The organism is Caulobacter sp. GW822-FHT07D08 (assembly GCF_058798735.1).
Genome location: NZ_JBXAKU010000004.1, coordinates 382,480 through 434,775, shown reverse-complemented (window position 1 = coordinate 434,775; position 52,296 = coordinate 382,480). Strand labels below are relative to the sequence as shown.

General features: G+C 68.4%; 41 protein-coding genes and 1 pseudogene (1 of these 42 only partly in view). 23 read left to right on the top strand and 19 right to left on the bottom strand.

The annotated features are described in order from the left end of the window. The 12 genes from ccoP to phoY form a co-directional block, all read left to right on the top strand. Positions 1 to 690: cytochrome-c oxidase, cbb3-type subunit III (gene ccoP, locus AC1RJ9_RS11025; protein ID WP_492839381.1), on the top strand; the 690-nt coding region annotated here is incomplete at its 5' end. Positions 691 to 696: 6 nt separating this feature from the next. Next, positions 697 to 2,190, top strand: coding sequence for a cytochrome c oxidase accessory protein CcoG (ccoG, locus tag AC1RJ9_RS11020; RefSeq protein WP_492839379.1), 1,494 nt, complete (start codon positions 697 to 699; stop codon positions 2,188 to 2,190). After that, positions 2,187 to 2,693, top strand: a complete 507-nt coding sequence (locus AC1RJ9_RS11015) for a FixH family protein (RefSeq protein ID WP_492839377.1) — start codon at positions 2,187 to 2,189, stop codon at positions 2,691 to 2,693. Before ccoG ends, AC1RJ9_RS11015 begins: the two co-directional genes overlap by 4 nt. Next, entirely contained in the window at positions 2,690 to 4,864 is a 2,175-nt protein-coding gene (locus AC1RJ9_RS11010) for a heavy metal translocating P-type ATPase (RefSeq protein WP_492839375.1), read from the top strand. Before AC1RJ9_RS11015 ends, AC1RJ9_RS11010 begins: the two co-directional genes overlap by 4 nt. After that, positions 4,861 to 5,025, top strand: a complete 165-nt coding sequence (gene ccoS, locus AC1RJ9_RS11005; RefSeq protein ID WP_492839374.1) for a cbb3-type cytochrome oxidase assembly protein CcoS — start codon at positions 4,861 to 4,863, stop codon at positions 5,023 to 5,025. Before AC1RJ9_RS11010 ends, ccoS begins: the two co-directional genes overlap by 4 nt. A gap of 66 nt (positions 5,026 to 5,091) precedes the next feature. After that, complete coding sequence (ftrB, locus tag AC1RJ9_RS11000; protein ID WP_492839373.1) at positions 5,092 to 5,883, top strand: transcriptional activator FtrB; 792 nt, start codon at positions 5,092 to 5,094, stop codon at positions 5,881 to 5,883. Next, entirely contained in the window at positions 5,880 to 7,241 is a 1,362-nt protein-coding gene (gene hemN, locus AC1RJ9_RS10995) for an oxygen-independent coproporphyrinogen III oxidase (RefSeq protein ID WP_492839372.1), read from the top strand. The genes ftrB and hemN overlap by 4 nt, the downstream gene beginning before the upstream one ends. Positions 7,242 to 7,296: 55 nt before the next feature. Further along, positions 7,297 to 7,647: a hypothetical protein gene (locus tag AC1RJ9_RS10990; RefSeq protein WP_492839371.1), complete on the top strand. Its 351-nt coding sequence runs from the start codon at positions 7,297 to 7,299 to the stop codon at positions 7,645 to 7,647. A 51-nt stretch (positions 7,648 to 7,698) separates the two neighbouring features. Further along, entirely contained in the window at positions 7,699 to 8,934 is a 1,236-nt protein-coding gene (locus tag AC1RJ9_RS10985; RefSeq protein ID WP_492881617.1) for a TolC family protein, read from the top strand. Continuing rightward, positions 8,931 to 10,079: an efflux RND transporter periplasmic adaptor subunit gene (locus AC1RJ9_RS10980; protein WP_492839368.1), complete on the top strand. Its 1,149-nt coding sequence runs from the start codon at positions 8,931 to 8,933 to the stop codon at positions 10,077 to 10,079. The genes AC1RJ9_RS10985 and AC1RJ9_RS10980 overlap by 4 nt, the downstream gene beginning before the upstream one ends. A 2-nt stretch (positions 10,080 to 10,081) precedes the next feature. Next, on the top strand, positions 10,082 to 13,258 hold the full coding sequence (locus AC1RJ9_RS10975; RefSeq protein WP_492839367.1) for an efflux RND transporter permease subunit: 3,177 nt from the start codon (positions 10,082 to 10,084) through the stop codon (positions 13,256 to 13,258). Between the two features lie 89 nt (positions 13,259 to 13,347). Next, positions 13,348 to 15,009 (top strand): alkaline phosphatase PhoY, encoded by a 1,662-nt coding sequence (phoY, locus tag AC1RJ9_RS10970; protein WP_492839389.1) that lies wholly within the window; start codon positions 13,348 to 13,350, stop codon positions 15,007 to 15,009. A gap of 7 nt (positions 15,010 to 15,016) precedes the next feature. Here the strand turns inward: phoY and AC1RJ9_RS10965 are convergent, their stop codons facing one another. Both AC1RJ9_RS10965 and AC1RJ9_RS10960 read right to left on the bottom strand, forming a co-directional pair. Beyond that, the gene (locus AC1RJ9_RS10965) at positions 15,017 to 16,363 is read right to left on the bottom strand and encodes a sigma-54-dependent transcriptional regulator (RefSeq protein ID WP_492839366.1); all 1,347 of its coding nucleotides are present in this window, start codon (positions 16,361 to 16,363) and stop codon (positions 15,017 to 15,019) included. After that, complete coding sequence (locus AC1RJ9_RS10960) at positions 16,363 to 18,195, bottom strand: sensor histidine kinase (protein WP_492839365.1); 1,833 nt, start codon at positions 18,193 to 18,195, stop codon at positions 16,363 to 16,365. The genes AC1RJ9_RS10965 and AC1RJ9_RS10960 overlap by 1 nt, the downstream gene beginning before the upstream one ends. Before the next feature lie 252 nt (positions 18,196 to 18,447). On the opposite strand from AC1RJ9_RS10960, the gene AC1RJ9_RS10955 reads away from it, so the two are divergent. From AC1RJ9_RS10955 to AC1RJ9_RS10940, 4 genes are all read left to right on the top strand, one after another. Further along, on the top strand, positions 18,448 to 19,782 hold the full coding sequence (locus tag AC1RJ9_RS10955; protein ID WP_492839388.1) for a dicarboxylate/amino acid:cation symporter: 1,335 nt from the start codon (positions 18,448 to 18,450) through the stop codon (positions 19,780 to 19,782). A gap of 56 nt (positions 19,783 to 19,838) precedes the next feature. Beyond that, on the top strand, positions 19,839 to 22,901 hold the full coding sequence (locus AC1RJ9_RS10950; RefSeq protein WP_492839364.1) for a TonB-dependent receptor domain-containing protein: 3,063 nt from the start codon (positions 19,839 to 19,841) through the stop codon (positions 22,899 to 22,901). Between the two features lie 84 nt (positions 22,902 to 22,985). Further along, complete coding sequence (locus AC1RJ9_RS10945) at positions 22,986 to 24,329, top strand: alpha/beta hydrolase (protein ID WP_492839362.1); 1,344 nt, start codon at positions 22,986 to 22,988, stop codon at positions 24,327 to 24,329. Between the two features lie 134 nt (positions 24,330 to 24,463). Continuing rightward, positions 24,464 to 25,090 carry a glutathione S-transferase family protein gene (locus tag AC1RJ9_RS10940; protein ID WP_492839361.1) on the top strand — a complete coding sequence of 209 codons (627 nt, stop codon included), beginning with the start codon at positions 24,464 to 24,466 and terminating at the stop codon, positions 25,088 to 25,090. Positions 25,091 to 25,094: 4 nt separating this feature from the next. Here AC1RJ9_RS10940 and AC1RJ9_RS10935 read toward each other — a convergent pair whose 3' ends face one another. Then, positions 25,095 to 26,114 carry a serine hydrolase domain-containing protein gene (locus AC1RJ9_RS10935; RefSeq protein WP_492839360.1) on the bottom strand — a complete coding sequence of 340 codons (1,020 nt, stop codon included), beginning with the start codon at positions 26,112 to 26,114 and terminating at the stop codon, positions 25,095 to 25,097. A 369-nt stretch (positions 26,115 to 26,483) separates the two neighbouring features. Between AC1RJ9_RS10935 and AC1RJ9_RS10930 the strand changes: the two genes are divergently transcribed. The 3 genes from AC1RJ9_RS10930 (at position 26,484) to AC1RJ9_RS10920 (ending at position 28,536) form a co-directional block, all read left to right on the top strand. Then, complete coding sequence (locus AC1RJ9_RS10930; protein WP_492839359.1) at positions 26,484 to 27,182, top strand: FABP family protein; 699 nt, start codon at positions 26,484 to 26,486, stop codon at positions 27,180 to 27,182. Positions 27,183 to 27,572: 390 nt separating this feature from the next. Further along, positions 27,573 to 28,286, top strand: a complete 714-nt coding sequence (locus tag AC1RJ9_RS10925) for an SDR family NAD(P)-dependent oxidoreductase (protein ID WP_492839358.1) — start codon at positions 27,573 to 27,575, stop codon at positions 28,284 to 28,286. 10 nt (positions 28,287 to 28,296) lie between these two features. Continuing rightward, the gene (locus AC1RJ9_RS10920; RefSeq protein ID WP_492839357.1) at positions 28,297 to 28,536 is read left to right on the top strand and encodes a tautomerase family protein; all 240 of its coding nucleotides are present in this window, start codon (positions 28,297 to 28,299) and stop codon (positions 28,534 to 28,536) included. Here AC1RJ9_RS10920 and AC1RJ9_RS10915 read toward each other — a convergent pair whose 3' ends face one another. The 7 genes from AC1RJ9_RS10915 to AC1RJ9_RS10885 form a co-directional block, all read right to left on the bottom strand. Then, on the bottom strand, positions 28,537 to 29,508 hold the full coding sequence (locus AC1RJ9_RS10915; protein WP_492839356.1) for a LysR family transcriptional regulator: 972 nt from the start codon (positions 29,506 to 29,508) through the stop codon (positions 28,537 to 28,539). Between the two features lie 20 nt (positions 29,509 to 29,528). Continuing rightward, positions 29,529 to 30,596 carry an NAD(P)H-dependent flavin oxidoreductase gene (locus AC1RJ9_RS10910; RefSeq protein ID WP_492839355.1) on the bottom strand — a complete coding sequence of 356 codons (1,068 nt, stop codon included), beginning with the start codon at positions 30,594 to 30,596 and terminating at the stop codon, positions 29,529 to 29,531. 153 nt (positions 30,597 to 30,749) lie between these two features. Next, positions 30,750 to 31,652: a LysR family transcriptional regulator gene (locus AC1RJ9_RS10905; RefSeq protein WP_492839354.1), complete on the bottom strand. Its 903-nt coding sequence runs from the start codon at positions 31,650 to 31,652 to the stop codon at positions 30,750 to 30,752. A gap of 54 nt (positions 31,653 to 31,706) precedes the next feature. After that, positions 31,707 to 32,687, bottom strand: coding sequence for a FecR family protein (locus AC1RJ9_RS10900; RefSeq protein WP_492839353.1), 981 nt, complete (start codon positions 32,685 to 32,687; stop codon positions 31,707 to 31,709). After that, a complete protein-coding gene (locus AC1RJ9_RS10895) occupies positions 32,677 to 33,198 on the bottom strand; it encodes an RNA polymerase sigma factor (RefSeq protein ID WP_492839352.1) in 522 nt (173 codons plus the stop codon). The genes AC1RJ9_RS10900 and AC1RJ9_RS10895 overlap by 11 nt, the downstream gene beginning before the upstream one ends. A 100-nt stretch (positions 33,199 to 33,298) precedes the next feature. Beyond that, positions 33,299 to 36,220 (bottom strand): TonB-dependent receptor, encoded by a 2,922-nt coding sequence (locus AC1RJ9_RS10890; protein ID WP_492839351.1) that lies wholly within the window; start codon positions 36,218 to 36,220, stop codon positions 33,299 to 33,301. A 253-nt stretch (positions 36,221 to 36,473) separates the two neighbouring features. Then, on the bottom strand, positions 36,474 to 39,188 hold the full coding sequence (locus AC1RJ9_RS10885) for a TonB-dependent receptor (protein ID WP_492839350.1): 2,715 nt from the start codon (positions 39,186 to 39,188) through the stop codon (positions 36,474 to 36,476). 237 nt (positions 39,189 to 39,425) lie between these two features. Between AC1RJ9_RS10885 and AC1RJ9_RS10880 the strand changes: the two genes are divergently transcribed. Next, complete coding sequence (locus AC1RJ9_RS10880) at positions 39,426 to 41,069, top strand: NAD(P)/FAD-dependent oxidoreductase (protein WP_492839349.1); 1,644 nt, start codon at positions 39,426 to 39,428, stop codon at positions 41,067 to 41,069. A gap of 23 nt (positions 41,070 to 41,092) precedes the next feature. On the opposite strand, the gene AC1RJ9_RS10875 is transcribed toward AC1RJ9_RS10880, so the two are convergent. The 3 genes from AC1RJ9_RS10875 to AC1RJ9_RS10865 all read right to left on the bottom strand — a co-directional run bounded on the left by AC1RJ9_RS10875 (position 41,093) and on the right by AC1RJ9_RS10865 (position 44,155). Further along, positions 41,093 to 42,172, bottom strand: coding sequence for an alkene reductase (locus AC1RJ9_RS10875; RefSeq protein ID WP_492839348.1), 1,080 nt, complete (start codon positions 42,170 to 42,172; stop codon positions 41,093 to 41,095). Positions 42,173 to 42,296: 124 nt separating this feature from the next. Beyond that, the gene (locus tag AC1RJ9_RS10870) at positions 42,297 to 43,679 is read right to left on the bottom strand and encodes an FAD-containing oxidoreductase (RefSeq protein WP_492839347.1); all 1,383 of its coding nucleotides are present in this window, start codon (positions 43,677 to 43,679) and stop codon (positions 42,297 to 42,299) included. Positions 43,680 to 43,681: 2 nt separating this feature from the next. Beyond that, entirely contained in the window at positions 43,682 to 44,155 is a 474-nt protein-coding gene (locus AC1RJ9_RS10865; protein WP_492839346.1) for a DUF4126 family protein, read from the bottom strand. A 184-nt stretch (positions 44,156 to 44,339) separates the two neighbouring features. Here AC1RJ9_RS10865 and AC1RJ9_RS10860 point away from each other — a divergent pair, with 184 nt between their 5' ends. Next, positions 44,340 to 44,750, top strand: a complete 411-nt coding sequence (locus AC1RJ9_RS10860; RefSeq protein WP_492839345.1) for a GFA family protein — start codon at positions 44,340 to 44,342, stop codon at positions 44,748 to 44,750. Here the strand turns inward: AC1RJ9_RS10860 and metC are convergent. Both metC and AC1RJ9_RS10850 read right to left on the bottom strand, forming a co-directional pair. After that, positions 44,747 to 45,901, bottom strand: a complete 1,155-nt coding sequence (gene metC, locus AC1RJ9_RS10855) for a cystathionine beta-lyase (RefSeq protein WP_492839343.1) — start codon at positions 45,899 to 45,901, stop codon at positions 44,747 to 44,749. The genes AC1RJ9_RS10860 and metC overlap by 4 nt on opposite strands. A gap of 41 nt (positions 45,902 to 45,942) precedes the next feature. Beyond that, a pseudogene (locus tag AC1RJ9_RS10850) lies at positions 45,943 to 46,020 on the bottom strand (hypothetical protein); the annotation flags it as partial. 39 nt (positions 46,021 to 46,059) lie between these two features. On the opposite strand from AC1RJ9_RS10850, the gene AC1RJ9_RS10845 reads away from it, so the two are divergent. Continuing rightward, on the top strand, positions 46,060 to 47,142 hold the full coding sequence (locus AC1RJ9_RS10845; RefSeq protein WP_492839341.1) for an amino acid ABC transporter substrate-binding protein: 1,083 nt from the start codon (positions 46,060 to 46,062) through the stop codon (positions 47,140 to 47,142). Here the strand turns inward: AC1RJ9_RS10845 and sseA are convergent. From sseA to AC1RJ9_RS10825, 4 genes are all read right to left on the bottom strand, one after another. Then, a complete protein-coding gene (gene sseA, locus AC1RJ9_RS10840) occupies positions 47,139 to 47,996 on the bottom strand; it encodes a 3-mercaptopyruvate sulfurtransferase (RefSeq protein ID WP_492839339.1) in 858 nt (285 codons plus the stop codon). The genes AC1RJ9_RS10845 and sseA overlap by 4 nt on opposite strands. Positions 47,997 to 48,030: 34 nt before the next feature. Further along, on the bottom strand, positions 48,031 to 49,029 hold the full coding sequence (locus AC1RJ9_RS10835; protein WP_492839338.1) for a cysteine synthase A: 999 nt from the start codon (positions 49,027 to 49,029) through the stop codon (positions 48,031 to 48,033). Between the two features lie 148 nt (positions 49,030 to 49,177). Beyond that, the gene (locus tag AC1RJ9_RS10830) at positions 49,178 to 50,407 is read right to left on the bottom strand and encodes a class I SAM-dependent methyltransferase (protein ID WP_492839336.1); all 1,230 of its coding nucleotides are present in this window, start codon (positions 50,405 to 50,407) and stop codon (positions 49,178 to 49,180) included. A gap of 47 nt (positions 50,408 to 50,454) precedes the next feature. Then, entirely contained in the window at positions 50,455 to 51,885 is a 1,431-nt protein-coding gene (locus AC1RJ9_RS10825) for a cryptochrome/photolyase family protein (protein ID WP_492839335.1), read from the bottom strand. A gap of 105 nt (positions 51,886 to 51,990) precedes the next feature. Between AC1RJ9_RS10825 and rfaD the strand changes: the two genes are divergently transcribed. After that, on the top strand, positions 51,991 to 52,296 hold the beginning of the coding sequence (gene rfaD, locus AC1RJ9_RS10820) for an ADP-glyceromanno-heptose 6-epimerase (RefSeq protein ID WP_492839334.1). Its footprint extends 696 nt past the window's final position; 306 of the gene's 1,002 nt are visible here — the first part of the coding sequence; the start codon lies at positions 51,991 to 51,993; its stop codon lies beyond the right edge, outside the window.

Sequence of the window (52,296 nt, the reverse complement as noted above, 5' to 3'; positions counted from 1 at the left end):
TACACCAAGGGCCTGCTGCACCAGTCCGACCGGGCCGCCGTGGGCCACGAGCTCAAGGCGCTGGACGTCCAGCGCGGCGCGGGCGCGGCCCAGCTGCGCACCGCCAGCCTCGAGCAGATCGAGCAGGATCCCAAGCTGCAGGCCTACGCCCAGCAGGTCGGCCAGTCGGTGTTCGGCGACAACTGCGCCACCTGCCACGGCATCGGCGGCACCGGCGGCAAGGGCTATCCCAACCTGCGCGACGACGTCTGGCTGTGGGGCGGCAAGCTGGAGGACATCCAGTACACCATTACCCACGGCGTGCGCACCGGCGCGGACGGCGCGCGCATGTCGCAGATGCCCGCCTTCGGCCGCGACGAGCTGCTCAAGCCCGAGCAGATCGACGACCTGACCGAATATGTCGTCCACCTGTCGAACCGTCCGGCCGACGCTGGAGCCATCGCCCGCGCCAAGCCGGTCTTCGACACCCAGTGCGTGGCCTGCCACGGCCTGGAAGGCAAGGGCGACCAGACCCTCGGCGCCCCCAACCTGACCGACAGCGAATGGCTCTACGGCGCCGACCGCGCCGCCATCCGCGGCCAGATCTTCGCCGGCAACGGCGGCGTCATGCCCACCTGGAGCGGCCGCCTCAGCCCCGAGACCATCAAGGCCATCGCCGTCTACGTCCACGCCAACGCCGCCGGACAATAACCGGCCATGCCAACCCTCATCGACAACACCAAACCCAAAACCGAAAACCGGACGGCGGTCTCAGCCGCCGCCCGGGCCAAGGACAAGGGCGCGCCCAAGGGCGGCGGCCTCTACAAGCCGCGCGAGCCGATCTATCCCAAGCTGGTCCACGGGACGTGGCGCAGGGTGAAGTGGGCGCTGCTCATCGCCACCCTGTCGATCTACTACGTCACCCCATGGATCCGCTGGCGCCGACCCGAAGGCTTCCCGCAGCAGGCCGCGCTGGTCGACTTCACGGGCGGCCGCTTCTACTTCTTCGACATCCAGCTGTGGCCGCAGGACGTCCATATCATCACGGGGCTGATGGTCGCCGGCGCCCTGGCCCTGTTCCTGGTCACCGCGCTGTTTGGCCGACTGTGGTGCGGCTATACTTGCCCCCAGACCGTCTGGACCGACCTCTTCATCGTCGTCGAGCGTCTGTTCGAGGGCGACCGCAACGCCCGCATGCGCCTGGACGCCGCGCCGATGTCCTTCGACAAGCTCTGGCGCAAGGCGGGCAAGCATCTGACCTGGCTTGGCATCGCCTTCGGCACCGGTGGGGCGTGGATCTTCTATTTCCATGACGCCCCGACCCTGATCCGCACCTTCTGGATCGGTCAGGCCCCGGCCACGGCCTATGTCTCCTGCGCCTTGCTGACGGTGACTACCTATGTCTTCGCCGGCTGGATGCGCGAGCAGGTCTGCACCTATATGTGCCCGTGGCCGCGCATCCAGGGCGCCATGCTGGACCAGCACTCGCTGCAGGTGACCTATCTGCGTGATCGCGGCGAGCCGCGCGGCGCGCACAAGAAGGGCCAGGACTGGGCGGGGCGCGGCGACTGCATCGACTGTCACCAGTGCGTCGTGGTCTGCCCGATGGGCATCGACATCCGCGACGGCAGCCAGTTGGAGTGCATCAACTGCGGCCTCTGCGTCGACGCGTGCGACGAGGTCATGACCAAGCTGGCCCGGCCCACGGGTCTTATCGCCTACGATACCGACGCGGCCGTCGCCGCCCGCGCCTGCGGGCGCAAGTCGACCTACAAGCCCGTGCGTTCGCGGACCATCTACTACGCCCTGGCCCTGACGGTGGTCGGCGGCCTGACGCTGGGCGCGTTGATCAGCCGGCCCAAGGCCGACCTCCACGTCATCCGCGACCGCAACCCGATCTTCGTGCGTATGCACGACGGCGCGGTGCGGGACGGCTATACGCTGAAGATCACCAACCGGACCTTCTTCGACCGCCGGTTCGAGATCGCGTTCGACGGCGTGACCGGCGCGCGCCTCAACCAGCCGGGCGCCCCGGGCGCCGTCAGCGTCACCGTGCCGGCGGACCAAGTCGCTTCGGTGCGGGTCTTCGTCACCGCGCCGCCCGAAGCCGAGCTCGCGGCCAGCACGCCGGCCCGCTTCATCGCCCGCGCCGGCGACGTTCAGGCCGACGCCAAGACCGTCTTCCTCTCCGGAGCCGCGAACCCGCAATGACCGCCGCCTCGTCCCCCGAGATCGTCCAGTCCAAGACCGCCAAGCCCATCACCGGCTGGCATGTCCTGATCGCCGTCGTGGCGTTCTTCGCCGTCGTGATCGGCGTCGACACGCTGTTCATGATCAAGGCCTACGGCACCTTCTCGGGCGAGGTCGCCTCCAACCCCTATGAGGCGGGCCTGGCCTTCAACAAGACGCTGGCCCAGCGCCAGCGCGAGGCGGCCTTGGGTTGGACCGCCTCGGTCGAGAAGGCCGACGGCGACACGGTGGTGGTGCGTCTCGTCGACAAGACCGGCGCGCCGCTGGACCGCCTTTCCATGACCGGTGTCCTGGAGCGTCCCGCCACCGAGGTCGGGCGCCAGACCCTGGACTTCAAGCCGCTGGGCGACGGCCGCTATCAGACCCGCGCGCGGCTCGACGGCGCCTGGGACCTGCGGGCCACGGCGCGTAACAGCCGCGACGTCTTCGAGCTGGAAACGCGTCTGCTGGAGCCCGTCAAATGAACGCCAGCCTGACGGTGGATCGCGATCTGGAAGCCTTCGTTCGCCGCGACGAGGCGGGGCGAGGGCGGCTTGAACTGCTGGTGAGCGGCGCTCGCTGCGCCGCCTGCATCCGCAAGATCGAGACCGCTGTCGCCGGCTTGCCGGGCGTCGCGGGCGTCCGCCTGAACCTCACGACGGGCAAGCTGGCCGTCGAACTCACCGGGCGCGAGGCGCATCCGGAGCGCGTCGTCGAGACGGTCGAAGGTCTGGGCTACCGCGCCTGCCTGTTCGATCCGGCCGAGGCTGTCGCCGCGATCGATCGCGAGGGCCGCGAACTGGCCGTCGCGCTGGGCGTCGCCGGCTTCGGGGCTGGCAATGTGATGATGTTCACGGTCCCGGCCTGGGCGGGTCTGTTCGGCCAGGAACTGACGCCGGCGACCCTGACCCTGATGTACTGGATGGCCGCGATCGTCGCCACGCCGTGCGCCCTGTTCGCGGGACGGCCGTTCTTCCGTTCGGCCTGGGCGTCGTTGAAGCGCGGCAAGGCGAACATGGACGTGCCGATCTCCATCGGCGTGATCCTGACTCTGATCGTCAGCTTCTCCGAGACCATGCTGCACGGCCAGCACGCCTATTTCGACGCCGCCGTCACCCTGCTGTTCCTGCTGCTGATCGGGCGCTACCTGGATCACCGCCTGCGCGCCAACGCCCGCTCGGCGGCGCGCGACCTGTTGGCCCTGCAAGCCCCGGTGGCTGTGCGCCTGTCGGGCGAGGCCGAGCACGGCGTGCCCGTCGCCGAGATCGTCGTCGGGGATCGGCTGGTCGTGGCTCCTGGTGATCGTGTGCCCGTCGACGGCCTGGTCGAGGCCGGCCGCTCGGAGATCGACAACGCCCTGATCACCGGCGAGACGGCCCTTGCGCCGGTCACCGTAGGGGCGCGACTGCACGCCGGCGCGCTGAACCTCTCCGGCCGCCTGGTCATGACCGCCACGGCGCGCAGCGAGGACTCCACCCTGGCCGCCATCGCCCGGCTGATGGAGGCCGGCGCCCAGACCCGCTCGGCCTACGTCCGCCTGGCCGACAAGGCCGCCGCGCTGTACGTGCCGGTCGTCCACACCGTCGCGGCCGCGACCTTCGTCGGCGGCTGGGCGCTGGGCCTGGGCCCGCGCGAGGCGCTGCTGCGGGCGGCGGCGGTGCTGATCGTCACCTGCCCCTGCGCCCTGGGATTGGCCGCCCCGGCCGTGCAGATCGCCGCCAGCAGCCGCCTCTTCCGCAGGGGCGTGCTGGTCAAGTCCGGCGCGGCCCTGGAGCGCCTGGCCGAGGTCGATCACGTCATCTTCGACAAGACCGGCGTGCTGACCGAAGGCTGCCCCCGTCTTGTCGACGCGCCGGCCCATCTGGTCGCCCTGGCCGCGCCCCTGGCGCGCGCCTCGCGCCACCCCCTGGCCAAGGCCTTGGCCGCCCAAGCCGGCGCCGGCCCTGTCGCCGCCGATTGCGTCGAGACGGCCGGGCAGGGCGTCGAGGGTCTGATCGACGGCCGCCGTGCGCGCCTGGGTCGCGCGGCCTTCGTCGGCGTCAAGGACGGCGACGCGCGCGAGACCGAGCTGTGGTTCGGATTCGAAGGCGACCTGAAGATCCGTTTCGTGTTCGAGGACCAGCCGCGCGCCGACGCGTCCGAGGCCATCGCGCGACTTCGCCGAATGGGCTTGTCGGTCGAGGTTCTGTCGGGCGATCTCGCGGGCCCGGTGCGCGAGATCGCTCACGCGGTCGGCGTCGCGGACTGGCGCGCGGGCCTGACGCCTTTCGACAAGGCCGCGATCGTGGACGGTCTCAAGGCGCAGGGCCGCAAGGTGCTGATGGTGGGCGACGGCCTCAACGACGCCGCCGCCCTGGCTCGGGCGCACGCTTCGATGGCGCCCGGCGCGGCGGTCGACGCCGCCCAGAACGCGGCGGACCTGGTCTTCACCGGCGAGGACCTCGGCGCGGTGGCCGAAGCGATCGACACCGCCCGGTCGGCCCGCAGTCGAGCGCTGCAGAATTTCGGCTTCTCGGCCATCTATAATGTCGTGGCCATGCCCGCCGCGATGGCGGGCCTGGTCAATCCCTTCATCGCGGCCCTGGCCATGTCGGGTTCGTCGATCGTGGTGTTGCTGAACGCCGCAAGGCCTCGTTTGAGATGGCCCCGCCGATGAACATCATCCTGTTCCTGGCGCCGGCCTCGATCGGGCTTGGCGCCATCGGTCTGCTGGCCTTCTTCTGGACCATGCGCTCGGGCCAGTACGACGACCCCAAGGGCGACGCCGCCCGCATCCTCTACGACCATCTCGACGACAAGCCGCCGGCGGAGGATTGACGCCGATCAAGGTTCGCGATCGTCGAACGCGGCAAGACGGGTTCACCTCATCGTAGAAGGGCCCGCATGTCCCTCGACACCGCCGACCTGCTTCGTGTCCGCAAGCTGCCCTTGTTGGACGCCGCCTCCGCCGACAGCTTCGCCCAGCTGATGCGCGACGCCGTGCTGCGAAGCGTTTCGCGCCGCACCGCCTTGACGCTCGAGGGCGAGGTCAGCCCCTGGCTTCCGATCCTTATGGAGGGCTCGGTCGCTCTGGAGAGCGGACGGGACGGGCAGGGCGCGACCCTGGCCCTGCTGGAACCCTTGTCCACCGTGATGTTGGCCTCGGTGATTCTGGACGTGCCGGCCTTGGTGACGGCCTGGGCCGCCCCGCGCAGCGAGGTTTTGCTGATCCCCGGTGCGGCGCTGCGCCTGGCCGCCCGGACCGATCCCGCCCTGGCCTTCGCGATCTCCGAGGAGCTTTCCGGTTGCTACAGCGGCGTCGTTCGCGCCCTGAAGAACCAGCGGCTGCGCGGTACGCAGGAGCGCCTGGCCAACTATCTGCTGACCCAGCACAGGCGCCAGGACGGCGCGACCCGCCTGACTTTGCCCAGCCGCAAGCGGGTGCTGGCCTCGCTGCTGGGCATGACGCCCGAGAACCTGTCACGCGGCTTCGCCAGCCTGGCGCCGCTGGGTGTCGAGGTCGACGGTCCCATCGTCACCCTGCGGCGGCCCGGTGACCTTGCCTTGCTGGCGGCCGCCGATAACTCGATCGACAATCACGCCCCCTTCGACGCCGCCCACCCGGGCCAGGCAGAGCGCGAACGTCGCCGCTGCAAAGCCATCGATTTCCCGGTCCCCGAGGACGCCCGCCCATGACCGCCACGATCCTGCCCGCCGCCCAACGCCCGCACGCCGAGCGCAACCTGCCGCGCTACACCAGCTATCCGACGGCCCTGGCCTTCGACAGCGCCCATGCGAGCGAGGCCGAGGGCTGGTATGGGGCGACACGGCCGGATGACCGGCTGTCGGTCTATGTCCACGTGCCGTTCTGCCGCCGCCTGTGCTGGTACTGCGGCTGCCACACCTCGATCGCTCCGACCTACGATCGTGTGGGGAGCTATCTCGACGTACTCCGGCGCGAGATCGATCTGGTCGCCGGCCGACTGGGCGAGCACGACGGCCTAGCGCACCTGCACTTCGGCGGCGGCAGCCCCAACGCGCTGCGACCGGCCGATTTCGTCGACGTGACGGCCCGACTGGCGCGCGCCTTCCGCCTGCGGCCCGGCGCCGAGATCGCCGCGGAGCTCGATCCTGGCATGTTGTCGCAAGACTTCATCGCGGCGGTCGGCGAGGCTGGCGTGACCCGCGTCAGCCTGGGCGTCCAGACCTTCGATGCGAACGTCCAGACCTTGGTCAACCGGGTCCAACCCTATGAGCAAGTCGCACGGGCGGTCGAGGGGCTGCGCGGCGCGGGTGTCGGCGGCGTGAACTTCGACCTGATGTACGGTCTGCCCGGCCAGACGCCCGATAATGTCCACGCCTCGGCCCGGGAGGCCGTCGCCCTGCGACCCGACCGGATCGCCGTGTTCGGCTATGCCCATGTGCCGTGGATGAAGAAGCACCAGACGATGATCCGCGAGGCCGACCTCGCCGATCTCGATGGACGCTGGCTGCAGGCCGAGGCGGCCGACGCGGCCCTGGTCGAGGCCGGCTACGTGCGGATCGGCCTCGACCACTACGCCTTGCCTGACGACGCGCTTAGCCAGGCGGCGGCGGAGGGACGGATGCGGCGCAATTTCCAGGGCTATACCGACGACGCGGCGGCGGTGCTCATCCCCATTGGGCCGTCGTCGATCGGTCAGTTCCGCGAGGGCTTCGTCCAGAACCACGTGCCGAGCGACCAATGGGCGGCCCGGATCGCCGAGGGCGAACTGCCGTTGTACCGCGCCTTGGCCGTGGGCGACGAGGATCGCCTGCGCGCGCTGGTGATCGAACGGTTGATGTGCGACCTCTCCGTCGATGTCGAGGCGATCTGCCGGGATCAAGAGATGTCCAGCGATCTGCTGGCCGAGAGTCTCGACGCCGTCGACGCCCTGGCTTTGGCCGGACTTTGCCACCGTGACGGCGCGGTGATCTCGATCCCGGAGACGGCGCGACGCCTGATGCGCGTGGTCGCCGCCGCCTTCGACGCGCGCCTGCCCAAGGCGGCCGACCGGCACGCCAAGGCGGTCTGAACTGTGATTATGTAACGCGTTCTCAAAGTCGCGCCTCGGCGCTATGAGAGCGGTCATGCGGCGCAAAGCGACATGGTGGCGGAACTTGGGAGGCCTTCTGGCCGCCTGTGTCCTGTCCCTGCTCGTCGCCGCGCCGATGACCAGCGCCGCGGCTTGCCTCTGCGCGGCGGACGGGGCCGCGATGACCGCCAGCCAAGCGATCCAGGCCGACCACGGACAGGATAGCGCGCCGTGCAAGGCGGCCTGTTGCCTGGGTGGTCACTGTCATCACGCCGGTCCCGCGCTCGACGCGCCCGTTTCGAGCGTCGCCGCGCCGGCCCTCACGGGCGCCCGTCACGCCATCACGCCGGTCCACGCCCTGCCGTCGCTGACGGTCTCCGCCCTCGATCGACCTCCTCGCGGCTGACGACCCGCGCGCTTTTCGCGCGCCATCGTCATGTCATCGCGAGGAATCTTCATGTCATCGAACCGATGGCCGCTGCGTGCGGCCTTGGCGTCCGCCGTTTGCGGCGCGCTCCATAGCGTGGCGGCGGCCCAGACCGCGCCGCCCCTGGAAACCCTGCTGCGCGAGGCCGCCGCGCCCTATCTGATTGTCGGTGAGGCCGAAACGCGCGCCGCCGAGGGGCGCGCCCAACAGGCCTACGCCCGGCCCAATCCGACGCTGGACCTGCAGGTCGAAAACGTTGGAGGCAACGGATCTTACCGCGACTTCCAGAGCGCCGAGACGACCTTGTCGATCGGCCAGACCCTGGAGCTGGGCGGCAAGCGCGGCGCGCGGGTGGCCACGGCCAAGGCCGAGCTCGACACAGCACGATCGCGCGCTGTCCTAGGCCGTGTCGCCTACGCCCGCGACCTGGTCGTGGCCTATGCGACCGCGGAGGCCGCGAGCGAACGGCTGGTCGTCGCCAGGGAGAGCCATGAGCTGGCCGAGGCCGACGCCCGGGCGGCGCGGTTGTTGGTCGACAACGGCAAGGAAGCCGAACTACGCGCCTTACAGGCGCGCGCGGCGGTCTCGGTCGCGCAGGCCGAGGTCTCGCGGGCCGAGGCGGAATCGGGCGGGGCGCTGGCTCGGCTGGCGGCCCTGACCGGCGGCGAGCGGACCTTCACCGCCGTGACGCCCGGCGCGTTGGACCATGCCTGGCGCCCCTCCGCCGTCACGGCTCAAGCGCCGACGGTCGCCGTCGCCGAGGCCGAACAGCGGGTCGCGACGCGAAAGCTCGACCTGGAACACCGCCGCGCCACGCCCGACGTCACCGTCAATTTCGGCATTCGCCGGCTGGCCGGCGAGGACGCCACCGCCGCCGTGGCCGGCTTCTCGCTGCCCCTGCCGCTGTTCGACCGCAACCGCGGCGCCGTGAAGGCGGCGCGGGCCGAGGCCGACGCGGCGCGGGCCAGGCTGCTCATGGCCCAGGCCGACGCGGTCGCCGACCGCCGCGGCGCCGAGGGGGAGGCGGGGGCGGCCGAACGCTCCGCCGCCGCCGCCCGTGAAGGCGAGGCCGCCGCCCGCGAGGCCTATCGCCTGGCCCGCCTGGGCTACGAGGCCGGCAAGCTGCCGCTGCTCGAACTCCTTTCCGCGCGTCGCGACCTCGTCGCCGCGCGCCAACGCAACGTCGAGGCGCGGCTGACGCGCGCCAAGGCTATGGCGGACCTCGCCCAGGCCAACGGACAGATCGCTTTTGGGGACATCCAATGAACGACCGCAAATGGATCCTCGCCGGCGCGGCCACCGCGCTGGTGACCACCGCCGGCCTGGGCTTTGGCCTGGGTCGCCTGACCGACCCGGCGCCGGCGCGACCTCCGGCTCACGAAGAGAAGGGGGAAGCGCCGCACGAGGAAGACTTCGTGGCGCTGTCCGCCGCCGACGCCTTCAAGGCCGGTGTGCTGACCACCACGGTCGGACGCGGCGGCGGCTCCGAGCTGGTTCTGCCCGGTCGGGTCGCCCTGGCCGTCAATGCCTCGGCCGCCCTCGGCGCTCCGGTGTCGGGGACGGTCGAGCGCGTCCACGTCGCCGCCGGTGATCGCGTGGCCGCCGGCGCGGCGGTCGCCACCCTACGCAGCGCGGAGGGAGCCGGCGCGCGGGCCAGCGTTGACGCCGCCGGCGCCGGGGCGCGCGCCGCCCAGGCCGCCGCTGCTCGTGACCTTCGCCTGCTGGAGGCCGGGGTCGTCGCCCGGCAGGACTGGGAAGTCAGTCAGGCCGCCGCCGACAAGGCCCAGGCCGAACTGCGCGCCGCCCGCGCCCAGGTCGCCGCCCAGGGCGCGCCCAGCGCCGGCGGCCTCGCGACCCTGCGCGCCCCGATCGCCGGGATCGTCACCCGGATCGACGCCCGGGTCGGCGGCTTCCTCGCGCAAGGCGGTCTCGTCGCCGAGATCGCCGACCAGGACCAGGTCGAGTACGTCTTCGACGCGCCGCCGGCCTCGGCCGGCGCTATCCATGTCGGCGATGCGATCCTGGTTCAGCGGCCGGAAGGCGGGGAAGCCAGCGCACGCATCGTCGCCGTCGCCCCCAGCGCGCTCGGCGCTGGCGCGGCGGTCGTGCGGGCCAAGCCGACCACGCCTGCGCCGCAGATCGGCGCGATCGTCTCGGCCCGGGTGATCCTCGCCAAGGGGCAGGGCGGTCTCACGGTCCCGGCCGAGGCGGTCCAGACCCTGGAGGGGCGCACCGTGGTGTTCGTCGCCGAGCCGAAGGGCTTCCGCGCCACGCCGGTCGTGACCGGCCGGACCGCCGCCGGTTCGGTCGAGATCCTGAAAGGCCTCGCCGGCAGCGAGACCCTTGCCGGCAAGGGCGCTTTCCGGCTGAAGGCCGAACTGGGCAAGGGCGAGGCGGGGCACGAGGACTGATCATGCTGAACCGCCTCATCGACCTTTCGGTCCGCTTCCGCTGGATCGTCGTTCTGCTGGCCGTGGCGCTGTTCGCCTTCGGCCTGCAGCAGCTGTCGCGCCTGCCGATCGACGTCGTGCCCGACATCACCAACCGCCAGGTGCAGATCAACACCATCGCGCCGGCGCTCGGCCCCGAGGAGGTCGAGCGGCAGGTGACCTTCCCTCTCGAGACGGCCCTGGCCGGCACGCCGGGCCTGGTCGAGACCCGCTCGCTGTCACGTCACGGCTTCTCGCAGATCACCGCGGTGTTCACCGACAGCACAGACCTCTATTTCGCCCGCACCCTGATCAACGAGCGCCTGCAGGCGGCCCGCGCCAACCTGCCTGAAGGTCTGGAGCCCAGCATGGGACCGCCCGTCACCGGCCTGGGCGAGGTCTATATCTGGACCGTCGAGTTCAAGGGCGCGCCGGCGCGATCCGGGGTCTCCTATGTCACGCCCGAGGGCGAGACCCTGCGGACCGACGTCGAGAAGGCCACCTATCTGCGCACCGTCCAGGACTGGATCGTCGCCCCGCAGTTGAAGACCCTGAACGGCGTCGCTGGCGTCGACGTGCTGGGTGGCTACGTCAAGGAGTACGCGGTCCATCCCGATCCGGCCAAGCTGGCCGCGCGCGGGATCAGCCTGCCGCAGCTGGTCGAGGCTCTGGAGCACGCCAACCGCATCGCCGGGGCTGGCTACGTCCAGCGCGGCGGCGAGGCCTATATCGTCCGCACCGATGCGCGGGTGAAGAGCCTGGCCGAACTGGCCGACACCCCGATCGGCCGTCGCGGCGGCGCGGTCGTCAAGGTCTCGGACGTCGCCACGGTCGCCATCGGCCATGCCCCCCGCCTGGGCTCGGCCAGCGAGAACGGCCGCGAGGTGGTGATCGGCACGGCCCTGATGCTGGTCGGTGAGAACAGCCGCACCGTCGCCGCCCGGGTCGACGAGCGCCTCAAGGCCATAGCGCCCAGCCTGCCGCCCGAAGTGATCATCAAGCCCGTGCTGGATCGCACCCGGCTGGTCGACGCCACGATCCGCACGGTCGAGCACAACCTGACGGTCGGGGCCCTGCTGGTCATCGCGGTGTTGTTCTTCGCGCTGGGGAACTTCCGCGCCGCCTTGATCACGGCGTTGGTCATCCCGCTTTCGTTCCTGATCGCCGCCATCGCCATGCGGCGGTTCGGAATCAGCGGCAATCTGATGAGCCTTGGGGCGCTGGACTTCGGTCTGATCGTCGACGGCGCGGTCGTGGTGATCGAGAACACGCTGGGACGCCTGGCTCAGCGCCGCGACACCGAGGGACGCGCTCTGACCGCCGCCGAGCGCCTGTCGATCGCCGTCGACGCGGCCAAGGAGATGGCGCGCCCCGCCGCCTTCGGCCAGGCGATCATCCTGCTGGTCTACGCCCCGCTGCTGACCTTCGAGGGCGTCGAGGGCAAGATGTTCACGCCGATGGCCGCCACGGTGATGTTCGCGCTGGCTGGCGCCTTCGTGCTGTCCCTGACCCTGGTCCCGGCCCTGACCGCCCTGGCGGTGCGCGAGCCGAAAGGTCACGGCGAGACCAAGGCCATGGCCGCCATCCGCACGCGCTTCGAGCCGGTGCTGCGCGCGGCCGTGGCGCGTCCGAAGGCGGTGGCCGGCGGTGCGGTCCTGGCGCTGGCGCTCGGCGTCATCGCCTTCTTCGCCCTTGGTCGGGAGTTCGCCCCGACGCTCGATGAAGGCGATCTGCTGGTCCAGGCCAGTCGCGTCCCCTCGATCTCGCTTGAGGAGAGCCAGGCCATGCAGTTCGAGGTCGAGAAGGTGCTCTCGGCCCAGCCCGAGGTGGCCCTGGTCTTCACCCGCACCGGCACCGCCGAGATCGCCTCCGACCCGATGCCGCCGAGCGCCTCGGACACCTTCGTGATCCTGAAGCCGCGCAAGGACTGGCCCGATCCGAGCCTGCCGAAGGCCAAGCTGGTCGAGCGCATGGAGGGCGACCTCGGCAAGCTGATTGGCAACGCCTATGAGTTCACTCAACCGATCCAGATGCGCTTCAACGAGCTGATCGCCGGCGTGCGATCGGACGTGGCGGTGAAGGTCTATGGCGACGACTTCGCCGCCATGAGCCGGACCGCCGACCAGATCGCGGCGACGCTGCGCAAGGTCGCCGGCGCGGCGGATGTGAAGGTCGAGCAGATCTCCGGCCAACCGACGATCACCGCCAGTGTCGACCGTACGGCCGCCGCCGCCTTGGGCGTCCACGCCAGCGACGCGGCCGACGCCCTCGAGATCGGCCTCGGCGGTCGCGAGGCCGGCCATATCCTGGAGGGCGACCGCCGCTTCGACGTAGTCGTGCGGCTGGACGACGCCTCGCGCGCCGATCCGGCCGTGATGGGCCAGTTGCCGGTCGTATCGGAAAGCGGAGAAGGCTCGACGGCCATCCCGCTGTCCAGCATCGCCCGCTTCGACACCGCCGAGGGCCCCAATCAGGTCAGTCGCGAGAACGGCAAGCGGCGGATCGTGGTCCAGGCCAATGTCCGGGGCCGCGACCTGGGCGGCTTCGTCGCCGACGCCCAGGCCGCCGTGACGCGCGAGGTCAGGCCAACACCCGGCTCCTGGCTCGAATGGGGCGGTCAGTTCCAGAACCTGGAGCGGGCCAGCGCGCGATTGGCGATCATCGTGCCGGTCGTGTTCCTGGTCATCGTCGTGCTGCTGTTCTTCGCCCTTGGCTCGGCGACGGAGGCGGCGCTGGTCTTCGGCTGCGTGCCCTTGGCCCTGGTCGGCGGCGCGCTGGCGCTTTTGCTGCGGGGGATGCCGTTCTCGATCTCGGCGGCGGTCGGCTTCATCGCCGTCTCAGGCGTGGCGACGCTGAACGGACTCGTGCTGATGCAGAGCATCAAGCAGCGGATGGAAGGCGCAAGCGACATCGCTGCCGCGGTAATCGACGGCGCCGTCGGCCGCTTGCGAGCGGTCCTGACCACGGCGCTTGTGGCGATCCTGGGGTTCATTCCGATGGCCCTGGCCATCGGCCCCGGGGCAGAGGTCCAGAAGCCCCTCGCCACTGTGGTGGTTGGCGGCCTGCTGACCTCGACCGTGCTGACCCTGCTGGTGCTGCCGAGCTTCTATGTCTGGCTGGCGGAGCGTCGGGGCTCACGCCCGAATCTCACGCAAGGATGAGATGAGAGTCGCCCGGATCGTTTCAATCCTTGCGCGGATGGGCGGTTCGGGCGAAATCGCTTCGAATGAACAAGATGCTTACCTGCGGCCTGTTCGCCGCCGCCATGTCGACCGGCTTGACCGCCCACGCGTCCACGATCTCGGCCAAGCCGGATCCGAAGTTGGTCGTGGTCATCTCGATCGACCAGTTCAGCGCCAACCTCTACGCCCAGCACCGGCCGGAGTTCACGGGTGGGCTGAAGACGCTGAGCAGCGGCGTCGTCTATCCGAACGGCTACCAGTCGCACGCCTTCACCGAGACCTGCCCGGGCCACTCGACCCTGCTGACCGGCAAGCATCCGAACAAGACCGGCATCAGCGCCAATGACTGGTACGACCTGGCCACCGGCAAGACGGTTTACTGCCTGGCCGATCCCAGCGCGACGCCGGCCGACAATCCGAAGGGGCGGGCGGTGTCGCCGGCCAATATGGTCGCCACCACCTATGGCGACTGGCTGAAGGCCGTATCGCCGAAAAGCCGGGTGTTCGGCGTGTCGGGCAAGGATCGCGGGGCGATCACCATGTCGGGTCACCAGGCCGACGGCCAGTTCTGGTACCAGCCGGGTTTCGGCTTCACGACCTGGGTCGCCCAGGGCCAGACGGCGGAAGAACGCTTGAAGCCCGTCGCCGCCTTCAACGCCAGGCTGGCGGCGGATCTGAAGAAGCATCCTTATGTCTGGGACTACGACAAGAAGCTGATCGGCGGCTCGGCCAAGCGTTGCCAGGCGCTGGAGGCCGACTACGAGACCGGCGGTCGCAAGTGGCGCGCGGCCCTGCCGATTCCGGTCGCGCCCGACGAGGCCGGCCAGCAGCGCGATCTCTATGCCAGCCCCTATACCGACCAGGTGACCCTGGAACTGGCCCAGACCCTGCGCGAGACGTACGCCTTAGGTGACGGCTCGCAGGTCGACGTGCTGACCGTCAGCCTGTCGGCCACCGACTTCATCGGCCACCGCTTTGGTACGCGCGGTCCGGAGATGTGCGACCAGATCGCCCGCCTCGACGACCGCCTGGGCGCGTTCCTCAAGAGCCTGGACAAGGTCAGGGGCGGGGTCCTGGTCGTGCTGGCCGCCGACCACGGCGGAGCCGACTTCGCCGAGCGCCTGCATGACGAGGGCTATGACAGCGAGCGCGTGATCGGCAAGCCGTGGGTCGCCGGGCTGAACGCCCACCTGCGCAAGGATCTCGACTTGTCGTGGGATCCGCTGATCGCCGACGGCGGCATAGACCAGATCTACGTCGTCGGACCGGATCGCAAGACGCCCTCGATCACCGACCGCGCTCGCATCACCGCCGCGGCCCTGGCCTTGATCCAGCGTGATCCGGCCGTGGCCGAGGCCTTCGATTCCAACGCCATTCTGACCCTGGCGCCAGCGCCGGCCGACGCCGCGATCGAGGAACTGTCGGTGGCCGAGCGCGTGCGTCGCAGCGTCTATCCGGGCCGGGTCGGGGATATACTGATCGCCTTCAAGCCCAACCGCGTGCCGGCCGCGGCGGGCGCGACCTATGTCTCGACCCACGGCAGCCCCTGGGACTACGACCGGCGCGTGCCGATCCTGTTCTGGTGGAAGGGCGCGACGCCGCACGAGCGGGTGCTGCCGCTGGACACGGTCGACATCGCCCCAACCCTCGCCGCCGCCACGGGGATCAAGCCGCCAGCCGACATCGACGGCGTCTGCCGGCCGCTCGTCTACGGCCAGCCCTGCCGATAGCAGGCTGCTAACGCGACCGGCGACGATGCCGGGCCAGATCGATGCCGTGGCGCTCGATCTTGTCGTAGAAGGTCTTGCGCGGAATGCGCAGGACCTCCAGCGCCTTGCGGACGTCGCCTTCGCCGGCGGTGAGGGCTTCCTCGATCAGGTGCGCCTCGTAGGTGGCGACGCGCGCCGGCAGGGGCGGCGGCGGATCCGCCCGCGGATCGCCGCCCTGGTCCGCCAGGCCTAGCGCCACCCGCTGGGCGTAGTGGCTGAGTTCGCGGACATTGCCGGGCCAGTCGTGGTTGTAGAGACGCCAGCGGATCTTGTCGTCGATCTTGGGCGGCTCGCCCTCCAGCCGTTCGCGGGCTCGGGCCAGGAAGTGGGCGAACAGCAACGGGACGTCTTCGCGCCGCTCGCGCAGCGGCGGGATGCGGATGCGCACGACGTCCAGGCGGTGGAACAGGTCCTCGCGGAAGGCTCCGGCGGCGACGGCGTCCGAGAGGTCCGACTTGGCGGCCGCGACGACGCGCAGGTCCAGAGTCTGGGCGCGGTTCGAGCCCATCGGCGTGATCTCGCGCTCTTCCAGCACCCGCAGGAACTTGCCCTGCGCCTCGGGGGCCAGGGTCTCGATCTCGTCGAGGAACAGGGTGCCGCGATCGGCTTGCTGGATGCGGCCGGCCCGCTGGCGCACCGCGCCGCTGAACGCGCCCAGCTCGTGGCCGAACAGCTCGCTGTCCAGGGCCACGGCGGGCAGGGCGGCGCAGTCGACGGCGACGAATTCGCGGTCACGGCGGCGGCCCCAGGCGTGCAGGGCGCGGGCGGCCAACTCCTTGCCGACCCCGGTCTCGCCCTCCAGCAGTACGTCGACATCGGCGTTCGCCAGCTGTCGTAGCGTGGCGCGCAATCGCTCCATGACCGCCGTCTGGCCGATCAGCGGCCAGTCGCTCTGGGCCTCGACGGCGAGAGTGCGCAGGGTGCGATTCTCCAGCACCAGCCGACGCTTCTCCATCGCGCGGCGGACGCTGCTGACCAGGCGTTCGGGGGCGTAGGGCTTGGCTACGAAGTCGTAGACGCCGTCATGCATGGCTTCGACCGCCTCGGAGACGTCGGCGTGGCCTGTGATCAGGATGACCGGCAGATCCTCGTCCTGGGCCTTGAGGCGACGAAACAGTTGGCGGCCGTCCAGACCCGGCATGCGGATGTCGCTGACCACCACGCCTGGGAATCCGGCGGGCAAGGCGGCCAACGCAGCCTCGGCCGCGGCGAAGGCCAAGACCTCGAACCCGGCCAATTGCAGGGTCTGGACATTGGCGTCGCGCAGCACGTCGTCATCGTCGATGAAGGCCACTTGGTTGACGGGAGCAAACATCAGATACGCGCCTTGGGGAGGGACATGACGAAGCGGGCGCCGCCAGGGGCGGGCTCCAGGGAAAGCTCGCCGCGGAACTCGGCGACGATGTCGCGGCTAATCACCAGGCCGAGACCAAGGCCGCGCGGCTTGGTGGTCGCGAAGGGCGTGAACAGGCTCCTGGCCGCCTCGGGGGCGACACCGGGACCGTTGTCGGCGACCCTGATCCGCACCTGCGCGCGCTTGACCACGACCTCGACGCGGATCTCCGGATCGGGCGTGTCCTCCAGCGCTTCCAGGGCGTTCTGCAGCAGATTGACCAGCACCTGCTCCAGCCGGAAGCGCTCGGCCATCACGCGGGCGGCCTCGTCGGCCTCGTCGCGGATCACCCGAACGTTCTGCTGACGCACGCGTGGGCCGACCAGCAGCAGGGCGCCATCGATGGCGTCGCGCACGGTCACCGGCGCGGCGGGCGCGCTGGACTTGCGGGCGAAGGCGCGCAGTTCGTCGGTGATCAGACCGATACGCTCGGTCAGGCCGGCGATGAGGCCGAGATTGGCCCTGGCGGTCTTGTCGTCGGCGCGATCCAGGAAGGCGGCGGCGTTGTCAGCATAGGCGCGGATGGCGGCGACCGGTTGGTTGATCTCGTGCGCCACGCCGGCGGCGATCTGGCCCAGGGTGGCCAGCTTGTTCGACTGGACCAGCTCGTCCTGCATCAGGTGGACGTGGGCCTCGGCGCGGCGACGCTCCTCGATCTCGACGACCAGGCGCTGGTTGGTCTCGCGAAGCTCGGTCGTGCGCTCGGCGACGCGCGCCTCCAGCTCCAGCCGGGCGGCCTCCTGCCGGGCGGCGCGGAGGCTGGCCTGGCCGCGCCAGCGCAGGATGGCGAAGGCGACGCCGCAAACGACCAGGCCGACCAGCAGGGCGATGGCGCGCGCCCCGGCGACGGCGGCCCGCAAGGCTTCGCCCACGGGCGTGAAGGTGAAGACCGTCCAGCCGGCGGCCCCCAGGTCGGCGCTGGCGGCCATGAAGCGCGTATCACCGTCCGCCGCCGCCGTGGTCAGGACCGGCGGCCGGCCGGCCGCGGGCGCGGGCGTGGCCTTCAGCACCGCGAACGGGGCGTCTCCGAAGCGGTGCTCGGTGCGCAGTTGTTCCTGCTCGGCGCGGGGCAGACGCGTGAGGGTCGAGAACCGCCAGGCCGGGATGGAGGTCACCAGGATCACGCCGCGCGGGTCGGCGACGAAAGCGGGTTCGGCGGAAGACCACTCGGCCTCCAGCGCCTCGAACTCGACCTTCACGACCACGACGCCGAGCATGCCCTCGCGCCCCTCGACGCGGCGGGACATGAACAGGCCTGGCCTGCGGCTGACCGTGCCCAGCGCGAACAGCTCGGCGACGCCCTTGGCGCTGGCTTCCTTGAAATAGGGGCGGAAGCTGTAGTCGGAACCCACGAAGCTGGTCGGCTCGCGCCAGTTGCTGGCGGCGATGGTCTTGCCCTTGGCGTTCAGCACATAGATCACCGCCGCGCGCGTGCCGCCGCTCAGGGTCTCCAGCTTGCGGTTCAGGGCGTCGATGCCACGCGGATCGGCCGAGCGCAGGGTCTCGGCCACGTCAGGGTCCTGGGCCAGCACGAAGGGCAGCGAGCGGTGCTTGGCCAGTTCACTGCGCAGTACGGCCGCGTGCAGGGTGGCGGAGGTCTGGGCCTGACGCGCCAGGTCGGCCTCGGTGCGCCGTTCGGCGACCGCGCCCGCGAAGCCGACGACCGCCGCCAGGATGATCACGCTCACCGCGAAATAGGCCGCCCAGCGAAGGGCGATCGGGTCGGCGAGATTCGGCGACCGCAAGGTCGTCATCGACGGGCTTCCAGGGTTTGTGTGGATTCTCGCACAAATGCCGGATTTGGTGTGAGGATTTTCGCAGTCAGCGAAGCGGGCCGTCTCGCCTTCGAAGATAAAATATCAAATAGAAGCAATGTCTTGTGGCTTTTCTTCATGCCGCTTGCGTGGACTTCCGCCTGAAAGGATCGTCTATCCAGGCGTCCTGGCAAAGGGGCGCGGGGTGGAAACGCGGCCAACAGGCCAGTCCGAGAGGCGACAGTGAAGACGATCCAACCGGCCGCGCCCGCGCGAACTCCCGAGCGATCCAAGCCGTTCTTCCAGCACCTCTATTTCCAGGTGCTGCTCGCCATCGTCCTGGGCGGCGCCATCGGCCACTACTATCCGGAGATGGGCCAATCGCTGAAGCCGCTGGGCGACGCCTTCATCAAGCTGGTGAAGATGGTCATCGCCCCGGTGATCTTCCTGACTGTCGTGACCGGCATCGCCGGCATGCGCGACCTGGAAAAGGTCGGCCGCGTGGCCGTCAAGGCGTTGGTCTATTTCCTGGTCTTCTCGACCCTGGCCCTGATCGTCGGCCTGATCGTCGCCAATGTCGTCCAGCCGGGCGCGGGCATGAACATCGATCCGGCCACCCTGAAGACCGACAAGGTCGCCGAATACGCCGCCAAGGCGCATGACCAGACCGTTGTCGGCTTCCTGATGCACATCATCCCGGACACCGTGGTCGGCGCCTTCGCCGAGGGCGAGATCCTGCAGGTGCTGCTGATCTCGATCCTGTTCGGCCTGTCGCTGACCCTGGTCGGCGAGCCGGCCCGGCCCGTGGTCGACTTCCTGGAACTGGTCGCCCAGGCCTTCTTCAAGTTCGTGCACATCGTGATGAAGGCCGCCCCGATCGGCGCCTTCGGGGCCTTCGCCTTCACGATCGGCAAGTACGGCATCGCCTCGGTCGCCAACCTGGCCATGCTGGTCGGCACCTTCTACCTGACCTCGGCGCTGTTCGTGATCGTGGTGCTGGGCGCGGTGGGTATCGCCAACGGCTTCTCGATCTTCAGCCTGATCCGCTACCTGAAGGCCGAACTGCTGCTGGTGCTGGGAACCAGTTCGTCGGAAGCCGCGCTGCCCAGCCTGATCGAGAAGCTGGAAAAGGCCGGTTGTCCGAAGTCGGTCGTCGGTCTCGTCGTCCCGCTGGGCTATTCGTTCAATCTGGACGGCACCAACATCTACATGACCCTGGCGGCGCTGTTCATCGCCCAGGCCACCGGCGTTCATTTGTCGTGGGAGCAGCAGGCGCTGCTGCTGGGTGTGGCCATGCTGAGCTCGAAGGGCGCGGCGGGCGTGACCGGCGCGGGCTTCATCACCCTGGCCGCGACCCTGTCGGTGGTCCCCTCCGTTCCGGTGGCCGGCATGGCCCTGATCCTGGGCGTCGACCGCTTCATGTCCGAGTGCCGGGCGCTGACCAATTTCACCGGCAACGCGGTGGCGGCGATCGTCGTCTCGCGCTGGGAGCGCGGCCTGGACGTCGCGGCTTTCAAGTCGGCCCTGAACCCGAAGAAACACCCGCCGGCCGCCGGCGGTCCCATCCCGGACCCCGTGCGCCCTTAAGGCGGCCGGATCGAACTCCAGAGTCTAGTCAGAACAAGAAAATTGGGGAGCTAAACGTGACGCACCAAACCCTCCGCGGCTATCGCCGCCGCCTCGTCCAAGGCGCGGCCCTGGCCAGCCTGCTGATCGCCACCGGCGCCGCCGCCCAGGAAGCCGCCGACACCAAGGTCGAAGAAATCATCGTGGTCGGCAGCCAGATCAAGGGCGCCAAGACCACGGCCGCGCTGCCGGTGACCGTGCTGGACAACAATCAGATCGCCGCCACCGGCGCGGTCTCGGGCGACGACCTGTTCCGCTCGATCCCGGCGATGGGCGACGTCTTCATCAATCCCAGCAACGCGGCCCAGACCAGCAACTCGACGCGCGGCGACGTCAATTCGATCAACCTGCGCAGCCTGGGCGTCGGCAACACCCTGGTGCTGCTGAACGGCCGCCGTCTGGTCTCGCACCCGACCAGCCAGTCATCTGGCACCGTGCCGTTGCTGGGCTACAACGCCAACGCCATCCCGACCTCGAACCTCGAGCGCCTTGAAGTGCTGCGCGACGGCGCGGCCGCCATCTACGGCGCGGACGCCGTGGCTGGGGTGGTCAATACCGTGCTGCGGAGCGACTTCGACGGCCTGACCGTCGACGCCCAGTACGGCTGGGCCGAGGGCACGCACCGCAAGGAATACACCAGCAACATCTTCGCCGGCCGCAACTTCGCCGAAGGCCGGGGCAACATTTCGCTGAACGGCAACTTCACCTGGCGCACGGCCCAGCGTCCCAGCGACCGGCCCTATACCGCGACCCAGGACCTGCGCTCGTTGTTCGCCGGTTATCCGGACTACGCCGCCAGCGCCGCGCCCGACAACCGCGGCAACCAGAACTCGTTCGCCAATTTCACGGTGTTCGGCGGCCCCGGCGTCATTCGCCAAGGCACGACGGCGCTGACCACGGCGGCGGGCGCGACCCACGTGCAGCCCAACACCATCGCCGGCTGCGCCACCCAGATCGGCAATGGCCTTTGCCTGGGCACGGGCAACCTGGCGACCGGCAACACCGCCAACGCCTACCGTTACAACGCGGTGCAAAACGACGCGACGACCGTCGCGCCGGAGATCGAGCGCCAGAACCTGTTCTTGAACGGCCACTACGACATCAGCGACGCCCTGACGGCCTATGGCGAGCTCGGCTTCTACCACGCCACGTCCGAGGGCCTGACGACCCAGGGCACCAGCCTGGTGACCATCGGCGTGCCGGCCAGCAACTACTGGAACCCCTTCGGCCCGGTGACCTTCGCCAACGGTACGGTCAATCCTAACCGCTTGCCGGGCCTGACCAATGTGCCGGTCACCGGCCTGCCGGTGACCTTCACCAACTACCGCTTCAACGACCTGGGCCCGAGCAAGGTCGAGGTCGAGAACTATCAGACCCGCTTCCTGGGCGGGCTGAAGGGCGAGCGGTGGGGGTGGTCCTGGGACTCGGCGCTGCTCTATTCGAAGGCCGACGCCAAGGACGAGAGCGACGGCATCGACAGCAAGAAGCTGGCCGCCTCGCTGGCCCTGTCGACCCCCGACGCCTACAACCCGTTCAACGGTGGCTGCCTGGACGGCACGGGCGGTCGTGACTGCACGCCCAGCTCCAAGGCCGCGCTGGACGCCATCCGCTTCCGCCTGAAGCGCCACTCGACCACCACCCTGACCCTGGCCGACTTCAAGGTCTCCAAGCCGGACCTGCTGACCATCTGGTCGGGCGATGTCGGCGTCGCCGCCGGCGTCGAGTTCCGTCACGAGACGCAAGCGGACCGCCGCGACCCGCAGCTGGACGGCCGCACGCCCTTCACCGACCCGGTGACCGGCGCGACCAGCAACAGCAACGTCACCGGCGTCAACGACACGCCCAGCACCAAGGGCTCGCGCGATGTCGGCTCGGCCTTCGTCGAGTTCGCCCTGCCGCTGGTCTCGCCGGAGATGAACATCCCGCTGGTCCGCCGCATCGATCTCCAGCTGGCCGGCCGCTACGAGAACTATAGCGACTTCGGGTCGGTCGCGAAGCCGAAGGTGGCCTTCGCCTGGGACGTGGTCGACGGCGTCCGCTTCCGCGGCTCCTGGCAGAAGGGCTTCCGCGCCCCGAACCTGGAGACGACCAATCCGTTCGCCTATTCGCGGACCAACACCGTCACCGACTATTACCGCTGCGAGGCCGACCTGCGCGCCGGCCGCATCTCGACCTTCAGCGCCTGCACGCGCGGAGTAGGCATCCGCTTCACCACGGCCGGCAACCCGAACCTGAAGGCCGAGGAGAGCGAGAGCTATTCGGTGGGCGTCGTGCTGCAGCCGACCTTCATTCCGGAGCAGTTCGGCCGCTTCACGGTCACTGTCGATCGTTGGCAGATCAAGCAGCAGGGCATAGTCGGCACGCTGGGCTCGACCAACGCCGCCGTGCAGGACTATCTGTTCCGCCTGACGGGCACGACCAACGCCAACGTCATCCGCGCCGCCCCGACGGTGGACGACATCGCCTTTTTCAACGGCACGGGCCTGACCCCAGTCGGCCAGATCCTTGAGATCCGCGACCAGTTCAAGAACCTGCAGCCCCAGACCGTCAGCGGCATCGACTTCGGCCTGAACTGGACGCTGCGCACCGACAAGCTGGGTCGCTTCAGCGCCAATGTCGACGGCACGTACATGGACAAGTTCTCGCAGGAACTGGCCCCGCCGATCGCCGACCTGTTCGCCGCCCGCGCCGCCGGCACGATCAACCCGGCCACGCCGCTGACCGATCCGGGCGACCTGCTGAAGCGCAACGGCAAGCCGAAGTGGAAGTGGAGCGGCACGGGCACCTGGCGCGGCGGCCCGGTTCAGATCGGCGCCTCGGTGATCTACACCGGCGCGGTGCTGGACACCGACCTGCTGTCGACCAAGGGCGAGCCCTGGCGCGTGGAGCCGCTGACCACGGTCAACCTCTATGCCCAGTATCGCTTCGCGCGGAAGGGCTGGGCCAACGACACCCGCATCCGGGTCGGCGCGCGCAACCTGTTCGACAAGGATCCGCCGCTGTCCTCGAACGGCTTCATCGGCTCGCTCTACAACCCCTATGCCCGCTACTGGTACATGAGCGTCAGCAAGTCGTTCTGAGGCTGAGCCCCCCGGCCGTTCCAACATCCTCCCATGGAGCGGCCGGCTTCCCTTCGTATTTGCGTGACGAGGTTTTCGCCGGTGATGAAGCTGTCTCCAAAGCTCTCGGGCGCCGCTCTGGCTTTCGGCCTGGCGATGTCCGCCTCGGCCGCCCATGCCGAAGCGCCCGCCTCGAAGACCTGTCCCGATGGTCTGCCGGCCGAGACCAAATGTGTGGCCGGCCAGGACATGAATGGCGCCTACTATTGGATCGCTATTCCAAAGGCTTGGAACGGAACGCTCGTCCTGCATACCCATGGCGGGCCGCGCCTGAAGAAGCCCAAGCCCGACGACGCGATCGAGGATCTGCAGCGCTTCGCCGTCACCGTCGCCGAGGGCTACGCCTGGGCCGGCTCCAATTATCGCCGTGAAGGCTACGGGGTCCGCTCGGCCGCCGAGGACAGCGACAACCTGCGCAAGCTGTTCTGGGAGACCTATGGTCGGCCCAAGCGCACGGTTCTGCACGGCCAGTCGTGGGGCGGCAATGTCGCGGCCAAGACCGCCGAACTCTACGGCAAGGACGCCGACGGCAAGCTCGTCTATGACGGCGTCATCCTGACCAGCGGCGTGGTCTCGGGCGGCACGCGCGCCTACGACTTCCGCGCCGACTTGCGGGCCGTCTACCAGTACTATTGCGGCAACCACCCGGAGGCGGGCGAGACCCAGTATCCGCTGTGGCAGGGTCAGCCAGTTGGGTCGAAGCTGACCAACAAGGCGCTGGACGAGCGCGTCAATGCGTGTACCGGCGTCGACCTGCCGGTCGGCCAGCGCACCGCCCGGCAGCAGCGTAACCTGACCAACATCCTGGCCGTCACGAAGATCCCCGAGCGCACCCTGGGCAGTCACCTGGGCTGGGCGACCTTCACCTTCGCCGACATGGTCAACAAACGGCTGGACGGCGAGAACCCCTTCACCAATATCGGCGTGACCTACAAGGGCTCGGACGACGATACGGCGCTGAACAAGGGCGTGATCCGCTTCAAGGCCGATCCCGAGGGCGTGCGCAAGCTGGCCGACGACAGCGACCTGACCGGCAAGCTGCTGGTTCCGACCCTGACGATGCACGCCATCGACGATCCGACCGCCTTCGTTGAACTGGAACAGGTGTTCCATGACACCGTCGCCAAGGCTGGCAAGAGCGACCTGCTGGTCCAGTCGTTCACCGACGAGCACGAGCACTCCAAGCTCGCCACGCCCGAATACGCCGCCCTGCTGCGCGCCATGACCGCGTGGATCGAGCAGGGGGCCAAGCCCAGCCCCGCGACCCTGGCCGCCGGGTGCGCCGAGGCCGTGAAGACCTATGGCGAGGCCTGCCACTTCCAGGTCGACTACAAGGTTCCGGCGCTGTCGACCCGCAGTTATCCGCGCGCCAAGCCGGGCCTGAACTAGGCGCACGGACGCCGGCGGCCTTGCCGTGAATTCGTGGGCAGGCGTTCAATCGCAATTCTTGTTGTACGATCGCCGCAATCAGATTGCCCACACCGCCTTCGGACGGCGGCGTGGGCCTAGGCGAGGGGCCCCGGGTGATCGAACTCTATCACTGCCACGACGCGCGATCGTTCCGGGCCCTTTGGACGCTCGAGGAGATGGGGCTGGCCTATCGCCTGCACCTGTTGCCGTTCCCGCCGCGCTTCCTGGCGCCTGAGTACCTGGCCCTGAACCCGCTGGGCACCATTCCGCTGCTGGTCGACGGCGAGACGCGGATGACCGAGTCGGCCGCGATTCCGCAGTACCTGGCCACGCGCCATGGTCCAACGCCGCTGGCGGTCGCGGTCGATGAGCCCGACTACGGCCTGTGGCTGGACTGGATGCATCGCAGCGAGGCGACGCTGACGTTCCCGCAGACGATCGTGCTGCGCTACACGCGGCTGGAGCCTGAGGAGCGTCGGGTGAAGCAGGCCGCCGACGACTACGCCCAGTGGTTCCTGTCGCGCCTGCGCCACCTGACCCGCGCCCTGGCCGACCGCGAATGGCTGTGCGCCGGACGGTTCACGACGGCCGACCTCTGCGTCGGCTACGCCCTGCTGCTGGCCCGCACCCTGGGGCTGGATCACAAGTTCAGCCCGGAAGTCGCGGCCTATTGGGAGCGACTCTCCGCGCGGCCGGCGTTTCTGGCCGCCAAGGCGGCGCAGGACGCCAAGGCGGCTTGAGGCGTCAGCCCAGCGCCTTCGACAGGCGCAGCCACAGCTGCTGGTCGAAGTCCTTGTCGGCGACGGCCTGGCCCAGGCGGACAACGACCAGCTTGCGGCTGGGCGTGACGTACAGACGGCGGTCCAGCGCTCCGAGGGCAGCGATCGTATCGGCGGGAGCGGCGGGAATGAGCGGACCGGGCGTGGCGCGGCCCGTCGCGCGGAGGGTTTCCGAGCCGCCGTTCAGCCACCATAGCCGGCCATAGGCGGAGTTGGTCGCCGAGCGGACGAACATGGCCTTGAGGCTCGCTTCGGAGACGATCCGCTTGCCGTCGGCCGCCTTGCCGCCGTCCAGCACGATCTGGCCAAACCGGGCGACGTCGCGTGGGCAGGTGACCAGGCCCGTGGCGTTGCCGACGCTGGCGAAGGCGGCTGGCCGCTGGCGCCAGGCGGTGTTGCTCATGCCGGCCGGCGCGGTCAGCCAGTCGTGGGTGACGGTCTCGAGCGGCAGCTTGGCGGCGGTGGCCACGACGCGTTTGGTCACCGCATAGACCGGGGTATTGTAGAAAAATCGCGTTCCCGCCGGGGCGACGAAGGCGAGCTTCTCGTCCAGGCCCGAGGCCATCGTCAGCAGGTGGATCACGCGGATCGCGGCTTCCTGCTCGGGCGAAGCCTTGGACCAGCCCGCGCCGATATAGTGATCGACCGGCTTGTCGACATCGATCAGGCCCTTGTCGATGGCGATGGCGACCAGCATCGAGACGAAGCTCTTCTGTTGCGAGGCGACATCCTCCAGCAGGGCGCCGTCCATGGTCTTTCCGTAGGTGAAGCTGGCCTGGAATTGGCCTGCATCGGCCGGCAGAGGCCAGTTCCTTTCGACCAGGGTCTTGCCGTCTTGGACCACCAGGAAGCCGGTGGTGTTCTGGCCGCTGACATAGTCGAGCACCGGCTGCAGGGCCTTGGATGTCGCGGCGCCAAGGGCGGGCGAGGCCGCGAGGAGCCCGACGCTGGCCAGAATGGTCCGGCGTGAAATCGCGAACGGCATGAGCCGGCTCCCTTAAATTTATCAGCCCTTGTCGCAATGTGATCGAGGCTGCTACGCCTCGGCCATCGGACTCTATGGCGGCCACCGCTACTATCATACCGTCGGCGACCAAGCCGGTCGCCACAGTCTTCCGAACGCGATCGACGCCACCTTCTAAGCACGACATCCCGCGCCCGTGTTCAGGTCCACGGCGCGGGAGCGCAAGGAAGGAAGCCATGGCCGGCGCGTGCTCGCCTTCGGGCGCATCGATCATCAAGACCGCATCGAAGGCCGCGCTTACACCCGGGCGAACGCCTAAGTAGAGGTTCTTCGACTTGACCCGCGCGCCCGGGCCGCTAGAGCCGGGGTCAAGCGTCACCGGAGGCCGGCATGATCAATTTTCCCGACGACATCTTCACCGAGCCTTCGGACGTGGATCCGGATGCGCTGGCCAATCTGGGTCCGCTGCGTCGGCTGGCCGGCGTGTGGGAGGGGCTGAAGGGCGTCGATCTGAACCCGAAGGCCGATGGCCCAGAACGGCGCGACTTCCTTGAACGCATCGAAATGCAGCCGATCGATCCTCAGGCCAACGGTCCGCAGCTGTTCTATGGCCTGCGCTACCACGTCCACATCGTCGCCTCGGACGAGGAGGCCACCTTCCACGACCAGGTCGGCTACTGGCTGTACGAGCCGGCGACGGGCCTGATCCTGCAGACCCTGGCCATTCCGCGCGGCCAGGTGGCGCTCGCGGCCGGCCGGGCCAGCGAGGATGGTTCGGGCCTGATGGTCCGCGCCGAGCGGGGCGGACCGGGCTATGGCATTTGCTCGACCGATTTCCTGGAATGGGCGTTCCGGACGGATTCCTACGAACTGGACGTGAAGTTCGACGCCGATGGCGGTTGGTCGTACGTCTCCACGACCATGCTGCAGGTCCGTGGCCGCACCGCGCCGTTCCGCCATGTCGACCGCAACGCCCTGACCAAGGTCGCCGAGCCGCGGCCCAACCCCCTGATGCGCATCACCACCGGCGAAGCGACGCGAAGCCAGGCCCACGGCTTCATCGCGATCGGTGAGCCGGTCGAAGGCTAGTGTCCCGATTCCGAAGTTCGCAAGCGCTTGTGGCAAGCTCCGACGAACTTCGGAATCGGGCGACCTGCGGGGCCAGGCGGTGGCGATGGATTTCCCAGAAGGGGCGGGCGTGGCGCAGGAAGGCTTGCTTCTGCTCGGCCGACCAGTTGCGCCACAGGGGCTGGGTCGAGGCGCGGGCGGCGTCGATGGCCGTGCGCCAGCCATGCTCGGCGGCCGTCGCCTTCAGCCAGGAGAAGGCCGCCAGCGGCGACAGGTGTCCCGGAACTGTGGCGTCGGATTGTACCGGCGTGCGCAAGACTGCCCATCGTGTGGCGGGTATTCGATCATCTGACGGCGTGGACCACCTTCTCTCCATCGACGGCGAGGTCGCCGCCACCTGGAGAAGGTCCCATGAACACGCACAAGAAAGTCGTCATCATCACCGGCGCCTCGCAAGGCATCGGCGCCGCCCTGGTCAAGGCCTATCGCGACGCCGACTACCGCGTCGTCGCCAATTCGCGCTCGATCGGGCCGAGCGCCGATCCTGACATCCTGAACATCGCTGGCGACGTATCCGACCCGGCCGCGGCCGAGCGGATCGTGGCTGAAACAATCCGGACGTTCGGCCGCGTCGACACCCTGATCAACAACGCGGGCGTCTTCACCGCCAAGCCCTTCACCGCGTTCTCGGTCGAGGACTGGACGGCCAACATCAACACCAACCTGGCCGGCTTCTTCTTCGTCACCCAGCAGGCCATCCGCCATATGGAAGCGCAGGGCTCTGGCCACGTGGTGCAGATCACCACCAGCCTGGTCGACCAGCCGATCAACGGCGTGCCCGCCGTGCTGGCCTCGATCACCAAGGGCGGGCTGAAGGCGGCGACCAAGGGCCTGGCGATCGAGTATGCCGGTCGCGGGATCCGCGTGAACGCCGTGGCGCCGGGCGTGATCAAGACGCCGATGCATGGCCCCGAGACCCATGACTTCCTGGCCGCTCTGCATCCGGTCGGCCGGATGGGCGAGATCCAGGACGTCGTCGACGCCATCCTCTACCTCGAAAAGGCCCCGTTCGTGACGGGCTCGACCCTCTATGTCGACGGCGGTCAGGCCGCTGGTCACTGGTAAGGGGCCAGCCATGCCGATCGTCAACATCTACGTCACCCGCGAAGGGACTGGTGAAGGCCGCGAGGCTCCCACCGCCGACGAGAAGGCCCGGCTGATCGCCGGCGTCAGCGACCTGTTGCTGGAGGTGCTGCGCAAGCCCAAGGACTCGACCTTCGTCACCATCCACGAGGTTGAGCTCGACAACTGGGGTTGGGGCGGCCTGCCGGCGCTGGAGTATCGCAGGACGTTGGCGGACAAAAAGTCGGGTTGATCAGCCTCTTGTCATGGAATTCTGATCTTGCGGGGGTGAGCCGGTCGACGGCTCGCCCTTCGCCATGTTCCGCGCCTCGCCGGCCATCTGGGCGAAGGCGGCCTTCAAGCGCGGCGTGGCGAAGTCGAGAAAGGCGCGGACCTTCGGCACGGTGATCCGGAACGGCTGCACGACCATATGCACGGGCTGTGGGCGCGGCTCGTGGTCGGCCAGCACCACCTTCAGTCGGCCGTCCCGAACCTCATCGGCCACGTGGTAGGAATAGAGCCGCGTGACGCCCAGGCCCTCGATCGCCGAGGCGGCCGCCGCGCGGACGGTGTTGACGACGACCCTCGGCGTGAAGCCGACGACGCGCGCTGGCGGGAAGGTCCAGCTGTCGAGCCCGAAATTGCCCATGGCCACGATCTGGTGCCTGGCCAGGTCGCCAGGCTCGCGGATCGCCGGGTTCTCGGCCAGGTATCGCGGCGAGGCGACGACGATGCGCCGCACGTCGGCCCCGACCTTCACGGCGATCAGCGAGGAGTCCGGCAGGTCGGCCACGCGCAGGGCGATGTCGACACCCTCGTCGATCAGGCTGACATGGCGATCGACCAGCTGCAGCCGCACGGACACCATCGGGTGGGCCTTCAGGAAGGCGTCGACGATCGGGCGCAGCACGTCCTCGCCGGCGATGGGCGGTCCGGAGAGGGTCAGGACGCCGCGCGGCGTCGCGCGCTCGCCGGCGGCGTGCAACTGGGCTTCCTCCAGGTCTGACAGGATGCGACGGCAGGCGGCGGCGTAGCGCTCGCCCGCTGGGCTGAGCCTCATGCCGCGCGTGGTGCGATAGAGCAGTTGGCCGCCGACATGCTGTTCCAGGAATGCGATCGCGCGACTGACGGCGGCGGGAGAACGGCCCAGGACGCGGCTGGCGCCGGCGAGGCTGCCCTCGTCCAGCGCGACCACGAAGACCTTCATGGCGTCGAGGCGATCCACCCGCGTCCCCTGGCGATGTATCAGTGTCCTCTATGCGCCGCTTCGAGCTCGGCCGCCAAGGTGGCGACCAGTTCGGCGGCGGGCAGGGCGCGGGCCAGCGGCGCGCCTTGGCCGGCCCATTGGGCGCCGAAGCCCCCTTCGCCCTTGGTCCGGGCGGCCGCCGCCAGGGCTTTTCCGGCGTCGTAGGCAATCGGATAGTCGGGCAGGGCGACGCCGCCCAACGGGTCTTTCAGGGCCGTGAAGCGGTTGGGCAGCGAGCGCGCCGGCCGGCCGGAGATGAGCTGGGTCATTTCGGTCGCCGCCGCGCCGGGGCCCAGCAGGGCCGCGCGATGATCGGCGTCGGCGCTCGACTCCGGCGAGGCGATGAAGGCCGTGCCCATCTGGACGGCCACGGCCCCGAGATCGAGCGCGGCGGCTATGCCGACCCCATCCATGACGCCGCCAGCCGCGATCACCGGGATCGAGAGCTCGCGGACCAGCAGACGCGTCAGGGCCATCGCGCCGAGCCGTGGGTCGGGCGCGGTCGGATCGAACACGCCGCGATGGCCGCCGGCCTCCCAGCCCTGGGCGACGACCGCATCGACGCCGGCGCGCTCGACGGCGCGGCCTTCGTCGGGATTGGTGGCCGAGGCCAGCAGTATGATCCCCTCGGCCTTCAGCCGCTGGATGACGGGCTCGGGCGGCAGGCCGAAGTGGAAGCTGACCACGACAGGACGCGCCGCCAGAAGCGTCTCCAGCATCGCGTCGTCGACATTGAAGCTGGTGTAGATCTCGCGCAGCGTCGCCGGCGGCTCGGCGTCATAGGCCGCGAACACCGGGCGCAGGGCCTCTGTCCAGCCGCGCTCGCGGACCGGGTCGGCCTTGGCCGGCTGGTGGGTGAAGACGTTGACGTTGAACGGGCCGTCGGTCAGCGCCTTCAGCGCGGCGATCATTTCGCCGGCCTTGGGGGCGTCGACCGCGCCGACGCTGATCGAGCCCAAAGCGCCCGCGTTTGTCACCGCCGCGGCCAGGGCGGGAGTGGATGTGCCCGCCATGGGCGCCTGGACGATCGGAAGTCGCATGCCGATCCGCCGCAGGATGCTAGTCATGGTATTGTCCTGTTAGCTGAGCACGGCAGTCATAGCGCCGATCGCGTCCCGACCGAACGCCCGCCCATCGGAAGACCCGCTTGCGTCAGGCGCAATAGTCGCCGGGTCCATTCGCTGGCGGATCGCCGCCCCGGCGGCCGTGCCGTTGGGGCGTTAGTCGGCCAGGCCTTCGAAAGCCGCGCGCAGGCGCGGGACGGCGAAGTCGACGAAGGCGCGAACCTTGGGGATCGCCTGGCGGCCGTGCGGCGTGACCAGGTTGACGGGCAGAGGCGGCGGTTCGTCCTTCTCCAGCACCCGCCGCAAGGTTCCCGCCTTCAATTCGGCCGCGACATGGTGCGAGGAGAGCCGAGTGACGCCGCGTCCCTCGACGGCCGAGGCGATGGCGGCCCGGGCGCTGTTGACCACCAGACGTGGCTGGATCGCGACCGTGCGCGGCAGGGGCGCGCCCGGAAAGCTCCAGGAGTCGACGCCGAAGCGGGCCATGGCGATGATCCTGTGGCCGGCCAGATCCGCCGGCTCGATGATGGGCGGGCCGCTGTCCAGATAGGCGGGCGCGGCGACCACCACGCGGCTGATTTCGCCGACCTTTTCCGCCGTCAGCGTCGAGTCCTGCACCGCCGCGAAGCGCAGGGCGACGTCGTGGCCTTCCTCGATAAGGTTCACCGGGCGGTCGAACAGGTTGAGGCGAACGCCGGTCTCGGGATAGGCCTCCATGAAGGCCTCGATGATTGGCCGCAGGATCACCTCGCCGCCGAACACCGGCGCGGTAACCGACAGCACGCCGCGCGGGGCGGACTTCTCGTCGGCGACGAGCATGTCGGCTTCCTCCAGGTCGACCAGGGCCCGACGGCAGGCGGCGGCGTAGCGCTCGCCGGCCTCGGACAGCCTGATGACCCGGGTCGTGCGGTGCAGCAGCGGCGCGCCGACGTGGTTCTCCAGCAAGACGATGGCGCGGCTGACCGCGGCCGGAGAGCGGCCGAGCTTGCGGGCCGCGCCGACGAGGCTGCCCTCGTCCAGCGCCGTCACGAACACCTTCATGGCGTCTATGCGGTCCATGAACCTTCCATGCGGAGAACGACCTCGGAACCATAGCCCTTCCGCCGCGCGGGGCTAGGTCGTCGGTTCCCGCGCCGCCTGGGACGGGGTCTGGCGCGGCGAGAGATAGATCTTGCGGCCGTCCGGGTCGGTCCGCATGTCCAGCAGGGCGGCGATCATCGCCAGGGACTCGGCGGGGCGGTCCAGCTTGAAGCGGCCGCTGACTTTCAGCTCGCCCAGCGTCGCATCGTGCAGGGCCACGCTCTGGGCGGTGTAGCGGTTGAGGCGGGCGATCACATACTTCAGCGGCAGGGCGTCGGCGTCCAGCCAGTCCGAACGCCAGGCCTGGTAGCTGTCGGCGCCCAGACGGCCCTGGACCGGCGCGCGGTCGGCGACCAGCATCAGCCACTCGCCCTTGCCGACGCGGCGTTCGGCGCCATCGCGGTTGACCCGCACCACGCCGTCGAACACGCGGACCTGGACGGCGTCGCTGACCAGTTCGACCTCGAAGGTGGTGCCGACGGCGGTCACCTGGGTGTCGCCGGCCTGGACCCGGAAGGGGCGCCTGGCGTCCTTGGCGACGTCGAACACCGCGTCGCCCTTGTTCAGCGCCACGTCGCGGGCGGCGCGGCTGTAGCGCACCGAGACGCCGGTGTCGGCGGCCAGGGTGATCACGGACTTGTCGCTCATCCGATGCTCGGCGCGCGCGCCCACCGGGGTGGCCAGGTCGATCGTCTTTTCGCTCAGGTACGGACGCATCAGCACCGTGACCGACAGCCCCGCGACCATGGCGACGCCGGCGGCGATCAGGCCCATGCGCAGGTGTCGCCTCTTGGCGGGCGCGGCGCGGATGCGCTCGACGGCGTCCAGCAGGGCGGTGTCGCGCTGGGTGTCACGCATCAGGGCGAAAGCGGCCGCGCGGCTGGGCGCGCTGGCCAGCCAGGCTTCCAGCTCGGCTCGCTCGGTTTGCGTCAGGTCGGGCAGGCGATCGGCCCAGTCGGCCGCGACCTCCAAGTCCTCGTCGGATGGCGGGCGCCAGTTGTCGTTAGCGCGCATCCTGGCGGCTCCCTTCTCGCGCGGCGTTGACCGCCGCGTCCTGCATCGCGCCGGCCAGTTCGGTCATGGCCCGCACGAGGTGTTTCTTGACGGCCTCCACATTGATCCGAAGATCGTCGGCGATGGCTTGTCTGGACTGGCCGTCGATGTGACGGCGGATGAAGATGTCGCGGCGCAGCGGCGAGAGACGCTTCAGCGCCTTTTCGAATACGGCGGCGCGTTGCTTGTGTTCCAGCACCGCGTCGGGCAGGGGCAGGTCGCAGCCGAAATCCTCGTCGCCGATCGGCTCCTCGCGCCGGTCGCGGCGGGCCTGGGCGTAGATCAGCGAGTCCGCCACCCGATAGGCATAGGCCAGCGGTTGGCTGATCTCCTGCTTCCGCGCCTGGCGCATCACGGTCAGGAGGGTCTCCTGCAGGATGTCCTCGGCGCGCGTGGGATCCTTCGATCGCCGCACGATATAGGCCGCCAGCTTGCGCTCGTGGGGTCGCAACTCCGCGAGGACGTCCTTCATGGCGCTTCCAGTCGGCATGGTCGTGCACGCGTCCATGGAGGGGAGAGGCGCGAGCCGCGCGAACGGGGACAGAAAATGTTTGAGCCTCGGAGTTGGCCCTTCAAAATTCATAGGTCACGCCCAGCGTGAAGGTGCGGCCGCTGACCGTGCGGGCGGTCAGGCGCGTCTCGGTGATGTCACTGTACTGGGTGATCGGTTCGTCGGTCAGGTTGACGCCTTCCAGCACGATCCGCAGTCCGCCGGCTGTGTTGTAGTGGGCGGCGAAGTCGACGTTGTTCGACGCCTTGTAGCCCGAGCCGATCGAGCCCGGGCTGCCCGCGCCGTCCAGATAGCCCGAACGGTAGGCCGAGGAGACCCGCGCGCCCCAGCGCGCCGTCTCGTAATAGAGCGTCGCGTTCGAGGTCCATTCCGACAGCTGGAAGAGGTTCAGGGCTATCGAGCGGTCCTCGATCAGCACGTTCGAGCGGCCGGCGGCGTGGGTGACGTTGCCGACGAAGCCCAGCTTGTCGAACGGGGCGGGCAGGAAGGTGAAGTCGCGCTGCAGGGCCAGCTCGATCCCCTTGATCGAAGCACCGTCGCCGTTCACCGGCCGTACGAAGGTGTAGACCGTATCGGGACCGTTGCCGGGCGCCAGGAATGACAGCGGATAGCCGGTCGAGCCATAGCGCACCGCGCTGGTCGCCGTGGTGATGAACGAGTCCATCCGCTTGTAGAATAGGCTGATGGCGAAAGAACCGCCACGGCCCTGATAGACCTCCAGCGCGCCCTCGATCGCGTCGGCCAGGAACGGGCGCAGGTTCGGATTGCCGGCCGAGATCGTGCCGCCGAACGGGGCCGAGTTGACGTTGCCGGCGGCTCGCAGGTCCGAAAGGCTGGGCCGGCTGATGTTGCGATTGGCCGAGACGCGGGCGACGACGCGCTGCGACAGGTCGACCGCCAGGTTCAGGGCCGGCAGCACGCCGTCGTACTGGCCGTGGATCGAGGCCGGCTCCAGCTTGGTCCCGGTATTGACCATGCCGGCCGAGGTCAGGTCCGTGGCGTAGTAGCGGAAGCCGAAATCGCCGCGCCAGGTCCTGTCGCCCACCAGGCCGGTGGTCCGCGCTAGCAGATAGGCGGCGAAGGTCTTCTCGCTGAGCGAATAGTGCGAGCCAGGGATGTCGTCGGCTTCGGTCAGGTCGCGGTTCAGGCCCAGGCGCGCGAAGGTCGCGTCGATGTCGCCGACGATGTAGGGCCGCAGCGATTTCTCGAAGACCAGTTCCTTGACCGCCTGGGGCGCGGAACCGCCGGTCGGATAGTCCGCGCGGCCGCGGCGGGTGTAGCCGTCGTTGCGGAACGCCTTGTACTGGGCGCCGCCCTCGATCGTCAGGGCTGGCGCGGCTTGGTAGTCGAAGTCGAGGCGTCCGGTAGTGAACTGGTTGACGACCTGATCCTCGCGGGTGTCGGCCCGCATCAGGCTCCACTGGGTGGGATCGGCCGGGTCGAAGCCATAGGTGCTGTTCGCCGCCGCATCGCCGCCGCGCAGGTCGTAGGCGAAGGCCTTGTCGCTGGCCTGCAAGAAGATCTTGTCGAAGACCGGTCCTTCGAAATCCGACTTCGAATAGCCGACCGCGCCGCGCAGGCGCAGACGGTCGCCAGTCTGGATCTCGCCATTGATGGCGCCCTGCAGGAAGACGGTCGTGTCCTCCGAGCGCTTATGCTCGCTGCGCAGATCGACGCCGCCGGAATAGTCGGCATAGACGAGGCTGTCGCCCCGGATCTCGGCGGCGCGCAGGCGCTGGGTTCCCTTGACGTCGCCGGTCAGCGGATTCTCGCCGGCCGCCGCCAGCGAGAATTCGTCACGATCGTTGGAAAGGCGCCCGTAGAGCAGGTCCGCGCCCAGCTTCACGCGGTCGCCGGGCTCATATTGCAGGGACAGGGTGACCCCCAGCCGCTTGCGGTGGTCGAACCAGGTCGAATAGCTCTCGGCCATGGGCGCGACGACGCGGTCGGGGCCGGTGGCCAGCAGGCGGTCGGCGACGTCGCGCGCCACGTCCGGCCCGATATTGGCCGCGCCGAAGGTCACCGGCGACCAGCCCCAGTTGCGATAGCCGTACTCGTTGGCGTCATTTTCGCTATAGGCCACGGAGACCAGCGCGCCGACGTCGCCCCAGCGCCGCGAGGCCAGGGCCGCGATGCGCGGGCTGACCACGCCGGTGGCGCTGTTGTTCAGGGCCTTGGCCGAGAAGGCCAGCTTGTCGTCCGGATAGTCGAAGGGCTTGGCCGTCCGCAGCTCGACCGTGCCGCCGATGCCGCCTTCATCCTGGTCGACGGCGTAGGACTTCCACACCGTGACCTTGTTGAAGAGCTCGCTGGCGAAGATCGAATAGTCGAAGGCCCGGGTGCGGCTGACCGAGCCGCGATTGTCCATGCCCGAGGCCGTCGAGGCCGAGACCTCCATGCCATTCAGTTGGGCGCGGGTGAAGTCGGGGCCTAGGCCCCGCAGGGCGATCTGCCGGCCTTCGCCGGTGTCGCGCGAGATGGTCATGCCGGGCACGCGCTGCAGGGACTCGGCGAGATTGAGGTCGGGGAAAGCGGCGATGTCCTCGGCCAGGATCACCTCCTGGGCGCCGGCCACGCGCCGCTTCAAGTCGCGGGCGTGCTGCAGGGTCTCGCGAAAGCCGGTGACGACGACCTGGTCGACCTCGGTCGGCGCCTCGGGGGAGGGCAGGTAGCGCGGCGCGACGGGCGGAGGCGGGGAAAGCGAGGCGGTCGCTTCGCGCAGGACATAGCCGCCTCCCGCCGCCACGGCGCGCAGGTTCTGGCCGTCGATCAGGCGGTTCAACGCCTGCTCGGGCGTCAGCAGGCCGCGCACGCCCCGGCTGGTGCGGCGGCGGATGTCGGCCAGGGTCATGACGGGCACGTCGGCCTGATGAGAAAAGGCGTTGAGGGCTTGAGAGAGATCGCCGCCTCGGATCTCGAAGCGCTTCGGCGCTTCGGCCCACACAGGCGCCACGGCGACCAGGGCCAGTATCGAGCCGGCCATGACTGGACCTGATCGTGACAGCCAGGCGCGCCGTCCCGCCATAAGCGTCCTCACAACGGCGGCCGGCAAAGCTTCAGGCGCCCGCGCGAACCCCTACAAAGGACGCATGTCACTAATTTGAAGGTTCTGTGGACGGATCTGTCCGAGCGCCCCGGCGTGGCCCAACAGCAACGTCGGGCTGGCCATGCGAAAAAAGAGGGCCGCCATCCGGAAGAGGACGGCGGCCCAGTTCAAGGGGGCTCTTGGAAAGGGCTTAGAATTCGTAGGTCGCGCCGATCAGGATGGTGCGACCGCTGCTGACGTTCACCGTCGTCCGCTTGGTGGCGATGTCGGTGAACTGGATGCTGTGCTCGTTGGAGAGGTTGATGCCTTCCAGCGTCAGCTTCAGCTTCGGCAGAACGTTGTAGTGGGCGGCGAAGTCGATGTTGTTGGTCGCCTTGTAACCGTCGCCGATGTTGCCGTTGCCGCCGGCGCCAGTCAGGTACTTGTCCCGATAGGCGGTCGACAGGCGCATGCCCCAGGCATCCGTCTCGTAATAAATGGTAGCGTTGGCCGAGTACTTCGACAGCTGGAACAGCGGCAGGGTCACCGACTGGCCGCTGATGATCACCGGCGAGGAGCCGTCGGCATAGGTGCCGTTGGCCACGACGCCCAGGTGGTTGAACGGGGCGGGCAGGAAGTCGAAGTCGCGCTGGAACGAGGCTTCCAGGCCCTGGATGTCGGCGCCAGGGCCGTTCACCGGGCGGCTGACATTGTACAGGATCGAGCCATCCTGGCCCGGCAGCAGGAACGAAAGCGGGAAGCCCGTCTGCGAATAGGGCATGATGCTGGTCTGCGACGTGATGAACGACTTCAGCTTCTTGTAGAAGACGCCGATCGTGAACGACCCGACCTTGCCGTCGTAGAACTCCAGCGAGCCTTCGATCGAGTCCGAGGTGAACGGCGTCAGGTTCGGGTTGCCGGTGCTGATCGTGCCGCCGAACGGGGCGGTGGTCAGCGAACCGGCGGCGGCCAGGTCGCCCAGGGCCGGGCGGCTGATGTCGCGGTTGGCGCTGAAGCGGGCGACCATGCCTTCGTTGACATCGACGGCCACGTTCAGGGCCGGCAGCCAGCCGTTATACTTGTGCTTGATCGACACCGGCTGGAGGCTGGTCCCGGTGTTCAGGGTGCCGTCCGAGCTCAGGTCGGTCGAATAGTAGCGCACGCCGGCGTTGGCCCGCACGCCCTTGCCCAGGATCTCGGTGTTCAGGTCGTACTGCAGATAGGCCGCCTTGGTCTCCTCGGTCACTGTGAAGGCCGTGCCCGGGGTGGCGTACTTCGCGCCCTGGGCTTCCAGGTCACGCGTCTGGCCGATCTGGGCGTAGACCGGATCGACGTCGCCGACGATGTAGGCGCCCAGAGACTTGAAGGGCACGACCATCTTCAGGGTGTTGGGGATGACGGTGTTGGCCGGGACGTTCCTGAACTGCTTGTCGCCCCACTGAGCGCCATAGTTCTTGAACTTCTTGTACGAGACGCCGCCCTTCAGGGTGGAAATCTCGTTGGCGGCGAAGGCCGCGTCGAACTTGGCGTTGGCATACTCCGAGGAGATCTTGTTCTCCTGTGTGTCCATCCGCATCAGGTCCCACTTGGCCGGGTCGGTCAGGCCGGGGCCGTAGGTGTTGATCGGCATGCTCGGACGGTCGTCGAAGCTGAAGGCGTAGTTCTTGGATTCCAGGAACACCTTGTCGAAGACCGGCAGGGCGTAGTCCGACTTCGAGTAGCCGATCAGGCCCGACAGCAGCAGCTTGTCGGTGGCCTGGTACGAGCCGCTCAGACCCAGCTGATAGAACTTGGTCTTGTCTTCCTCGCGGTTGAACTCGCTGCGGATGTCGACGCCGGTGTAGCTGGAGGCGATCAGGGTGTCGCCCTGGATCACCGCCGTCTGCATCACCTGCGTGCCGGTGATGTTGCCGGTCAGGCTGTTGACGCCCGAAGTGGCCAGCGAGAAGTTCTGGCGGCTGTTTTCCAGCTGGCTGTACAGGCCGTCGAAGGCCAGCTTCAGCTTGTCGCCCGGCTCGTACTGCAGGGCCACCGTCGCGCCCAGGCGCTTGCGGTGGTCGAACCAGGTCGAATAGGTATTGGCCTGCGGGGCGAAGACGGTCGCGGTGGCGGCCGTCAGGCGCGCGGCGTCGGCGGCGCTGACCCCCGAGCCGATATTGCCCGGATTGGCGCGGATCCGACCCCAATTGTAGCTGCGATAGCCGAACTCGTTGGAGTCGGTTTCGCCATAGGCGATCGAGGCCAGGGCGCCGAAGTCGCCCCAGCGGTTGGAGATCAGTCCGACCACGCGCGGCGTGATCTTGTCGTTAGCGTTGCTGTTGCGCTGGCCCTTGGCCGACAGCACGGCCTTGAAGCCCGGATAGTCGAACGGCTTGGCGGTCGCCAGTTGCACGGTGCCGCCGATGCCGCCTTCGTCCTGCTCGGAGGCGTAGGACTTCTGCACCGTCACGCGGTTGAACAGTTCCGAGGCGAACAGGCTGAAATCGAAAGCTCGCGAGCGGCTGACGCCGCCGCGGTTGTCCATGCCCGAGGCGGTGTTGCCCAGCACTTCCATGCCGTTCAGCTGGGTGCGGGTGAAGTCAGGACCCAGGCCTCGCAAGGTGATCTGACGGCCTTCGCCGCTGTCGCGCGAGATCGTCACGCCGGGGACGCGCTGCAGCGATTCCGCCAGGTTCAGGTCGGGGAAGGCGGCGATGTCCTCGGAAACGATCACGTCGACGGCGCCGACGGCCTTACGCTTGAGGTCGCGGGCGTGCAGCAGGCTGTCGCGGAAGCCGGTGACGACGATGGCGTCGACTTCCGAGACGTCGCCAGACGCGGCGGCTGGGGCCGGCGTCTCGGCGGCGTGCGCCTGGGCGGCGACGCCCAGCACGGCGACGGTCAGCGCCGTCGTGGTCAGAAGGTTGAACTTGGTGACTTTGAGCATGGCCCCGATCCCTTGCGGTTTCCGCTTGAGCGATGACGGGACGGGGAGGTTTCCCCGCCGATCGTCTGGCGGGGAGAGGCGGCTGAGGCCTTGGCGGGGACAGCTTTCGGCGCTGGAATTTTATGAAGTGTTTGCGACGGTTGTCGTGATCCATCCTTGCGCGGATGGCTTTGGACGGCGCGCCGAGGATGCGTATCGCGATGGCGCGCGAGCCCGCTTTTGGCTAAGACGCCCGCCATGCTGCGTATTTCGGAACTGAAGCTGCCGCTCGGCCACCCGCCGGAGGCGATGAAGCCCGCCATCGTCGAACGGCTGGGGATCGAGGCCGACGACCTGGTGAGCTTCGAAGTCGCCCGCCGCGCTCACGACGCGCGCCGCAAGTCGGCGATCCTGATGGTCTATTCGGTCGACGTGGCGCTACGCGACGAGGCCGCCGTTCTGGCGCGCTTTACGGGCGACCACCATGTCCGCGTCACGCCCGACACCGAATACCGCTTCGTGGCCAAGGCGCCGGAGGGCTTCGACGGTCCGCGCCCGGTGGTGATCGGCGCCGGCCCCTGCGGCCTGTTCGCCGGCCTGATCCTGGCCCAGATGGGCCTGAAGCCGATTATCGTCGATCGCGGCAAGGTGGTGCGCGAGCGGACCAAGGACACCTGGGGCCTGTGGCGGCGCGGCGAGCTGAACCCGGAGTCCAACGTCCAGTTCGGCGAGGGCGGGGCGGGGACCTTCTCGGATGGCAAGCTCTACAGCCAGATCAAGGACCCGCGCTTCCTGGGCCGCAAGGTGCTGGAGGAATTCGTCAAGGCGGGCGCGCCGGAAGAGATCCTGACCGAGGCCCATCCGCACATCGGTACTTTCCGCCTGGTGCACATGGTCGAGCAGATGCGCGCGCTGATCGAGAGCCTGGGCGGCGAGTATCGCTGGCGGCACAAGGTCGAGGACTTCGACATCGCGGTCGGCGCCGACGGCGCGCGCCGGCTGAAAGGCCTGCACATCGCCGGCGGCGGCTATATGGCGACGACCCATGTGGTCATGGCCCTGGGTCACAGCGCGCGCGACACCTTCGAAGTCCTGCACGAGCGCGGCGTCCATATCGAGGCCAAGCCGTTTTCGATCGGCGTGCGCATCGAGCATCCGCAGTCGTGGATGGACAAGGCGCGCTTCGGGACCTGCGCGGGTCACCCCGACCTGGGCGCGGCCGACTACAGCCTGTCGCACCACTGCAAGAATGGCCGCACCGTCTACAGCTTCTGCATGTGCCCGGGCGGCACGGTGGTGGCGGCGACGTCGGAGCCCGGCCGTGTCGTCACCAACGGCATGAGCCAGTATTCGCGCAACGAGCGGAACGCCAATTCCGGCTTCGTGGTCGGCATCGACCCCGAGCGCGACTATCCGGGCCATCCGCTGGCCGGGATCGAGTTCCAGCGCAGGTGGGAGAGCCTGGCCTATGTGGCGGGTGGTTCCAGCTATGCCGCCCCGGCCCAGAAGGTCGGTGATTTCATGGCCGGTCGAGCCTCGACGGATCTGGGCGAGGTCGCGCCGTCGTACAAGCCGGGCGTGACGCTGACGGACCTGTCGGCCTGCCTGCCGGACTTCGTGATCGAGGCCATGCGCGAGGCGTTGCCGGTCTTCGGCCGCCAGATCGCCGGTTACGACCACCCCGACGTGCTCCTGACGGGCGTAGAGACCCGGACGTCCTCGCCGATCCGGATCACCCGGGGCAAGGACTTCCAGAGCCTGAACACCGCCGGCCTGTTCCCGGCCGGCGAAGGCGCGGGCTATGCCGGCGGCATCCTCTCCGCGGCGGTGGATGGCATCAAGGTCGCCGAGGCCGTGGCGCAGGCTTACCTGGCCGAGGGGCTGATCCCCGCGACGACCTGAAGCCATCGCGAGGATCGCATCGATTACTCGGCCGGTTCGCTGACCTGAGCCAGGGTCGGATAGTCGGTGTAACCCCGGGCGCCGTTGTCGAAGCCGTAGAAGGTGGTGGGATCGGGCGCATTGAGCGGCGCGCCCTTCTTCAGGCGCTCCACCAGGTCCGGATTGGCGATATAGGCCTTGCCGAAGGCGATGGCGTCGGCCTTGCCCGCCGCGATGGCGGCGTTGGCGCTGGCCAGATCGAACTTCTCATTGGCGATGTAGACGCCGCCGAACGCCGCCTTCAGCGCCGGACCCAGACTGTCGGCCGCCTCGTACTCGCGGGCCGAGATGAAGGCGATCTTGCGCTCGCCCAAGGCCTTGGCGACATAGCCGAAAGTCGCTGGCAGGTTGCTGTCGCCCATCGAGTGGCTGTCGGCGCGCGGGGCCAGGTGGACGCCGACGCGGTCAGCGCCGAACACCGAGATCGCCGCGTCGGTGGCTTCCAGCAGCAGGCGGGCGCGGTTCTCGATCGAGCCGCCATACTGGTCGGTGCGCTGGTTCGAGCCGTCCTGCAGGAATTGGTCGAGCAGATAGCCATTGGCGCCATGCAGTTGCACACCGTCGAAGCCGGCGTCCTTGGCGTTCTGGGCGGCTTGGCGGAAGGCCTCAACCACGCTGGCGATTTCCTCGGTGGTGAGGGCGTGCGGAGTGGGATAGGGGCGCTCGGGGCGCAGCAGGCTGACATGGCCCTTGGCGGCGATGGCGCTCGGGCCGACCGGCAATTCGCCGTTCAGATGTTCCGGATCGGAGATCCGGCCGACGTGCCAGATCTGCATGAAGATGCGGCCGCCCTTGTCGTGCACGGCCTTGGTCACCTGTTTCCAGGCTTCGGTCTGTTCCCTCGACCAGATGCCGGGGACGCCAGCATAGCCGACGCCTTGCGGGCTAACCGGCACGCCCTCGGTGATCAGCAGGCCGGCCGAGGCGCGCTGGGCGTAGTACTCCGCCATCAGGGCGTTGGGGATGTTGGTCGGACCGGCGCGCAGGCGGGTCAGCGGCGCCATGACGACGCGGTTAGGCAGGTTCAGAGCGCCGACGCGCAGCGGGTCGAACAGGGTAGGCATAGGAGACTTGTCCCTCGAACGGGGCGCCGACCCTCCGTCGGCGTCTGCGAAGCTAGGTGGGGACTGGGCTTTCCATCGCAACCGCAACAGTCACGATTTCGTCTGAAGGCGACGCGGTGAAAATCTAAAGCGGCTTCAGCTCCTGGAGCATGGTCGGAACCAGCTCCGATACCGTGGGGTGGATGTGCACCGCCCGCGATATGACCGTGTAGGGCGCCTTGGCGTACATGAGGTCCAGCATGCCGTGGACCACCTCGTCGCCATTCAAGCCCAGGATCGCCGCGCCGAGGATCTCCTTGGTCTCGGCGTCGACCACCACTTTCATGAAGCCTTGGGTCTCGCCCTTCTCGACGGCGCGGCCGACGCGGGTCATCGGGCGCTGGCCGACCAGCAACGGCCGGCCGCTGGCCTTGGCCTCCGCCTCGGTCATGCCCACGCGGCCCAGAGGCGGGTCGATGAACAGGCCGTAGCAGGTGATGCGGTCGCTGACCTTGCGCGGATCTTCATCCAGCAGATTGGCGGCGATGATCTCGAAGTCGTTGTAGGCGGTGTGGGTGAAGGCGCCCTTGCCGTTGCAGTCGCCCATCGCCCAGATCCCGGGAACATTGGTCCTAAGATGGTCGTCGACCACGACATAGCCGCGCTTGTCGGTCGCGATCCCGGCCTTGTCGAGCCCCAGGTCGTCGGTGTTGGGCTTACGGCCCACGGCGAGCAGCACGTGAGAACCGGTCACCTGCGGCGCGCCGGCCTGGCAAGTGACATGGACGCAGTAGCCTTCTGGGCAAATGCTGAAGCTGATGCACTCGGCGTTGAGACGGACGGTGACGCCCTCGGCTTCCAGGATTTCGCGGACCGTGTCGGAGATCTCCGGGTCCTCGCGGCCGATCAGGCGCGGGCCCATCTCGACGACGGTCACCTGGCTGCCGAAGCGGCGGAACATCTGGGCGAATTCCAGCCCGATATAGCTGCCGCCGACGATGACCAGATGCTCGGGCAGGGTGTCCAGCTGCATCATCCCGACATTGGTCAGGTAGTCGATGTCGCCGATCCCCGGCATGTCCGGCGCGTTGGCCCGGCCGCCGACATTCAGGAAGATCTTGGGCGCGGTCAGCAGACGCTCGCCCACGCGGACGGTGTCGGCGCTCTCGAAGCGGGCATGGCCCTGGAGGACCGTGACGCCCTTCATGCCCCGCAGCCATTTTTCGACATTGCCGCGGGCGTCGCGGACCACCGTCTGCTGGCGATCCTTGACCCGTTTCATGTCGACGCCGACGTCGCCCTGGAGGATGACGCCGTAGTCCGCCGCGCGGCGAGCAAGATGCGCGGCGTAGGCGCTGGCGACCAGGGTCTTGGTCGGCATACAGCCGGTATTGACGCAGGTGCCGCCGAAGTCCTTGCGCTCGACCATCGCCACGGTCCAGCCGGCGGCGCTGAGGCGACCGGCCAGGGAGGGCCCGGCCTGACCGGCCCCGATGATGATGGCGTCGAAGGTTTCGGCGGCGGCCATGGTCAGATCGCGGCCTTGGCCAGGAAGAAGATCGCGAAGGCGCCGACGACGGCGACGACGTCCTCGATGATGGCGGCCGGCTTGTCCTTGCCGAACCTGGCCGCCAGGCGACCCCGGAACTCGGCGCCGACGAACGTGCCGATCACCGCGCCGACCGCGCCGATGATCATGCCGCGCAGCCAGTGGGTGCCGGGCATCATCAGGGCCGCGCCGGCGAAGGCGCCGGTGAGCACGCGGGCGATGAACTGGTGCGGAACCTTGCGGCTCGGCGTCTTGGGATGCTGGTCGGCGATCAGTTCCAGCGCGGCCAGGGCGCTGAGGACCAGGACCGGGATCAGCCCGCCCAGCCAGGCCAGTGGGTAGCCGGCCAGCGGCAGCCAGCCCAAGCGGGCGGCCCAAGCGGCGGCGGCGGGCGCGGTCATGGCGCGCAGACCGGCGATCATGCCGATCAGTAACGCGAACACGTAGAGCAACATGAAAAGACTCCCCCTCACAACGAGACGCCGAGACTGGCTTGCCTTGCAACCTGACCGCAAGAGCCTACGCGGCGATTGCATGTTCCAATCGCTTTTGGCGTGATCGCGACGTCGATGCTGACAGTAGGGTGGCAGCAGCATGTTCCTAGAACGGTGTGCAACGAAACACCGAGAGGGACATCCGATGCTCAAGACCCATACCGGCAGCTGCCACTGCGGCGCCGTCCGCTACGAAGCCGAGATTGACCTGCAGGCCGGAACCGGCCGCTGCAATTGCTCGATCTGCGCCAAGACCCGCAGCTGGGGCGTCTTGATGAAGCCAGACGCTTTCCGACTGCTGGCAGGCGAGGATCGCTTGGGCGACTACCTGTTCGGCTCGATGAGCTGCCATCATCGGTTCTGCGCGACGTGCGGTGTTCGGGTGTTCGGCCACGGTCATGTCGCCGAACTGGGCGGTGATTTCGTCACGATCCAAGTGGCGACGCTGGACGACACCACGCCGGAGGAGCTTGCCGCCGCGCCGATCAGCTATGCCAACGGCCGCGACAATCTCTGGTGGGAGCAGCCCAGCGAAGCTGAGATGCGCTACCTCTAGGCCGAGCGGAGCGCCTCGAACCCGCGGTCGAGGTCGATCTTCAGATCCTCGATCGCTTCGAGGCCGATGTGGAAACGCAGCAGCGGGCCTTCCAAGCTGACCGGGACCGAGCGGTTCTTGAGCTGCGGATCGCAGTGAATGGCCAGGCTCTCGTAGCCGCCCCACGAGAAGCCCAGGCCGAACAGCTTCAGCGCGTCGAGGAAGGCATGGACGGCGCGCTGGCCGCACGGCTTGAGCACCACGCCGAACAGGCCGCAGGCGCCGGTGAAGTCGCGCTTCCAGAGCGCGTGGCCCGGATCGCCGGGCAGAGCGGGATGCAGCACCCGCGCCACCTCGGGACGGTCCTGCAGCCAACGGGCGATGACGAGACCGTTCTCGTGATGGCGGGGCAGGCGCGTGGTCAGGGTCCGCAGGCCCCGGAGCATGGTGTAGGCGTCGTCGGGCGACACCGACCAGCCGATGTCCCACATGGCGTCGCCCAGCGCGTTGCCGATGTCGGCATCCATGGTCGTGGCCGAGCCCATGAAGCAGTCCGAGTGGCCGCCGACATATTTGGTCAGGGCCTGGACGCTGATCGTCACGCCGTGCGCCAGCGGCTTGAAATAGAGGCCGGCCGCCCAGGTGTTGTCGATCAGGGTGATGACGCCGCGGTCATTGGCGGCCTTGGCGATGGCCGGCACGTCCTGCATCTCGAAGGTCAGGGAGCCCGGGGCTTCCAGCAGGATCATCCGGGTCTTGGGCGTCACCAGCGCCATCAGACCATCGGCGTCCAGCGCCGGGTCATAGTAGGTGGTGGTGACGCCGAAACGGGTCAGAACCCGGTCGCAGAACCGGCGTGTTGGCTTGTAGGCGCTATCGACCACCAGGATCTCGTCGCCGGCCTTCAGCACCGCCAGCATGGCGCCGGTGATCGCCGCCAGACCCGAGGGATAGAGGGTGACGTCCGGCGACCCTTCCAGCTCCGCCAGGGCCTTCTGCAGGGCGGCGGGCGAGGACAGGCCCGTGATGCCGTAGGTGATCTGGTCATCGTCGTAGAGTGACGCCGCGTTGGGCAGCAGCACCGTCGAGGCGCGCTGGATCGGCGGATTGACCGTGCGCGCCAGGGCGGTCGGCTCGGAGCCCTTGCGGATCAGGCGGGTTTCTTCATCCATGGCGGGGACTCTCGGCGACGCGGCGGTACGGTTGTGGTTTAGAGCGTGGCAGCCAAAAGTGTGAGCGGTTTTGGCGTCTGCCACGCTCTAAGCGTAAGAGATAGAGCCTGCTCAGGCAGGCTCTAGCGCCGCGCGCGCACGGTTCAAGGAGTGATCGGGTGTCGGTGCGTTTTGGCGTAGTGGTCTTGTCGATGCTCGCGCTCGCGGGGTGCGGCCAGCGCAAACCCACGCCCGAGCCGCGTCCCGCCGAACAGGCGCCGCCGCTGGCCATCAAACCCGCCGCGCCCAGCAAGACCCTGAAGGCCATCAAGGCGCGCGGCGAGTTGCGTTGCGGGGTGAATCCCGAGCTGCCGGGCTTCGCCTTCCGGGATAATGGCGGACACTGGCGCGGCTTCAACGTCGATTTCTGCCGCGCCCTGGCCGCCGCCGTGCTCGGCAAGCCCGACAAGGTCACCTTCGTGCCGCTGGGCAACGAGGAGCGGATCACCGCTCTGCGCACCGGCAAGGTCGATGTCCTGTGGCGCAACACTTCCTGGACCTTCTCGCGCGACGCCGGCGACCAGCTGGACATGGCGGCGATCTCCTATTTCGACGGCCAGGGCTTTATGGTCCGCCGCAATCTGAACCTGACCAGCGCCGTCGAGCTGAACACGGCCAAGATCTGCGTCCAGACCGGCGCCACCTCGGCCCAGAACCTGGAGGACTTCTTCAGAGCGCGCGGCATCGCCTACACGGCCATGGCGTTCGACAGCGAGGAACAGGCCCGCGCCGCTTACCAGGCCGACAAGTGCGACGCCTTCACCGCCGACATCTCGGCGCTGGCGGCGGCGCGGTCGGTGCTGGACGATCCAGGCGCCCACGTGATCCTGCCCGACGCCATCTCCAAGGAACCGCTGGGACCGCTGGTGCGCCAGGACGATCCGGCCTGGACCGACATCGTCCGCTGGACCCTCTACGCCCTGGTTCTGGCCGAGGAGCACGGGGTGACCAAGGCCAGCGCCAAGGACATGAAGACCGGCGCCGATCCCGAGGCGCGGCGGCTGCTGGGCGAGGGCGGGTTCGGCGCCATGCTGGGCCTGGACGCCGACTGGGCCTACCGCGCGATTATCGCGGGGGGAAGTTACGGCGAGATCTTCGACCGCGACATCGGCGGCGGTTCGGCCCTGAAGCTGGACCGAGGCCTCAACGCGCTGTGGAACGCGCCCAAGCCCGGCCTGCTGTACGCCCCGCCGATGCGCTAAGCCGCGGGGCCGGTGACCACCGGCGTGTCCGCCAGGCCGCCCCATTCCGTCCACGAGCCGTCATAGACCGCCGAACGCGGCTTGCCCAAACGCGCCAGGGCCAGGGCCACGACCGAGGCGGTGATGCCCGAGCCGCAGGTCGAGGTGATCGGCTTGTTGATGTCGACTCCCGCGGACTCGAACACCGTCTTCAATTTCTCGGCCGGCAGCATGGTCCCGTCGGCGGCCAGCAGGGCCGAGAGCGGGATGTTGCGGGCCCCGGGCATGTGGCCGCCGCGCAGGCCGGCGCGGGGCTCGGGGTCCTTGCCCTCGAAGCGGCCGGCGGCGCGGGCGTCGATGATCTGCTCGCGGCCGGTCGCGACGATCTCGCGCATCTGCTCCAGCGAGCGGTAGATGTCGGCCTGGTAGCGCGGGGTGAAGTGCCGTTCCTGTGGCATTGCCGGACCGTCCTCGACCGGGCGACCCTCGGCGATCCACTTGGGCAGGCCGCCGTCCAGCACCACGACGTCCTCGTGACCCATGGCGCGGAAGTGCCACCAGGCGCGGGCGGCCGGCAGGATGCCGCTGCTGTCGTAGACGACGATCCGCGAACCGTCGCCCAGGCCCAGCTTCCTGACCCGCGAGGCGAACTTCACCGCCGTCGGGATCATGTGCGGCAAGTCGGAGGTCTCGTCCGAGATGCCGTCGATGTCGAAGAAAACCGCGCCGGGGATGTGAGCGGCCAGGAACTCCTGGGCCGGATCGCGCTGGGCGGCGGGCATGTGCCACGAGGCGTCGACCACGCGCACGTCCGGCGCGTCGAGATGCTCGGCCAGCCAGGCGGTGGAGACCAGCGGATCGGACGGGATGGCCATGGGACGCCTCTTAGGATCAGACTCGGCGACGAGTTTACATCCAAGGCGGCGTCGGCAAGCCCTTTTCCTTCAGGAATTCGGGATTGAACAGCTTGGACTGGTAGCGCGAGCCGTGGTCGCACAGGATGGTCACGATGGTGTGGCCAGGACCCAGTTCGCGGGCCAGCTTGATCGCGCCGGCGATGTTGACGCCCGACGAGCCGCCCAGGCACAGACCCTCGTGCTGGACGAGATCGTAGAGCACCTCCAGCATCTCTTCGTCGGCGACGCGGAACGGATGGTCGACGATCAGATCCTTCAGGTTGGCGGTGATGCGACCTTGACCGATGCCCTCGCTGATCGAGGTTCCTTCGGATTTCAGCGCGCCGTCCTTGTACCAGGCGTACAGCGCGGCGCCGTAGGGGTCGGCCAGACCGATCTTCACGCCGGGCTTGCGCTCGCGCAAAGCCTGGGCGACGCCGGCCAGGGTGCCGCCCGAGCCGACCGCGCAGATGAACCCATCAACTTCGCCGCCGGTCTGTTCGAAGATTTCCGGGCCGGTCGTGCGATAGTGGGCGTCGCGGTTGGCGACATTGTCGAACTGGTTGGCCCAGACAACTCCATTCCCTTCGGTTTTGGCAAGTTCCTCGGCCAAGCGCCCGGAATAGCGGACATAGTTGTCGGGATTGGAGTAGGGGACGGCGTCGACCTCGACCAGTTCCGCGCCCAGCAAGCGGATGGCGTCCTTCTTCTCCTGGCTCTGGGTGCGCGGGATGACGATCGTGGTCTTGTAGCCTAGCGCCGAGGCGACCATGGCCAGGCCGATGCCGGTGTTGCCGGCGGTGCCCTCCACGATGCGGCCGCCGGGTTTCAGCAAGCCCTTGGCCTCCGCGTCACGAATGATGCCCAGGGCCGCGCGGTCCTTGACCGACTGGCCGGGGTTCATGAACTCGGCCTTGCCCAGGATCTCGCAGCCGGTGGCCTCGCTGGCGTGGCGCAAGCGGATCAGCGGGGTGTTTCCGATCGCGTCTAGTACGCTGGGCAGGGCGGTCATGCGGGGCCTTGGGAGGATCTTTCGGTTGGCTGGTAGATCGTGCCGCGAAAAGCCTGCGCAACCCTAGTTTTCCTGAAAGCGCCTCAGCGACGGCCGGTAAACCTTAAGCTTGACCGTCACTTGGCCTGATATCCACAAGCTATGGATATCAACTGCGGCTCAGGCCCAACTGAATGACATTGGTCCGTTCGGTCCGAAAGCCGGCCTCGCAGTAGCTGAGATAGAACCGCCACAGGCGCCGGAACCGTTCGTCGAAACCGTCCTTGCGGATGTCGCTCCAGGCGCCTTCGAACTGCCGCGCCCATTCGGCCAGGGTGTCGGCATAGTTCTGGCCGAAGCGCTTGAGATCGCTCCACTCCAGGCCCGCGCGCTCGGTCTCTTCCTTAAGGCGCGCCTCGCTGGGCAGCATGCCGCCCGGGAAGATGTAGCGCTGGATGAAGTCGGTGCGTCCGCGATAGCTGGCGAACAGCTCGTCGCGGATGGTGATGATCTGTAGGCCTGCGCGGCCGCCGGGCTTCAACACCTCGCGGATCTTGCCGAAATATGATGGCCAGTATTCCTCGCCGACCGCCTCGAACATCTCGATCGAGGCCACGGCGTCGAATTGGCCCCGGACGTCGCGATAGTCGATCAACTGGATGTCGGCCTTCTCGGCCAGCCCCTGATCGAACAGGCGCTTTCGCGCGAAATCGTATTGGGCCCGGGAGATGGTGATGCCGGTGACCTTGGCCCCGACCTCCTTGGCCGCGAACTCTGCGAAGCCGCCCCAGCCGCAGCCGATCTCCAGCACGTGCTTGTCGGGTGAGAGGTCGATGGTCCGGGCCAGGGCCGCGTACTTGGCGGTTTGCGCCTCGGGTAAGGACTGGTTGGGCCGCTCATAAAGGGCCGAGGAATAGGTCATGCTGGGGTCCAGCCAGCGCGAATAGAACGCGTTGCCCAGGTCGTAGTGGGCGTGGATGTTCCGTCTCGAGCCGTCGCGGCTGTTGCGGTGAAACAGGTGATAGAGGGCGTTGACCATCCGCATCACCGGGTTGCCCTCGACCAGCGCCGACAGCCTGTCGAAGTTCAGCGAGAACGCCTCCAGCACGGTCGACAGGTCGGGTGTTTCCCATTCGCCCGCCATGAAGCCTTCGGCGAAGCCGATATCGCCGGACGAGAAGGCGCGGCGGATGAAGTTGTAGTCGTGGATCCGGATCGTGGCGTCCGGACCCGGCAGGCGGCCTCGGACGGTCAGCGGCGCGCCGGTGGGCAGGATGAAGGTGACCGAACCGGTCTCCCAGTTCGTCGCCGCCACCCGCAGGGCGGTGCGAAAGGCGGCCGGGGCGGCCTTCAGGTCGGGGTGGTTCCAGAGCGTCGTATCCAAGGCGGGGCCTCGCATCCGGTTGCGCGTTCATTAACGCCGTTAACGACCGGCTCGTAAACCCGCTACAGTCCGCGATAGGCCTCCATGGCTTTCTCGCGCGCCTGGGCGTGGTCGACGATTGGTCTAGAATAGAGACGTTTTGCGTCCGCCGGCAGATGCAGGGCCCGCTCCCATGGCTTGTGGATAACCTCGTCGGGAACGCCTTTCAGTTCGGGAACCCAGCGCCGGACATAGACGCCGCGCGGATCGAACTTCTCGCCTTGGGCGATGGGATTGAAGATCCGGAAGTAGGGCGAGGCGTCCGCGCCGCTGCCGGCCACCCACTGCCAGTTGCCGACGTTGTTGGCCAGGTCGGCGTCCACCAGGGTGTCCCAGAACCAGGCCTCGCCCTCGCGCCAGTCGATCAGCAGATGCTTGATCAGGAACGAGGCGACGATCATGCGTACGCGGTTGTGCATGAAGCCGGTGACCCACAGCTCGCGCATGCCGGCGTCGACGATCGGATAGCCGGTTTCGCCCTTGGTCCAGGCCTCGAAGAAGGCCGGGTTTGATTTCCATGGGAAGGCGTCGAATTCGGGCCGGAAGCTCCGGGTCGGCAGCTCCGGCCAATGGAACAGGATCGAGTGGTTGAACTCGCGCCAGCCGACTTCGGAGAGGAACTTCTCGATCTCGCCGTCGGGGGCGTCTCCATGCTCGGCGGCGTTGCGGGCGGCCAGCCAGACCTGGCGCGGGCCGATCTCGCCGAAGTGCAGGTGAGGCGACAGGCGCGAGGTCGCCTCGACGCCCGGCAGGTCGCGCTTCTCGCCGTAGCTATCGATCGGACCGGAAATGAATGCGTTGAGTCGCTCCAGCGCTCCGGCCTCGCCAGGCGCCCAGAGATCGAAGCCCTTCGACCAGTCGGGCTTGGTCGGATGCAGATTCCAGTCAGCGAGACTTTCGCTGTACGGGAAATGTTCGGGTGATTTCAGGTGTTTGGGCGCGGGTTCTACAGCGACCTCGGTCAGGTGCTCGCGCGCCGCTCGCCAGTAGGGCGTGAAGACCTTGTAGGGCTGCTTGGCGCCGTTCCGCACCGTCCAGGGTTCGTTCAAAAGGCCGGCGTTGAAGCACTGGCAATCGGCGTCGGCGTCCTTCAGGCGGGTTTTGATCGCGGTGTCGCGATCGATGCTGGCCTGGTCGTAGAGACGGTTCCACAGCACGCAGCTCGCGCCGCTGGCGGCGCGCACGTCGTCCAGCACCTCGGCCGCCGCGCCCTTGCGGAGCACCAGCCTATTACCAAGTTTATCAAGGCTTTCGGCTAGGCTCCTCAGAGACTTGTCGAGCCACCACAGGGAGGCCGCGCCCCGGGGGCGGAGACCTGGCGTCTCGTCGAGAATGTAGAGCGGGATCACCGGCCGGCCGCTGTCCGCGGCATGGCGCAGGGCCGGATTGTCGGCTAATCGCAGGTCGTTGCGGAACCAGACGATGACGGGGTCCTGATCCGTGTCTTTCCGCACTTGCCTCACCCCGCCCGAAAGGTCACCTCTTGGGCGCCTGAAATCCCTGTCCGCTGGAAGAGTTGCCTTGAGTCAGCCGAAAGCCGTAGCCCAGAAATCAGCCCGATGAGCCGTCGCATCGTTCTCGTCACCGGCGGCGCGGGCTTCATCGGTTCCAACATCGTCGCGCGTCTGTGCGAGGATTCTGCCTTGGACGTCGTGATCTGCGATCGCCTGCGCGACGCGGCCAGCGGCAAGTGGCGCAACATCGCCAAGCACCCGATCGCCGACTTCGTCGCGCCCGAGCAACTGTTCGACTGGCTGGCCAGGCGCGGCGTCGAGGTCGAACTGATCGTCCACATGGGCGCGGTCTCGTCGACCACCGAGACCGACGCCGACAAGATCGTGCAGTCCAATTTCGTGCTGTCGCGC

What these genes read in the sequence shown, in the direction of transcription:
- AC1RJ9_RS10885 (WP_492839350.1), bottom strand. Translation starts at nt 39,188, where the DNA reads ATGCTCAAAGTCACCAAGTTCAACCTTCTGACCACGACGGCGCTGACC.
- AC1RJ9_RS10900 (WP_492839353.1), bottom strand. Translation starts at nt 32,687, where the DNA reads ATGCGCGCTAACGACAACTGGCGCCCGCCATCCGACGAGGACTTGGAG.
- AC1RJ9_RS10880 (WP_492839349.1), top strand. Translation starts at nt 39,426, where the DNA reads ATGCTGCGTATTTCGGAACTGAAGCTGCCGCTCGGCCACCCGCCGGAG.
- ccoG (WP_492839379.1), top strand. Translation starts at nt 697, where the DNA reads ATGCCAACCCTCATCGACAACACCAAACCCAAAACCGAAAACCGGACG.
- sseA (WP_492839339.1), bottom strand. Translation starts at nt 47,996, where the DNA reads ATGGCCATCCCGTCCGATCCGCTGGTCTCCACCGCCTGGCTGGCCGAG.
- AC1RJ9_RS10905 (WP_492839354.1), bottom strand. Translation starts at nt 31,652, where the DNA reads ATGGACCGCATAGACGCCATGAAGGTGTTCGTGACGGCGCTGGACGAG.
- hemN (WP_492839372.1), top strand. Translation starts at nt 5,880, where the DNA reads ATGACCGCCACGATCCTGCCCGCCGCCCAACGCCCGCACGCCGAGCGC.
- AC1RJ9_RS10920 (WP_492839357.1), top strand. Translation starts at nt 28,297, where the DNA reads ATGCCGATCGTCAACATCTACGTCACCCGCGAAGGGACTGGTGAAGGC.
- AC1RJ9_RS10965 (WP_492839366.1), bottom strand. Translation starts at nt 16,363, where the DNA reads ATGTTTGCTCCCGTCAACCAAGTGGCCTTCATCGACGATGACGACGTG.
- AC1RJ9_RS10865 (WP_492839346.1), bottom strand. Translation starts at nt 44,155, where the DNA reads ATGTTGCTCTACGTGTTCGCGTTACTGATCGGCATGATCGCCGGTCTG.
- AC1RJ9_RS10960 (WP_492839365.1), bottom strand. Translation starts at nt 18,195, where the DNA reads ATGACGACCTTGCGGTCGCCGAATCTCGCCGACCCGATCGCCCTTCGC.
- AC1RJ9_RS11010 (WP_492839375.1), top strand. Translation starts at nt 2,690, where the DNA reads ATGAACGCCAGCCTGACGGTGGATCGCGATCTGGAAGCCTTCGTTCGC.
- AC1RJ9_RS11015 (WP_492839377.1), top strand. Translation starts at nt 2,187, where the DNA reads ATGACCGCCGCCTCGTCCCCCGAGATCGTCCAGTCCAAGACCGCCAAG.
- AC1RJ9_RS10925 (WP_492839358.1), top strand. Translation starts at nt 27,573, where the DNA reads ATGAACACGCACAAGAAAGTCGTCATCATCACCGGCGCCTCGCAAGGC.
- AC1RJ9_RS10990 (WP_492839371.1), top strand. Translation starts at nt 7,297, where the DNA reads ATGCGGCGCAAAGCGACATGGTGGCGGAACTTGGGAGGCCTTCTGGCC.
- ftrB (WP_492839373.1), top strand. Translation starts at nt 5,092, where the DNA reads ATGTCCCTCGACACCGCCGACCTGCTTCGTGTCCGCAAGCTGCCCTTG.
- AC1RJ9_RS10890 (WP_492839351.1), bottom strand. Translation starts at nt 36,220, where the DNA reads ATGGCCGGCTCGATACTGGCCCTGGTCGCCGTGGCGCCTGTGTGGGCC.
- AC1RJ9_RS10980 (WP_492839368.1), top strand. Translation starts at nt 8,931, where the DNA reads ATGAACGACCGCAAATGGATCCTCGCCGGCGCGGCCACCGCGCTGGTG.
- AC1RJ9_RS10830 (WP_492839336.1), bottom strand. Translation starts at nt 50,407, where the DNA reads ATGCGAGGCCCCGCCTTGGATACGACGCTCTGGAACCACCCCGACCTG.
- AC1RJ9_RS10910 (WP_492839355.1), bottom strand. Translation starts at nt 30,596, where the DNA reads ATGACTAGCATCCTGCGGCGGATCGGCATGCGACTTCCGATCGTCCAG.
- metC (WP_492839343.1), bottom strand. Translation starts at nt 45,901, where the DNA reads ATGGATGAAGAAACCCGCCTGATCCGCAAGGGCTCCGAGCCGACCGCC.
- AC1RJ9_RS10975 (WP_492839367.1), top strand. Translation starts at nt 10,082, where the DNA reads ATGCTGAACCGCCTCATCGACCTTTCGGTCCGCTTCCGCTGGATCGTC.
- AC1RJ9_RS10895 (WP_492839352.1), bottom strand. Translation starts at nt 33,198, where the DNA reads ATGAAGGACGTCCTCGCGGAGTTGCGACCCCACGAGCGCAAGCTGGCG.
- AC1RJ9_RS10985 (WP_492881617.1), top strand. Translation starts at nt 7,699, where the DNA reads ATGTCATCGAACCGATGGCCGCTGCGTGCGGCCTTGGCGTCCGCCGTT.
- AC1RJ9_RS10945 (WP_492839362.1), top strand. Translation starts at nt 22,986, where the DNA reads ATGAAGCTGTCTCCAAAGCTCTCGGGCGCCGCTCTGGCTTTCGGCCTG.
- AC1RJ9_RS10935 (WP_492839360.1), bottom strand. Translation starts at nt 26,114, where the DNA reads ATGCCGTTCGCGATTTCACGCCGGACCATTCTGGCCAGCGTCGGGCTC.
- ccoS (WP_492839374.1), top strand. Translation starts at nt 4,861, where the DNA reads ATGAACATCATCCTGTTCCTGGCGCCGGCCTCGATCGGGCTTGGCGCC.
- AC1RJ9_RS10860 (WP_492839345.1), top strand. Translation starts at nt 44,340, where the DNA reads ATGCTCAAGACCCATACCGGCAGCTGCCACTGCGGCGCCGTCCGCTAC.
- AC1RJ9_RS10835 (WP_492839338.1), bottom strand. Translation starts at nt 49,029, where the DNA reads ATGACCGCCCTGCCCAGCGTACTAGACGCGATCGGAAACACCCCGCTG.
- AC1RJ9_RS10870 (WP_492839347.1), bottom strand. Translation starts at nt 43,679, where the DNA reads ATGGCCGCCGCCGAAACCTTCGACGCCATCATCATCGGGGCCGGTCAG.
- AC1RJ9_RS10930 (WP_492839359.1), top strand. Translation starts at nt 26,484, where the DNA reads ATGATCAATTTTCCCGACGACATCTTCACCGAGCCTTCGGACGTGGAT.
- AC1RJ9_RS10875 (WP_492839348.1), bottom strand. Translation starts at nt 42,172, where the DNA reads ATGCCTACCCTGTTCGACCCGCTGCGCGTCGGCGCTCTGAACCTGCCT.